The organism is uncultured Veillonella sp. (assembly GCF_963551295.1).
In the GTDB taxonomy this organism is placed as follows: Bacteria; Bacillota; Negativicutes; order Veillonellales; family Veillonellaceae; genus Veillonella.
This window is the reverse complement of sequence record NZ_CAUVFT010000013.1, coordinates 1-57671: the sequence shown is the minus strand read 5'-3', so window position 1 is coordinate 57671 and position 57671 is coordinate 1. Positions and strand designations below refer to the sequence as shown.

The following is a 57671-nucleotide window of genomic DNA, read 5'->3' as shown; positions in this document are numbered from 1 at the left end:
AAAATATCAACACTATGAGTCCAGAATATTTATATTGTTTTCCTTTAAACACTAATAGTATACTGAAATTACATATGTTATCAGTTCCCACTGATTATTTTGTGGAAAAGAGAGCCTAAGTTTTATTTTATCCATCAACTACTGGATTCAAGATACCAGTGCAAACGACAAACTTCCTGACTTAATATTGGGGATGAAGTCAAAAAGATATAGAATTACTATTTTTCTGGTACTATAAATTGTACTAAGACTAGTGAAGGAGAGATACTTTGGAAACGTGGAAACGTACGGTATATATCAGTTTAATATGTGTATTCTGTACATCCTTTGGGGTGAGCCAATTAGCACCTATTCTCCCTCTATATTTTCATGATTTAGGAGTTCAAACGCCATCGGCTATGTCTCTCTGGTCAGGTTTAGCTACAGGTGCAACGTATTTGATTGTTTGCTTAGTCGCACCATTTTGGGGTCGAATAGCAGACAAAAAAGGTCGGAAAATTACATTAATCCGTTCAAGTTTTGGTATGGCCTTATGTAATCTATTAATCGCCTTTCAGACAATACCAGAAGGAGTTGTTCTCATACGTCTCATTCAAGGCCTTGTTAGTGGCTTTTATAGTGCAACTATTACACTTATAGCCTCTGAAACGCCTATTGATCGCACTGGATGGGCTTTAGGTTTATTAGCATCTGCGAATCTAGCAGGCTCACTAATTGGACCTCTGATTGGTGGCTATTTAGCAGATAGTATTGGCATACGAAACGACTTTATCCTTGTAGGCATTCTAATGGGTATATCAGGTGTACTAGCTACCGTATTTATTCACGAAAATTACAAACCTAAAGCAACTGTAGAAAAATTAACGCTTTCAAAGTTAAAAGAAAAAATACCAGAATTCAACAGCATTGTAGCATTATGTATTGCATCCTTTATCTATGCTATATGCATCATGTCCTTACAACCTGTTATCTCCGTATATATTAAAGGTATTGTTCCGAGCAACACAGAAAATCTAGCATTCATTTCCGGCGCTGTGTTCTCAGCGATGGGCATTGCTCAATTGATAAGTAGTTCACCTCTCGGTAAATTAGTTGATAAAATTGGTCCTCGCAAGGTATTAGTCGTATCTCTTATCTATGTAGGCTTATTCAATATTCCTCAAGCTTATGTTACTGATGTTTACCAATTAGCACTCATTCGATTTTTACAAGGCTTCGGCCTAGGTGGTATGTTACCGGCATTAAATACCTACCTTTCTTCAAAAACACCTCGAGAATTTACGGGACAAGTATTCTCCTACAACCAATCATGTTTATTTCTTGGTTATTTCTTAGGCGCTGTTGGTGGTGCAAGCTTAATGGCTTGGCTAGGTTTTACTACCTTATTCTGGGCAAGTGGCTGCTTATTTATAATTTCTGCTCTTTGGATTGGCTTAAAACTCAAATAATAACGATACATAAAAGAAAACCCTTCTATAGCTGATTATTAAGATTATATTCTCACGAATATGACATATCTAATCAGTATACAGAAGGGTTTTTATTCTGTGTAATTATGATATTAATATAATTGTAATGTTGATATAATTATAATTTCAATATAACGATCATATTGAACTCACTATAATAACTATACTTTCAAATATATAACCGGTTTAAGACTATAATAACAATAGCATAATGACTACAGTCGCAATAATACAAGGCACGGCATTGCGTTTCGCCATTTCCATAGGGTTGATACCTGCAAGTCCTGCAATGATGATACCTGCTCCTGCTACTGGGCTCATACTACGGCCGATACCAGCACCGATTTGAGCCATGGATCCAAGTTGCATAATACCATAACCAAAGTCTGCTGCATGAGGTGTGACAGCACCATTAAAGGCAAGAGCTGCCGCATTACCAGAACCAGAAATAACCGCCAATAAGAACGGACCAAAGGCTGCCCCGATTTGGGCGATTTGTTGAGAGTTCTTCATTCCATCAATAAGGGCACTTGTAAGTCCAATGAGTTGCATCCCTGCTGTAAAGCATGCTGCTGCAGCCATAAGGCCCACTACATCACACATACCGTCACCAGTACCGCGGAAGAACTTCTTAACAGCGTCTGTCACATTAGGACGAACTGCAACGATACCAATGGCAGTACCGATGAGCATAGATACAGGAACGGAGATTTCTGGAATCACCGCTACTTGTTTACTACCTAATACAAGTAATACAAGAGGAATAATTGGAATGATTGCATAGAAATAATTTACTTTGAACTCTTTGCCTTCCTTTACAGTGTTGTTTTTCATTACATATCCTGTATGTTCCTTCTTAACAATGGCCACAATATTGAGCAAAATAGCAGCCACTACGATACCAATAATGGCTTGCATGGAGAAGCTCGCAATAACTGTCATTACGTCTACGCCCGCCAGTTGTGCCACTTGAGGGTTAAACATAAGGCCTGGGCTCAAGGAGCTCCCCCATGTGCCTAAGAAGATAGCAGAACCGGCCATCGCTGGGTGCACACCAGAACGAATTAGAGCCGGAATCAATAGCGCACCTACGGCAGCGGCACAACCTGCCGCTGTTGGCAATGCAATATTAATTAAGAATGTAATAATAACAGCACCTGGGATGATAATTTTAGTCATCTTTTTAAGCCCTGCGGAAATGAAATACACCATATGCTCCGTACATTTTGTATATTCCATAACGTAGCTAAAGCCAAGTACCGTACAGATAGTCGGTACAAGACCTGGATTTGTAAGTTCTTTTACAAAGGCTGTCGTACCAGCTCCAAGGTTGCCCCCAATAAAGCACATCAATAAGCCCGATAATAATAAAACGAGCCGCGTTTCAAACTGTTTAATAATAGCGATAAACGTTGCTACTACGATAACAATACCTGTAATAACCATAACTCTCCTATCCGTGTACATATGATGCAAGATAGCTATATCCCCTCTATAAACACTTTACATCCAATACACAACTAACAACACTAAATACAAAATACAATAGTCCTATCTATATCTTACACCTAATAGGCCTAACTATAGTAAAAGTAATCACTTAATTATATTCAGTATAATCATATAACTATATAACTACTTATCTACATAACTACATAACTACATAACTACATAAAGAAGTATATTAAACAAGCTTCGTTTCTTCCAAGCTAAGTTTCCTGAGCACCTTGTCAAGCACCGCTGCACCCGTTACGATATCATCCATTTCAGCAAATTCTGCAGGATTATGACTGATGCCATCACGACATGGAATAAAAATCATTCCCGTAGGAACTGCCTCCGCCCAATGCATCGCGTCATGACCGGCACCGCTCGGCATAGTCATATATTCTACACCTACAGACTTAACAGCCTCTTCGATTTCTCGAATCATCGCAGGGTGCATAGCTACTGGATGGTCTTGTGCAATAGGCTCAATCGTATAAGATAATCCCCGTTTGTCTGCAGTAATATCGATAAATTCCTTAACAAGAGTGACTACAGAATTGCGAGCTACCTTAGATATGCTGCGAATATCTACGCCTAGTTTCACAGCTCCAGGAATGACATTCATCGCCCCTGGCGTAACCTCCACAACACCGACAGTTCCCACCACGGGTGGTTCCTCTTGCATGGATGCAATCTCCTCGATGCCGAGGATGATTTTTGAGGCTCCACATAGGGCATCATGACGCAAGTTCATCGGCGTAGCACCACTATGATCGGCATTGCCCCGAATGGTCACATAGAATCGCTCTGGCGCTGCAATACCAGTCACAATGCCAATCGTTTTCTGTTCGTGCTCCAGTACCTTTCCTTGTTCTATATGAATTTCTGTGAAAGACTTTACAGGTCGTTTATATTCCATTGCTTCAATCCCATCGGGATTTAAGTTGCAACCTTTCAATGCTTCGTATAAGGAAATTCCTTGTTTATCTACCAATCGGTGTAAGTCTTGTAATCTTAATTCACCACGCATGGCCTTACTACCTAGTGTAGCATCCCCAAAGCGACTGGACTCTTCGCACATGAAGGATACCACAGCGATAGTATGGTCATGTTCATAACCATCGTCAGTCATGCTACGAATTACTTCAAGGGCAGATAACACGCCCACCACACCATCGTAATTGCCTCCATTGGGTACGCTATCTGTATGAGACCCTACCATGACAACTGGTAAATCTGGTTTTTTACCAATCTTATAGCCAATGACATTACCAAAATCGTCTATTTCAACGGATAAACCCGCATCAATCATGCGATCTATAATATATTGACGCCCCTTCCAGTCTGCATCGGTGAAAGCAAGACGATTAATGCCCTCACCAGGTACTGTCAATTGGGCCATAGCATCAAAATCTTTAACTAATCGCTCTCGTTGAATCATATAACACCTCACAATCGAATACGTCAATTACCGACAAACCATATGGTGGCTAGTCAGTAAATCTTATTTTAAATAGTGAGCCGCAATAGTACCTAGTGCGACGATACCATTTAGCATATCTTCTTCATCGATATCAAAGAGCGGATTGTGATGTGGCGCTTTAATAGCAGAACCTACTACCATGTAGGTCGCTCTACCGCCGCGATCAATGACACGGTTCAAGAAGTACGCACAATCTTCACTACCGCCACCGCTGTAATCAAATGGAACCTCTTTAAAAATACCAAGTGGCTCCACGATAGCTTGTACTTCATGAGCTAAATCATCGCTGATGCGACCTGCAGGAGTTTCACCTTGTTTTGTGATTTCAAAGGTACAATCATGCATTTCTGCAGCACCTTTAATAATAGTCTTCGACCGTTCAATCATGTAATCATTGATTTCTGTCGTAGCACCACGAGTTTCTAGTTTAAGCACCGCCACATCAGGCGTTACATTGCGGCCTGTACCGCTTTCAAAAACACCTACATTCATGCGAGAAGCCCCTTGACTATGACGAGCGATAGCTTGTAAGTTGAGAACCGCTGTACAGCCGGCGAGCATTGCATTTTGTGCCTTTTCAGGGGAGCCACCAGCATGAGCAGAATAACCGTGGAATACCGCATCAAGTTTTGTAGTGGCTAAGAAGCCATGATCGCTACACGCAAAACAATTGGATAGATTTTCATTAAACCCAATATGCATGCCGAACATCAAATCTACATCATCCACAACGCCCGCTTCCGCCATCGCTTTAGCACCGCGCACGCCTTCCTCTGCAGGTTGGAAAATGAGTTTAATAGTTCCTTTGAATTCATCCTTGTGCGCAGCCAAATATTCAGCTAGGCCTAGCCCCATCGTCATATGTGCATCATGACCGCAAGCGTGCATCGCCTTATCATGACAAGAACGGAAGCCTTCCTTTGTGGGTACATGGTTATCCTCTTTAGCTTCAATGACATCGTTGGAGTCCATGTCTACACGAAATGCTACTACGGGACCTTCGCCACCAAATTTCATAGTTGCAACGATAGCCGTTTTACCATAGCCCATCTTTTCTACAAGTTCAGGATTAGCACCTTCTTCGATGGCGCGATCCATAGCGGCTTTCATAACCTCATCGCTAGGCAAGCCCATGCGAGAATCTAAATCGAGTACATCTGCGCCTAACGCCACATCATAGCCCAAAGAAATAAGCGTATCCGCCACTTTCGCAGCAGATCGATACTCAAGCCAAGCAGGCTCAGGGTACATATGAAAGTCGCGACGCATAGCGATTAACGCATCACGTCGTTGTTGCACAAAATCTTTTACAGACATAAATACCTCCTTAACAAACTAATAATCACGTATACATTTACTATATGAATTGATATGTAAATAGTCAACTAAATAGCACATGTATACAGTATCTAAAATATACTGTATGTTATAACAAAAAACACATATACCACGAAATGATTTCTGTGATATATGTGTTCTTATCGATTTATTCTAATATTGTTTTATTCAGTTTTGCCAGTACTTCTCGTTTAATAGTTCGTTGTCTATCCCAAGCGATGATAACAACGGTAGCAATAATCATAGCCATACCAATTAGTCCTAATAGACTAAATTCATTTCCTAAAAAAGCCCATCCAAAGAAAGCCGCCGAAATAGGTTCAATAGATGACAAAATAGATCCTGGTACGGCCCCAATTCGTTTAACCCCTTCTAAATAGGCATTGAAAGATACTATCGTCCCGAGAAATATGACATTAAAACAACCAATAACAGTCCATACGTCCCACACTGCATATGAGTTCGGTTGATGAAATAATATAGCGGCTACAATACCGCTAATGAGCATCCCGAAGCCTACAATAGGTAAGGTACCATATTTGTAGAGTAAATCAACAGGAGAAATGCTATATATGGCTACACCGACAGCAGATAAAAGACCCCATACGAGAACCATTAGAGGGAAGCTTTCAATAGAAAGGCCATCATCATTGCCCATTAAACAAATGGTCCCCACTAAAGCAAGTATAACAGAAACAATCTCGCCCTTAGACGGTCGTTTACCATAGCGAGCTAGCAGGTAAATAATAATCATAGATGGCGCCAGATATTGTAATACCGTTGCAATGCCAGCTCCCGCTAAAGCAATGGATCTGAAGTATGTATATTGACATAAGGCCATGCCAAATACGCCAAAAGCAATGAGTCCTAGCGTATCCTTTACACTATGAAATACATTAAAGATAGAATTTCCAAATCTAAACCATGCATAAATAACAGTTAGTAAACCTGCTGTAATCAATCGCATAGTTACTAGCCATTCCAAATTCATATTTCTGAAATTGCTTAAGAACTGTACGGATGCACCTGATACACCCCATAAAACAGCCCCCAATAGGGTTATAATAACACCAATAACTTCATATTGTTTCATACTACTCACCGAGCAAGGACACGTGTACTTTCACAACCACCTTACGGATTTTGATAGGTTTATCGTTTACAGCAAGCAAGGGCCGATGAACATCAGACGGGAAGAATACAGTGTAGTACCCTTCTGGGCAATGGATTTGCCCTTCATCAACAGCTTCATTAGGATAGAAATAGCAATCTCGATCCGGATAGGACTCCACAGGTTTTACCATGCCTTTATCTACGAAAAAGCCCATGTTTTCCTCGCCGCTCACCATAAATTGAATATCTACATAATTACGATGCGATTCCGGTTTTGTAGCTTCAAATAGTTTTGTTTCTACATCGTCTACGTTGGCGTACATCATGTCGCCCTCAATGGCATGACGCCCCCCAGGCAAAGCTTTCAAATCTGTATGTTTCAAGAAATCTAAAGCGCGCACGATGGCTTTAGGATAGCCCATTTTTGTATAATCTGCGGTAATACTTGAGAAAAACATATGCAATCCTTTCACAATATCTATGGATATGGCACCACAATAAACCAGTTATATTACCTTTTATGTTAGCACATATATACATAAAGAACTAGCTATTCTCTTATGTAAAAGCCCTCCATACGCTACATATATGGAGGGCTTCAGTAAAATACTATTCAAATTTATGACTTTCGTCAATCATTACACTATGAAATTGTTACATTATGCAATTGTCTATTCAGTTGTGAAGATTCAAACTGTATTAAATACAGCATGTGGCCATTACTTTATTCTTGAGTTTTATGAGCAGCGATAATTTCTTCCGCTTGCTTATGTGGAACCTCTTCATAGGTATAGAACTGACGGTTAAATACGCCTTGTCCTTGTGTGATAGAGCGCAATGCAGTCACATAATCGGCCATTTCAGCCAATGGTACTTGTGCTTTAACAACAGAAATACCTGTTCTTTCACTTTGTTCCATGCCCAATACACGACCTCGACGACTATTCAAATCACCCATGATGTCGCCCATGAAAGCATCTGGTGCAAACACGTTAACTTCATAGATTGGTTCTAATAGGACTGGTTTCGCCTTAGGAATCACATCCTTGATAGCCTGTGACGTAGCTACTTTAAATGCTAACTCTGAGGAGTCTACGCTGTGGTAAGATCCATCCAAGAGTGTCACTTGCACGCCAATCATAGGATATCCTGCAATTAGGCCTTTATCTAGGGTTTCTTTGGCACCCTTTTCCACTGCTGGTATGTATTGTTTAGGTACAGCACCACCAAAAATTTTGTCTACGAATGCAAATTCGCTACCATCATATAATGGATCCACTTGAATCTTAACGTGACCATATTGACCATGACCGCCACTTTGTTTCTTATATTTAGACTCGGTTTCAGCAGAGCCTTTGATAGTTTCGCGGTATGGAATATATGGAGTCACAAGTTTAGCTTGTACGCCGTATTTACGGTCCATTTTGTTGAGGATATGCTCAAGATGTACCTCGCCCATACAATCAATTTGTAATTGGCGAGCTTCAGCATTTTTCACTACTACGCAAGTAGGATCTTCTTCTGCCACTTTAAGAACAGCACTCGCTAATTTTTCCTCCTCACCTTTTTTCACTGGCTCCATAGCCACAGTGTATAGAGGTTGAGGGAAACGGATAGCATCGTATGTCACTTTAAAGTCAGGAGCCGTTAATGTATCGCCGGTCTTAGCATTAGCCAATTTCGGTATCACTACGATATCGCCAGCTTTTGCAGCAGATACAGGGATTTGTTGCTTCCCAATAAGGGTAACCATCTTGCCCCATTTTTCTTCTACACCTTGGTTCACATCAAAGAGACGATCCCCTTCTTTCAGTTCACCAGAGAAGATACGTACAAAGCTTTGTTTGCCTGCGAATGGGTCTAACAATGTTTTAAATACGAATGCAGTTAATGGTTTATCTACATGTACAACACATTGTTCGCCGGTTTCCGCATCAGTTGCGGTCATCACTTTTTTAGTTGCATCCGGCATGTAACGGATCATACGATCCAATACTTGATCTAAGCCAATACGAGATGTGGCACTGCCACACATGATTGGGCACACACGGCCACTAATCATCCCTTCACGCAAGCCTTGGCGGATTTCCTCTAAGGATAATTCTTCGCCTTCTAAATATTTTTCCAACAACTCATCGCTACCTTCAGCCGCGGCTTCTACGGTCATTTCCCGAATTTCTTGAGCCTTTTCGATAAGGTGAGCTGGTACAGCGACCTCTGTTGGTTGGCCGTCCTTATAAGTAAACGCAGTCATTTTTGCTACGTCTACAACGCCTTCAAAATCGGCGCCTTCACCGATAGGAATCTGCAACGGCATGATACCTTTGCCAAATAATTCCCGCATTCTTTCAATAGTACCGAAGAAATCAGCACCATCGACATCCATTTTATTGATAAATGCCATGCGAGGCATTTGTAATTCAACTGCATAATCCCATGCGCGAACTGTGTCAGTTTCTACACCAGATGTGGAGGATAGCACCATCAACATGCCATCACAGGCACGCAAAGCGGCACGAACTTCGCCATGGAATTCATTATAGCCTGGAGTGTCTATGAAGTTAACCTTATGGTCATGCCACTCACATGGCGCCATGCCCAATTGAATAGTTACATTACGTTTAATTTCTTCCGGTTCAAAGTCCATAATATGTTTATTATCTTGACCTTTACCTACGAAATCAACCGCACCAGAAGTTAACAACAAGGATTCAACAAGAGCTGTTTTACCCGCACCATCGTGGGAAACAACAGCAACGTTTCTAATTTTATCACTACTGTACTCTTTCATTGGAATCGCCTCCTTACTGGCAAATTACGGCTTTTGCTAATACACTTCGACACTACAATAGAAAAATCCTCTTTTTCTGAGAAAAATTTCTCCAAAAAGAGGATTATATAATAATACTAAAATTCTCCCGTCCGTTTGCCGTAGTGTTTAGAGTCCCCATTTTGTTTCCAACCCACGGTATCACCGATGGACATTACGCGGCGTGTCAAGCAGTCTTTACATTGTTCTGCATTGTCGTCTACGCATGGCTTGTTATCATATAGCAAATATTTTGCACGGTGTTCAGGAATGGTGATGATAGGCATAAGGATATTCGCCCCTGCGGCTAAACCTTTTTCACGGCCTAGCTTATCGAGCGCTTGTAATGCAGTAGTAGCTGCGATATTTACGTCTTTCAAGAATAAACGAGTCAACGCAATCATCTTGAGCCCCAGTTGAACACGGCGTAATTTACCTGCTTCGTCATCGATACCCATCGCCAATGCTTCTTGACCTAGAGGCGTATCGTGATGCACCACATAAGGCCCCATGCCGATCATGTCGATATCCATGTCGCGATAGAACAAGATATCGTTCACAAGATCTTCCTCAGTTTGACCAGGTAGGCCAATCATAACGCCTGTGCCAACTTGAAAGCCTACGCGGCGCAAGCGGCGTAAGCATTCTACGCGCGTTTCAAAGGAATGGAGTTCATCACGAGGATGAATTTTATGGTATAAATCTGTATTAGTTGTTTCAATTCGCAGTAAATAACGACTCGCACCGGCTTCACGCATGCGGCGGTACGCCTCTTCGCTTTGTTCTCCTACACACATCGTTATGCCAAGAGAACCATCACCAATGGCTTTAATGTCGCGAATTAAATCCACAACATAGTCTACAAAGGCATCATCACAGCGTTCACCAGATTGGAGCGTAATGGAGCCATATTCATGATCGTACGCCCATTGTGCCATCTTGATGATGTCTTCACGATTCATATCAAAGCGTTCCGCCTTGTCATTTTCACGACGGATACCGCAGTAATTACAATTCTTAATGCATCGGTTCGAGAACTCGATGAGGCCACGATAATACGCTACAGGCTTTACGTATTTTGCCTTTACTTCGTAGGCCTTTTTATATATTAACTGCAACTGTTCTTCATCAGTTACAGACATGAGAAATCTTAGTTCCTCCTCGGTCAGCCATTCATCGCCGACAAGGTCTTTTGCAAGAATGTCTTGCACTTGCAAACAATCACTTCCTTTCATAACGAATCGTCATCGATTCGCTTGGTATGGTAACGGATTCAATGTCAGTAACACAGGTAAATCCATTGATTTCGCGCGGCAAGTCCCGCACATGTTTCACTTGTCGTGTTAAACATTCGTGAGCCATCACACCTCGACTCATTTTGGAGGACGTACTCATCTGCTTAAACGTGTCGCCCTGTAATTCCCAAAATTCAATGGTTACCACCTTTGGATGGTTCACCATTTTTGCATATTCTTTAGATGCTAGGTTTAGGATCCAATCTTCCTTGTGAAAGTATGCATCCACTGCTTCACGCCATATATCGTATAAATTAACGCCTACCTTATCAACCATATCGAGTCGATAGTCGCGCACACCCATATTAGGTTCAACGACACCGTACAACGCGGACATCACAACAAGATGGCTTTCACCAAAGAACTTGGCCTCATCAGACAAGTTTTGCCAGTCTAAATATTTGAAAGCAATGCCATCGTAGCTTTCACAGGCGCGACCTACGGGATGAGCCTCAAAGTCCTGGTAAAAATCAAAGACAGCCTGTGCCTTATCAGACTTTAGCTTTAGCGCCTTTCCAAGAGCTGCTACATCAAGAGATTGTACATGAGTTATAATCTTTTTCGTGATGTTCGGCTGAAATTGGCTGTCTCGGACTGCATGATGTACTGCCTCATCATTTCTAGCAACATCGGCAATCGTTTTTGTCTTACTAGGAGAGAGGACGATTTTCATGAGATAATTCCGCCTTAATAGATTCCTCTGTCAAATTATCGATCAATTCTGGGTTCCACAACATGAGAGGCACCGCCACTACGTGGCTTGCTTTCAATTCTTTACATAATTTAATGCATTCTTTGAGATAATTAGAATCTTCATCTACAAGGTCGCATACGATAACCACGTGACGCCCTTTAAGGTTTACACCTTCATAATCGATACTTTCAGCAGATACTGTAAGCATGCCTGTTTCCAAGCGGCCTTCGCTCATGTCGTTCAAACGAGACATCAATACATGCTCAAGCATAGTAGATACAGGTGTCACTACGCGGCCTATGCCGATAAGAGCCTCAGGTTGTGCATGAACGATAACCGTTTTCTTGCGTTTATCCGTTCTGAACTCAATAAGAGCTTTTTCTAAAGCGCCAAAAAATACGAATAACTGCCAAGGATCAAAAGAGCCTGTTTGGAACATATCGATAACAGAACCATCCTCATCCATATTGAGGCGCGTCAATAACTCTTCAGCAATGTCGTTAACCACAACACTAAAATCAGATTGTATTGTCTCTTGCACTTTGATTTCCTTTGCCATTAGGGCCTCCTAGTTTTCCATATATCACACTGCTAAGGAATATCCCCAACAGATATTATATTAATCTTAATTATACTATCTTTAATTGTACCATATTTTATACCCCTCTTGGGTATTCAAAGATACGCTTTTCACATAATAGATACGTTAGCAACATGACAAAAGGACCGCCATAGCGGTCCTTTGCATTTTAATTTTGTATTCTAATGTTGTACTCTAATATTATACTCTAATATTGTACTCTAATGCTGTATTGTAATTATGATTTTATAATAAACCTTTTGGTAACTAACAAAGAATGTTCTATTAGCCTACAATCAATAAGTAGATATTCATGATCGTAACGATAATACCTATGCTCCATAAGAGAATATTTGTAAATTTACGGTTTGCATATTCTCCCATGACCTTGCGGCTACTTGTCATGTAAAGTTGCAAGAAGATGGTGATTGGTAATTGCAAGCTCAAGAACATTTGAGAGAACAATAATGCTTGGAAGGAATCTGTAATAAACACGATCAACAATAATGCTGGAACATATGTTAGTGCCAAGCCTAATCGCGTATGGAAGTCTTTCATATCGTAAGACTCGCCGAACATTCCTGCAAAGATACTTGCCCCCGCCATACCTGCCGTAGCAGATGAGGCAAAACCTGCAAATAACAATGCTATTGCAAAAATAATACCCGCTGCGGGTCCAATGAGTGGTCGCAACAACTCCTCAGCCTGTTCAAGCTCTGTTACTTCAATACCATGAGCAAAGAAGACAGCCGCCGCCAATATAATCATGGCAGAGTTAATCATCCACCCAATCCCCATAGATAACAAAGTATCGAGGAATTCATAGCGCAACTGCCGTTTCATAATCGCTGGGTCTTGTGTATTAAACTGGCGACTTTGGATGATTTCAGAGTGTAAAAACAAGTTATGAGGCATAATTACGGCCCCTAATATACTCAAAATAACAAGCATCGATGTATTAGGAATATTAGGATCAACCCAACCGATACCAGCCGCTGCCCAATCTACGTTGACCATATTTACCTCAACGAGGTACGCCAATGCGATGAGGGATACAAAGCCAGCAATGATTCGCTCTAATTTACGATAGGAGTTCGTAATGAGCATGACCGTACAGATAAGAGCCGTCAAAATGCTGCCTATCAAGATAGGAATACCAAAGAGCATCTTCAAGGCGATAGCGGCGCCAATAAACTCAGCCAAGGCCGTCGCTGCCGCCGCAATTCCTGCCGTGCTAAGCACAAAGCGAGATGCATAACGCGGTAAGAATTCATAGGCACATTCCGACAAGCATTGACCGCGTACAATGCCTAAATGTGCCACATTATGCTGTAATAAAATGAGCATAATCGTAGATAGTGTGACTACCCACAGTAATTCATAACCGTAACTGGCGCCAGCTGCCAAGTTGGCGGCCCAGTTTCCCGGGTCGATAAATCCAACGGTTACGATTATACCAGGTCCTATATATTTAAAGACCTCACTTACCTGCTGCTTACCGTTTTGATGGGCAGTAAACAACTGTTTCTTAAAAAAATCAATCATTATAACCCCTTACTAAGAGTTATAGAGTGAACGTCATCTCCGTCTGCATACGAGCATCTGTTTTGGACTTTTTATCCTTGGAATCAGTGTAACGAATACGCACTTCATTATTTACCTTAATGCGAGAATCATCAATTTTGAATTTCTTCATTTTTTCTTTGATTTGTTCATCTGTTAAAGCGCGTTCTTCCGGTTTCGCTACTTCATCACCAGCCTTATCAAGAGCCTCTTGTTGATCCTTGGATACTTGATACGTCTTACCAGATTTTCTAGCCTTTTCAGCACGCTTTTCATCTAGTTTTTGGCGGCGCTCATCAGTAGCTTTTTTATCGCGAGCAATACGGTAATCCATTACATCACGCATATTTTCTTGGTAAATACGCAATGCATATTCCCGATCATTATCGTTCATTTGCTCACGTTTTGTGACTACCTCATCGATAAGTGGCATAAGCTCATTCTTTGTGTAGCTAGCACCATCAAAAGTAAATCCGTGGGTATCTGTAATAGCACCATGTTTAATGAGCCTTTGTAACGCTGTATACGTCCAATCATTAGGCGTAATAACATCTGAGTTTACATGCTGTTGCCCTTTACTAGAACTACTAACAGTCTCTACATCAGCACTTACGCCATCCACCATAGGACGTGCACTTGGAATGGCAATACTTTCAGCATGACTAAAGCCAACAGACGCAAAGAGGCATAATGTGCCAATGCCTAACGCTCGACGTATACGATTCATTTGACGTGTATGTTTTGTATTCATAAGAGTCTCCTTAAAATTACATTTTATACAATCTATTATATGAAACCCCTAGACATACGTCAACTCTATACCCTTACACACCTGTGTCATTCAATACTAATAAGGCCTTGGACTCACTCGAATCCTCATAAATTAGGCCTATATAAATAATATAATAAATTAATATATTATACAAAAAGACCTCACATCGGGTGATGTAAGGTCTTTACATGGCGGAGGATTAGGGATTCGAACCCTAGCGACGGTAACCCGCCCTAACGATTTAGCAAACCGTCCTCTTCAGCCTCTTGAGTAATCCTCCATGCTTTACTGAGTAATCATATCATACCTAATAAAGCATTGTCAATTGTCTTATTTCAACATGGATTCGATGAACCAGATTTGTTTTACATAGTATGCAACGTGATCTTCCATCATGTTCACGAGCAAGAAATCATCTTCTTCATCAGCTGCTGCACGAATCGCTACAGCTTGATCTTTCATGTATTTGAAATCTTTAAGAAGAATATCGATTACCTTTGCTTGAGGGATATCTTCTTGACCAAGTTCTTCGATTTTAGTCAATTTTGCGTATTCTGCAGAATTTACCAATGGGAATTGACCTTGCATTTTTACATGTTCTGCTACTGCATCAAAATATTCAAATGCTTCATCATAGATGGATTCCAAGTATTCATGGATGGATTTGAATTGCGGACCAGTTACATTGAAGTGTAAATTATGTAATTTTACATTCCACACGGAAAGATCTGCTAAATATTGATTTACTTGTTGTACGTTTTTCATAATAATACTCCTTTTATCATTTAATTCTCAATTACAGTTCATTCTAAAAGCAGAACAAACTCAGTTGGCTTATATGCCATCAATTCGTTTATTTAATTTATAATCAATATTGATTATGTTTATATTCTACCAATAATGATTTTCCATGTCAATATATGAACAAATATTTTCATATAAAATTTCAATGAAATTTATCTGTCTTGTACAAAACATAACGTCACAACAACAATAAACCCAAGATCTTACAACAATAGATCCTTTTATCAATCAAAAAACCTCTAACTACTAGTTAATCTAATAGTTAGAGGTTTATATAGTTCTATATTAAATATAGTATTCTATGTAATTATCAGGAATCTTCTTTTCCTCTGCTTGTGCAGCAGTTGCATTGCGACTAGGTTTACGAACATACATATTTTCTGGATCTGTTTCAAAAATTACCATATCCTTAGGAATATCATGTTTGATAACGAGATTACAGCCAATCTTCGTACGCGCCCCAATCGTAATGTCCCCTAAAATCTTTGTACCCGTACCGATGAGTACATCATCTTCAATGGTCGGATGACGCTTTACCTTTTTAGAAGACATCCCACCTAGTGTTACTTGATGGAACAAGGTTACATTATCGCCTACAATAGCCGTTTCACCAATAACAACGCCCATACCGTGGTCGATAAATAAACCACGACCGATTGTTGCACCCGGATGGATTTCGATACCCGTCACATGACGAGAATGTAGTGCTACACGGCGAGCCAAGATTGGCCACCCCGCCTTATATAAACGATGGGCAAAGAAATGCCAGAACAGCGCCGTAATATGCGGATATGTCCATATAACCATCCACACACTTGTGGCAGCTGGGTCAGAATCCATTACGCGCTTAATATTATATTGAATTTTGCCCCATAATTCACGCAAACCTTGCATCATAGTGACTCCATCTCAAATTACTCTACTCTCATTCTACTCATATAATAGATATATATAGTATACAACATGTTTGGTCTATATTCCTATATATAAGGCATTTTATCGATATAAAACTATTAGTTCATCTATTCGAAATCGATTACTTCACGTATTCATTATTGCCGAAGTCCAAGAGGGATAAATATTTCTCTACTCCATCTGGGGCAATCACGACGATATTTGCCTTAGGTAATTCACGAGCCATGCGTTTTGCCACTACAATAGCCGCCCCCGCGGAAAGACCAATAGAGATGCCACTTTCACGCATAAAGGTTTGTACCTCGCTAAAAGCTTCTTCATCACTTACAGTTTGCACGCCATCCATCAATGTTTGATCAAAGTTTTCAGGAATAAACCCAGCCCCAATGCCTTGAATTTTGTGAGGGCCGCCCTTACCTTCGGTAATAGCAGGAGATCCCGTTGGCTCTACAGCAATGGCTTTTAGATTAGAATTATGTTCTTTCAATCGTCTTGTGACGCCTGTGAAAGTACCACCCGTGCCGATACCCGCTACAAATACATCGACATTCGGCACTTGTTCTACAATTTCAGCACCCGTTGTACGGTAATGCATATCTGGGTTTGCAGGGTTTACGAATTGACCCAAGGTAAAAGCATTTGGATACTTCTCTAAAATTTCATTGGCCCGCTCAAGAGCCCCCTTCATACCTGTTTCTTTTGGTGTTAAGATGAGCTGCGCCCCATACGCCTTAATAAGCTCGCGGCGTTCTTTACTCATACTTTCAGGCATGATGATCACTGTTTTAATATGTAAAATAGCGCCTACCATAGCAAGAGCGATTCCCGTATTACCACTTGTGGCTTCTACAATGATGCTATCCTCATGGATGCGACCTTGCTCTTTTGCAGCCTGTAACATACCGAGTACGGCACGGTCTTTTACAGAACCGCCTACATTATATTTTTCAAGCTTTACATAAATATTGGTATTTGGCAATTGATACATCGGTGTTTTACCAATAAGTTCAGTTGTTTGGTTTGTGACTATACTCATCTAATTCTCCCTCTAGCGATAGATGATAAAAATCGCCCTTAGGAACATCCCAAGGACGATATTATATTGCACCTTGTTATTCATCATACACGGGGTATAACCGTTTATGTATTCCAATTAATACAACCATACTCTAACATTTGAATCATTTCATTGTCAAGAGAATGAGAACGACTTTTAAAACCCTAAAAATACAGGAAATAACTAGCTCTATCTATTTTTTTGTAAGTGCATCAAGTACCCCATCCCATGTGATGGGTACCATTATAATGATGAGGGCCAATCCAATAAAGAAAATTGCTCCTACCAAGACTGTTAGACGAGGGATAAGAGATATGGCCATGCTACTAGCTAAGCGCGATACTTTAGTTACATCATGATGTAATGCTACATGGCCCCATAAGAAACCAGCAACTGCATAGGTGATAATGTATGGGTCGAACATGATTAGGGTAGTCATTTCATTATTAACATGCATAATTCGGTTAATACTCGGAGACACTAGTACATTTACAAGTATGGCTAAGATTTTAAACCACACTAGGCACACGATATAAGGCCACATTGTTTTTATCGTCATTCTCAGCATATAAAGCAAGCCCACCAAGCTCGCTCCAAGAGAGCCTCTTTGTCTCCCCATGTACTGCTCCATCCAAGAAGGCTTATGTTTACCTGCATCTACCTGGTCATAATAAAAGGATACATCCCGTTCTCCATGAGCTAAATCAACGAGTCCTAATACTTGAAATAACACAAGCGAAAAGACTAGAATAACGCCTATTTGAAAGCTTTCACTAAAGAACATATCCATCAGATCGAAATCAAGATAACCAATGTTCAAAAGATTACCATATACATCGTGAAACGCAATATATATACCATTCGTTACGAGCACATCTAGCACAAATAGGAGCAACACAAACATGATATATCCGTTCCAGCGAGTCCATTTACTTTGTTCTCTTAAATGAGTGTGAGTCCCTACGATTATTGATGCAGATTGTAAAGACAAGGTCACACCCATCATAAAACAAGTAATAAAGGATGCGACCATTGTTAAATATTCGTATGCCATATTAACGGTATGCTACGCGCTCAGGCTGCATGTCGTGAAAATGAAGGCGCTCTTTTGCAGTCTTTTCCCACTCAGTACCAGGCTTGCCGTAATTTGCGTATGGGTCGATGGACAAACCACCACGCGGCGTGAACTTACCCCACACCTCGATATATTTAGGATCCATCAACTTCACAAGATCTTTCATGATGATATTGATACAGTCCTCGTGAAAGTCCCCATGATTGCGGAAACTAAACAGATACAACTTCAAAGACTTGGACTCTACCATCTTCTTATCTGGCACATAAGAAATATAAATTGTGGCAAAGTCTGGTTGACCTGTCATAGGACACAAACTTGTAAACTCAGGGCAATTAAACTTAACGAAGTAATCATTGTCAGGATGCTTATTATCAAACGCCTCTAACACCTGTGGCGCATAATCAGTAGGATAATCGGTCTTGTGACCTAACATCGTTACCCCTTGTAACTCTTTTTCAGATCTACCGGATGCCATAAGGAACCTCTTTCTATATCTTCTATAACTCTATAATTAAATATATCAAATAATTCATGTAACACTTAATTATAGCATATAAAGAATTACTTATATCAGTACATTCGCTTGTACCATCTACAATTATTATTTTATCAGAGTCATGACAAATTAATTTATGATTTCTAAAATACGTTACTATTCCTTTATATCTATTTCGACACTTATTAAATAAATACAATAAACCCTACTACGAAAAACTCATAGTAGGGTTTAATTAGTTATAAAGGATAATAAAAAATCGTGTTACTTTCCTGATCATACATTATAGAAGTTTTATTATACAGCAGGTACAGTACGTATATATTAACTAATGGTATAAATAAGCCAATAAGCCAAAAAATACTACTATTAGTATCCAGCAAGCGTCTACATATCATAGTAATTACAGTATATGTAAGATAAATATATAAAGCATATCTTAAAATGGGTGACTCAATAGTATAAGTTACAATAAAATTATACATAACAAAAGCTAAAAACACATTAAACATATGCCACTGACGAACAGTACTGCGTCCATAAAACCATAAACTATCTATTAAAATACTTTTATAAATATCAATCCAAAAAGGATATGTATCCTGTCGACTATAATGTAACTTTAAAGTCTTAATTTGCCCGTCGGTTAAATCATTTCTATTGCCCCACCACACATCAATAACTTTATTATCAAAAATAATCCCATTAGTTTCAATAGTATCATGAGCAGACCATAATTTGTCAATTCCAAATGCCCCAAATAGTATCACCCCAATTAGAAAAGGAAAGAACAGCTCAGGGGTATTCACGCTCCATAGCACTTTATTCCCAAATATATAATCAGTAGTTCCGCTAAACCTAAAATTAGAACTAGAAATAGTAATACTATTCCCTAAAAGCAAAACCATTATCAAAAAAATCATGATAACGACATTAAGCCAATTAAAGGAATATTTTTTATAATAATTCAACCGCATGTAATTTGTTATAAAAACAAAAAGGATATAAAGAATATGCCCTACATAAAATAACATATTATAGTATTCCTGATTATATATTTTATCAAAAGGCGCAGAAAACATAAAAATATTTGCTTCTATACCCAATAAAACTAAAATATTAATTGAAAGATAAGTTTGTATATTCATCGTAAGTGTTTTAAATTTACTTACATATTGAATTAACTCTTTAACTTCAATCTTAAACTTAATAAATTCTGATTGTATAAAAGTACTCATTTCTGCTCATCCACTTTATTATTCTTATAGACTTCATTAAACTCTCGTTCAGGAAGTACACTCCACCCCACATCTCCATGTAAAATTTCATACTTATGAGTAGGACTTTTTACAGACTTTATTAAACTCATAGTTTTACCATCTCTACCATAATATAAACTACCCTCCATTGGATGTTGATGATGATATGCTATAGCAACCAACTCTGCTGCAGAAGCATTATTAGTCTGCTTGTTAATTTCATCTAAAGCTGATTTATCTGCAACAGATTTTATCTCCATTCTTATTCCAACTGATTGATCTATATCGATTATAGTATCTCCATGAGTAAATATTCTAGGCTTAAATTCTTGAACAGCTATTCCTGAATGTAAGTTCTTATTATCTCTTCGTCCTATTACTGGAACTAAAGGAGAGCTAATTACAGAAGCCGCATTTGAGAATCCATCATTCTCTCCTTTAGTAAATAAATCTTTCGTTCGAGCAAGTCTGGCAAGATCACGCACAGTAACGCTACCTTTTATAGTTGCTTCACCACCAATAAAAATTCTATCATCAGAAGACATTCCTTCAACAACTTTTAAACTAGCCTCACCTACACCTTTTCTTAATCCTAATCCAAAATACCCTTCGGTATCCGCACCTACACGTCGCATTTTTTCAGATTCTTTTTGATATTCACTCCTACCTACAATCATAAGAACATCAGGTTGGCTTAATTCTACCTTATAAGCTGGATATTTAACAGATTTCACCAGAAACTTTCCATCATTAAATACAACTTTATAATCATCTGCAAGATTTTGAGGAATACGCTTTTCTGCTATTATTCGAGATATAACATAGCTTGGAGCAACATGTCTTACATCAAGATTATTTAAACTATACTTAACCTTTTCTCCTTGTACCTTTCTCCAAAAAGATGGACTAGCCTTTGTATAAAACTCTGTTTCAGAAATATTACCATTATATTCACCTAACTCATATCTAGATACTGCTCTAGATGATACTGCAGTAGCAGTCGAAGAATCTAACATATATTCATTTGTTATTTTAACAGGAATATCCTGTCCCTCATAAAAAGTAATACCTTTGGGAAGCGTAAGAAGATTATTTGTATCAGAGCTTTTTACAAAACCATCATTTATATAATAATCATGGTGTATAATATCATAACTTTCCCCTTTATTATTAATAGCTATATATCTAAACTCTTTTGTTATTGGGTCAATTCCATATAATACTAACCACTCATTCGCTCTTATTTTATCTAAAGTTATCTCTCTGCCATATACTATTACACTTTTACCTTGCTTTAATGCTTCTATTTGGTTCTTGATAGCTTGTAAAGTCTGATATTCATTCCATTTAGTCCCATATTGTGCCTCAGCTGCACCAGTTACAGGTGAATAGCCTAAGCTACCATTTACGGTAGCACCTAGTAGAGCACTTAATGTTTGGGCTACATCAGGTTTTTCTTTTGCAATTTTTTGAATTTCTCCAATTAATGCCTCATTGGTAGCACCAGCATAAAAACCACTACCCGGTTTATTCCCTGCCATACGAGCAGATACTTCAGCGACTACACCATGGGCTATCGCTTTTGCAGCTTTCCCTTCTTTAGAGGTTGGATTCCAATTATGTAATTGACCAAAAGCTTCTTTTGCAAATAATTTAGATAATTCTTGACGTTCTTCAATTTTCTTTTTATCAAAGATTTCATCAAGCTTATTCAAGCTATCTTTTGTATCTCGAGAAAGTGTTTGCATATTAAAGTCAGCGTCTCGTACTTCTATTGTACCATTTGAAATAGCAGATTTTGTAATGGAAGAACTAGATTTACTAGAATCTGGTAACAAATTAGGTAATGTGCCTAATGTGTTCCACACGGTATCTTTTCCAGATTTACTAAGATTCTTAAAATTACCGACATGATTATAACTCATACCTACATTACGAGACGTATATTCTGCCGTATTTTCAACATCTTTAACATCCAATGATTTAGTGGATAATTTATTTTTATTAGAGTCTGCTGCACTATCTATAACAGCCCCTGTTAATGATGTTTTTTCAGCCGTGTTAATTACAAATCCACCGTTACCTGCATATATACCCGCTTGATCAGTAACACTTGCATAATCACTTTCCATTTTACCATTGCTTGAGCTCATAGATACATTACTTAGAGAACCCGCATTTGTAGATACACTAAACCCTTTATTAGAGCTTTCACCTACATATGTCTTTATATCTTGTAAACTTTCAATAGAAAGGTTCCCACCTACGTCTGCTGTTACAGATTTACCAATTACCTTGGAACCACTGATATGGGTGTCCTTTCCAGATATAATAGCAACAGCATCCGAGCCTACAACAGTAGTGCCAGTATGTGTTGTTACCTTTGTATTACTCTTTTGTTTTGCCGCATTAGCACTTGCATCAAAACCTAATAAACCGCCACCAGCAACACTAATATTAGCCCCAACAGACCAGCCTTTACTTTTGGCGTTTTCAAGCTTTTCACTTGTATTTGTTGCCGCTTGTAAAGATACATCATTAGAAGCCACTAATTTAACTGTTTTACCAGAAATTGTTTCACCAACAGCTTTAATATTCCCCTTGATAGAATCTGCACTATTAGCCTCAATAGTAATATCACCATTACTTTCAATAGAGCCCCCATCAAATGTATTTGCTTCATAGGAAGACTCACTTCGACTACTGCTAGAGCCAATACTTACACGAATATTTACAAGATTATCTGCTTTAGCACGTTTTTTAGCCTTATATCCAGCTTGATTATTGTCTAAATCAGCTAACTCTGCATTACTCTTACTTATATTAGCTTCACCTACTTTAGTTTTATAATCAGCAGCATTTGCTGTCGCTGTATTCGAATAACGGTTCATAATAGAAGCATTTTTAAACTCTTGTGCAGATGCTAATTGGGCTTGTCCTAGCTCTTTTAATTCAGTTCCCTTCTTTAATACAGAACCCGCAGTATAGCTTGTGTAATCATGGATGTTCGCAGCTGCTGTTTTAAGTTCTTTACCTGCTTCCATATATTCTAGTGCAGCCAAACGTTTATCTTCGCGACCTTTAGCTTTTTGTTGCAATCCATAGGCTGTGTTAATAGCACTTGCTACAGAGCCACCAAGACTAACTGTAAGGCCAGAAGATTTATATTCGTGACTTTCTTTAGAAAGGTAATGATCTTCCTTGCCATCTAATACTATATCTTGTCCACTAAGTCTAATTCCTTTATCCGCTATAATATCTGTCGTAGTCAAATGAACTGTATCACCAGCTTGTACAGTAACCTCACCATCAGTAGATCCTAAAGTAGTGGCTTTATGAGTATTTTCATCAATAGAGTAGTTATCTTTAGATTGTTTTTTACCAATCATGATACCTATGCCGGCACCCATAATACCAGATTTTTTTACATCTTTAGAGGCCGTACTTAGTGTATGTTCTGATGCGGCATCAGTTACTACATTATGACCTGCTAATACAGATGTTCCAGCAGTACTCACCACATTAGAGGATGTAAGAGTTACATCATTATTAGCACCCACCACTACAGTATGACCACTAACTGTACTCATTAAGGCATGTTTAGATTCATCATTCGTTTTGATTTTAGTTTCTTTTTTATTAAGAAGGCCTTTTTCTTTGTATTTTAACGCAAATGCATCTTTAGACTCACTATAGCCATTTTCAATGGATACGTCATGTTCACCAATTACTTTTACCGCCCCAGAATCACTGCTAACAGTCAAATTACGAGCCTTAATATCATTTTTGGCGCCAATAGATACATTTCCACCAGCCTCTATTGTCGTACCTAGTTCGGTTTGACGATAGGTTCGTAAATAATTATCCCCATCTTGAGTCATATCTTTTTTGGCTGTAAGAGTGTCTGTAGTACTATTAATATCACGTCCAGCTGTAATAGTGATGGCACCTTCTTTACCCAATGCTTCGATAGTTGCACCACCTAGGTTTACATCATTGCCAGCAGATACAATCATAACGCCGCTATTACCGGTTACAGCAATACCTGCTGTTTTATGTAAAACATCTTGATTTTTTAAATGCTCAATAGAATTGTTAAAAGTGATATTCTCTTTTGCTTGTAATTCTACAGCATCACGACCAACAATTTGACCTTGTTGGTAAATAGTTGTATCTGATTGCAAACCAACTTTGTCTGCATTAATATGCCCGCTATTAATAATATCTTGATTAGATGCAAGAATCACTGTTTTACCTTGAATAACCCCTTCATTACGAATACTTTCCTTCGTATTCATAACAAGTGTATTCGCGCTAATTAATGTTCCATCATTATGTAGTTGTAATCCATTACTTTGTTTGAGATATACCTTAGGATAAATTACCTCAACAGGTTTACCATCTACCATAACAACATCTTTTACAAGCCAAACCATATCACTGGTCAGACTAGCGACTTGCTCTGCTGTCAATGCTACGCCTGGAGTAATGCCATACTGCTTGGCATACGCAACACCCGCATCCATAAGAGCTTTAAATTGACTTTCATCATCTGTATATCCATCAAGGAATCTATAACCTGTTCCAGATACAATCTGATTTCTAATCAAAGTCTGCTCGTAAAAACCGTCACCTAATCTTTTTTCAATATTTTCAGGACTTATTTTCATCTCTCGATACATATAATCGGATGATAAGAAGGCTTTTTTATTCGTAAATTGTGGGTCTGTTTCAACCACATAGTTAGCAGTACTTTCAGGATGTATTGTATATAAAGATTCTGTAGGCAATGCCAAAATGTTAGTTCCCGCAGTAGGTTTAGATGTATCATTACTACTATCTTGTGCAAATGGATTTAAGAAGTCTTGTACCTCTTTACGGTGATTAGCACCTACTTCACCTTTTGCCTTACCATTTTTGTCTTCTTTCTTAGCCACCCCGAGAGATGTAGGATTTTCTTTATCCACTTGTGGCGTCATGAATACTTGCCCCTTATATCCTCTTCGCTTAGATTTATGTGGTTTTTTTCTCCTATAAGTATACGCTTCTTGTGTAGTACCAAATGTATTGGTAACCTCTTGATTTTCTTTTGTAACTTGATTAATAGCACCCGTAATAGTTAATGTACCGCCTACAACCATTTGACTATTTTCATTAGTACCATTTCCCGTAAATGACAGATCCCCACCAAAGCGCACAACACCTGGTGTACTGTTTTTAACCTCTTCATGGGATGACATTTTTTTACTTCGAATAATAGCATAAGTATCTATTGGTTCTTTAGCTACACTAGAGACTTGTTGATTATATACTTCGGCCTTTTTATTATGAGCTTTAATTTTTTCATTTAATGAAGCTAAAATTGGCTTAAATTGTGCATCCCACGCTTCTTGTTCAGGACCTGACGTTAGTGGGCGCTCTGTTGTCATAGATGTAATGCCAAACTCTTTAAAAATAGGATCATCATAAGCGTACGAAGGTACTTGTGTACCAATATATTCTGCTGGAATTAACTCTTCACCTGCCGCTTGCTCTTCTGGCGTAATTTGTTCTACCGTAACATATTCTGCAGCCTCATATATTCGCATTGGGGATTTTCCATAACTATGGAGTGCGCCATAGCCACTATTTAAAGAAGTAAATTCAGACTTTCTAAAAACTTGACCATGCTCACTATGATTTTTATCTGTAATCAGGATTTGATCTTCTTGCTCTGTCAGCATAGCGTCATTACTTGCACCAGAAAGACCTTTTTCAATTTCAGGGCTAACACGTTTTGATGTAAAGGAAGAGTTCTTATTTTGATAGTCTTTACTTCGGATGACACCTTTTCCAATTCCCTCAATAGTACCACCGATATTGTGCAAAGTGTCTCGACCATCCAATGTCATAGTGCCACCACTATACACAAGAGACTTCTCTCTATTCAAAATAGAATCCGCCTCAATAGTTACATCATCTCGACCTGCAATAGTACTCCCTTTATGAGCAGATAATTCCTCTTGTACTAACTTAACAATTTTAAGCTTTTCATCATATACTTGGGATAGTTCTTTTATTCGGTTCAAATATTCATCTTGTTCAGTTTTTGATGTAAAAGCTGTAGTATCTATAGCATAGGCTGCTTCAAGCTTATCCTCTGCTACTTTCATATCTGCCATAGCAGCATCTAATTTAGATTCTAACGCCACATTCTTACGATTTTCCAGTACTTCAGTTTGTATCGCTACTTTTCCACCATAAATTCGACCATTCTCTATATTATGTACTTCTTTACTATTAATTCTAGTAGTACCACCAGATACAATCACTGCATCAGTATTACGAATATTACCTGCCTCAACAGACAAGGAGCCATTACTTGTCACAGCGCCTTGAGTATTGGCACCAGCTGCCATTGTATTTTTATTAGTTAAGGTTTCTTCTACCTTAATATGTCCATTTTTAACGGATGTAATATTCCCTGTATTAGTTAACTCTTTTGTTTCTAAATCCAAGTTTCCACCAGAAGCAATTGTCTTTATATTCTGTATAGAGTTTGCTTTAGCCACGAGACTTGTATCAGATTGAAGCATACCATTAACAGATAGATGACCATTAGCATCTACTGAAACAGACTGAGTCCCTGCAACTACACCATTAAGATTAACACCTACACCAGCCTCAGTGCCAACCATAGTAATATGATTAGCATACATCCCACCTACTGCAGCCACATCTAATCCAATCATTGGTTTTGTTTCAACAGTTGAAGACTCTAAAGCTGTAGCCTTTAAGTTGTTAGCATCAATGTAATTTTGTCCGGTACGAGTATTAAGTTTGTTTGCCCAAACCCCTGCATTTACATCAATAGTTCTTGCCAAGATAGATACAGAATCTGCACCTTTTCCATCAAGACCTTTGCCTTCAACAGCAACTTTCCCTTGTTCTACGCGGTAATTTTGTAAATTTCCAGCACCATTTAATTCTGCTCTACCTGTAGTTAACACAGCATGATCCGTATTAAGGAACCCACCACCATTAACTGTAATGCCGTTAGGATTTGCGACCACAACTGAAGCTCTTTGCCCCGCCACTTCTAAATAACCATTTATAGATGTCGGTGTACCTGATGTAACTTGGTTTACGATAACCTTTGCAGTACCGTTCACTATGTTACTATTACCTTGTACATAACCAGCAAGTTCTGTTTTACTCGTTACATATGAGTTATTTAAAATGGCCCCTTGTTTCTCTACATTAAATTGCTCATATTTATTCATAGAGACGCCCTTATTAGTGGGTGCCGTAATATTAACTAAAGGTATCTGATTAGCAGTTTCCTGAACTAATGGTCGTTCAGTAATAACTGCATTATTATCTGGCATAATTGGCGAAGCCAGTACCATCGATTGAGATGCTACAAACACTCCAAAACTTAGCCAGGATACAATCTTACGCCCTAGTGTACGTCGTTCTTGATTCGTTTTACACATATAACTCTCCAATTATATAAATAATAGTTCAACACTTATTAAGTCTTAATTATATTTAGATTAGAATCTATATCCTAAGGTAAAACCGCTATAAAACTTCTTCGTATGATATCCTTGTGGCTTATATAAAGGTGTGCTGATAAATGCATCAAATAATAAACCTGATGCATAATTACCTCTTATACCGATTGCAGTACCTGCAATGGCTTTACCTACCAATGTTTCTGCATTTTTACCATATACCACACCTACATCTAAACCAAGATATACTTCTGCATTAAGATGAGGAACAACAGAGGCTACCTCATTACGTAAATACCACCCACTATCGCCCATAAGTATATATTCACCATCAAAACCATAGACACTATACCGATTACCAATATTTATAGTGTCTACACTATATACCCTTTTGCCGCCTTGTACCCATTGTCCATGGAATGAAGATGTAAAGGATGCAGGACGATGGCCCATAACAAATGGCTTACGATAATCGACATCAGCAAGCCACATATGATATCTAGATGTAGACCCACCCATTGCAACAGATGCTGTATGTTCAGGTTGTGCACCAAATGCACCAATACCCCATTGAAATCCTAAACGATAATACAAGGTAGCATTACCAATATATTTACGATTAGACACACCAAACTCCATTGAGGTAGTACGTAATGCTTGCACCGAAATTTCCATATCATTAATAAAGCGATGATTATGACGTGTACTGATAGAAATATCAAATGCATGTTTCTCACGCTGTGTACGAGACCAAACATGATTCCATTTTGCCTTTATAGTAGTTGACTTACCACTATATGTGAAGTCATATGGATTGGATTGTATCATTTGATGATATCGTGATTTAGAAAAACTAAAACTAAAGGTGTCCTTTCCATGAGGTATAACATAATTAAGACTGGCTGCACGAGTTCCTTTTATACTACCTGATCCACTAAGATCACCTGATAATGACATAGAAAATGTATCATTGGCTCTAAAAACTTGATCAAAAGAGGTAGTAAAGCTACCTTGATATATCCCGGTTGATTCCAGACCACTATTATCAATACTAATCGATCCATATACTGGCTTTTCTTGTTTGATTGATAGCTCAATAACAGATGTACCTATAGCTTTACCTGGGAGTAATTTCATTGTCACGGATTGAGATGATAAACGTTTCATCTGCTCAAGACCTTGTTCAATATCACGGATATTAAGTATATCTCCAGGTCGTACAACTAAGGCAGTTCGCCAAGGTCCATGAGTCGAAGACTCACTATAACGGATATCTTCCACGCGACCAGGTATAACCATTAATTGTAATATTCCATCATTTAAATTTTGTTCTGGAATATAGACTTGAGATGTTACAAACCCCTTATCCAATAATTTACGTTGGAAAGCATTACGAATATTAGTAATATCTGATACAGTTACATTTTTTTGCTCATACTTGCGGGTAAGCTTATTTAGAAAAGATAATTCTTTAGGCATACCATCTAACTGTATTTGTTTAATATAAAAAGACGCACCATTCTGATCAGAAGGTACGTCTATAAGTGCCGGCTCACTAACAACAGTCTCTACACGCTCTTCATCTAAGCGTAAGCTACGTTCTCGTTGAGTATCCCGGTCTTGTTGTAATTGCTCTTGTTGAGCTATAGGTATAATTGGATCAGTAGCCTGAACCATTAAAGGCATAGATAGACTATATATACCTAAACTCAGAAGAACTAAGTGTTTTTTATTCACGAAACTCTCCTATAAACATACTCATATAACACCAATCATGATAAGTTCATGAAATACGTATCATCAGAATAGCATAATTAAAGTTTTGTTGTAAAGTATAAATATATTTCTTCTTTTTAGTTTTATAAAATTAAAGTTCATAATATAATATTCATATATCCATGTTATAGTACCCATTATGATTTATCGTTACGTTTTATACACAATGGAGGTTACCATGAAATTAAAACAACTGATTTTGTCCGGTATAGCCTTAGGGGCGCTTGCTTTCACAAGCGGAGTGGTACAGCCTGTACAGGCGGCAGTCGGTATGGATACACCTGCACCGACGCAGAGTTTAAAAAGACCTGCATCAGTAACGACACAGCATTACATCAATGTAGATGGCCTATTATTGGAGCCAATCGATAAAAAGCCAAATGTTATCTATGTTGACGGTCAACCACTCGTAGCATTACGTCAAGTATCAGAAGCATTAGGTTACAAAGTATCTTGGGATGCACCTACTAAAACAGCATTGATCGACATGAACATTGCTACATTAGCGGTACAACCGGACTCTAAACAAGTCGTGCGCAAGGGTAAATTACAAATCATCAACCTCGATACATCCGAATCTTTACTGCCTGCAGCACGTATGGTAGACGGAATTCTGTATGTAAGTCCGAACGCATTCAAACTCTTGTTAAATGATGTAACTATCAATAAAGACGAAATTTACATCGTTCCACAACAAAGTCAATTGGTCGCTGACGCTAACACGCAAAAAGGCAAACGAAACGGTATCGAAACATTCTTACCGGATCAAGGAGATAAAGTAATTCCATACGAAGAAGAGGAAACCAAAGAAAAGAAACCTCTTATTAAGGTAAAACGAATTAATGCAAAAACGGATACCAAAAACACAGAAGATACTGAATACCAACGTTCTAGCGGATTAAACAGATAATAAAATCTTGCGTATAGCTAAATTCAGTTTAATACCTTATAACTTAAAGATGGCAACTCATCACGCTGATGAATTGCCATCTTTTTATTATTTTTAATACTTTATTATTTTTGATACATTATTATTTCTTGTTGCTTTTTACTTCTCAATGTCTTTTATTGCTTGATGCCTTTAGACATATTATCTAAGCTATCTTTTGCCGAGTCTATACTCCGCTTCAGGTCTTTTATCGATTCTTTCATGTCCGGCGATGTGAACCCAGACGTATCGATGCCCTTTGCTGATTCAGAAGCACTTTTACTATTCTCTTTAGCTTGTTTCATACCATCTTTAATTCGAGCCATATGCGCATCAATTTCATCAAATGACTCATCATATAGAATAAAATTGCTGCCCCCATGGGACGTAATATTAAGCGGCCCCATCGTGAGCTGTCCATCATCGATACGCAGAGCATCCGTAGTGATAGTAGTGATTTTCGTATTTACTTTCACATCGCTAAAGGATAAATGTCGCCCTTTATTGTGAAAGTTTCCCGTAATGCTTTGAATCGGTATCAGCATATAATGACCTTCACCCGACCAGAAGTTTCCCCACACCTCCATGTCTCGAGGTTGGCCTTCGCTTTTAAAGTTCAAATTTGCCGATACAGGCACGAGAAATTCTGGTGCTTTAAGGGCCACACTACTATCTAGATCCTTGGCTACGCCAGTAATTGTATAGGCGCGAGTGTCCAAATTATATACACCTTTAGCCTCCAATTTACCGCTGTATACATTAGCACTAACGTTTTCAAAATTCAAAATACCATCTTGATACGTCACATCTCCTACTACATTCTCAAAGGTAAGTGCAGGGATGCGCAAAATCGGCATCGTTACCCGACCTTTAGCAAAGGGACGGTTAAAATCACCTGTTACCTTTGTAAACAAGGTCATGGCGTCATGAATATTCTCACCAAAGCCTAGAGATGACGGATCCATCCCTTTCACATCAAATTGTAGATCCAGTTGAGGCATGCGATGCTTTAAAACATCCTTTAAGTCTACACGACCTTTTAATACGAGACCATCCCCTATGGCGGTACCACCAAATTTGCCCGTCTCCATATCGATGCGAATGGCCCTCTTACTATCAAGGTCAATTCTAGCGTTTACATCCTTTATCACATAATGGCGATTTCTGTTAAAGACCTCTAACTGACTGTTTCTAAGTCTAATCTTAAGATCTAAATGTTGGCCCTCCCAATTAAAGTTACGTACTTTCTTACCTAGTTCCTCTTGCCGTTCTTGTGTAGTCTTTCTAGGTGCTTTCGAACGGGGTTCTATCTCGTTAATTGGTTTATTTACATCTGGAGATATGGGCGCGAAATCCAACCGATTATTATCGTCTAAATCAATGACTATAACCGCATCATCTAATTCAATGCCCTTGATAGCGGAGGACTTAAAGTTACGTGTCACCACATCCCACATATTGACGCGGACTTTCCCGCTTGGTGCATTGAGCAACTCATGCCCTTCTGGGTCCTTCCAAACTAGCCCGGTAAAAGTCAAAGTTCCCCACGGTGTAGCAGATAAACTTTCAACAGTAACCGTACCGCGCATCATCGTTTGTCGTGTCATAACCTCATTAAAAATAACACCCATTCCACGACTAGCAATGGTTGCTAGTACAAAGACTATAATCGCTCCAATGGCAAGAAAGGCAGCAATGCCTTTTAGGCCTTTCTTATACAATTGTTTATATTTTGTCCAATAAGAACGTATATAATGTTTCATAGCCCTATTATAACATGTTCAAATAACAATACCCATGCGGTGTTAACTGTATCAATCATATTGACCATAAGAAACTCTTTTCCATACAAAAAGCGCCTTGCTCACAGAAAACTCTGCATGCAAGACGCCATTACCTAACTATTTTATAAAAAAAGCAGAAAATTTATAGATTAAAAGTGCACTCACAAATGTAAGTGCACTTTATATATTGCAATAATCAATATTATGCTTTTACTTCTTTACCGTATTTTACAAGGCTTTCAGCTTCAACTTCTTCTTGTGTCCGATAATCTTGAGGAATATTGGACAAGCGAATCCAGCTGCGAACCGCTTCAACTAATACGATAAGAATCATGAGGAACATAGCCGCACTAAATACTACTAGGATCCATTTACCAGCTGGGATATAGCTGTTAAATACATTTTCAAAATCTGCTGCAATAGCAACGATAGCCATTAGGATACATGGAATACCTGTAACCCATGCATAGCGTTTGCGGCCAAGTCGCATGATAACAGTAGTACCTACAGCCAATGTCATAGTACCTAATAATTGGTTAGATACGCCGAATAGTGGCCAGATAATACCGATGTTACCTTGTAGAACTAAGTATCCCCATAAGATACAAATCAAAGCTGCACAACCATATACGCCAGGAGTCCAATGTTGGTCGTTGAATTTAGGATGGAAATGACCTAATAATTCTTGAAGTAAGTAACGACCTACACGAGTACCAGCATCGATCAAAGTCATGATGAACAAGGCTTCGAACATGATACAGAAGTGATACCAGTAACCCATCAAGTGATCCATATTAGGCAATCTGGAGAAGATATGAGCCATACCTACTGCTAAGGATACGGCGCCACCAGGACGGTGCATCAAGTCTTCCCCAACCATTGCAGACAATGCTGGCAATTCATGAACTTGAAGACCTAAGGCTTTAAAAGATTCAACTGTGGAGTTAATAGCGAAATAATCATCTGGATGCAATGCAGTAGCTGCAATCAACGCCATCATAGCGATGAAGCCTTCTGTTAACATCGCACCATAACCGATAGGTAAGATTTCTCGTTCATTAGTAAGCATTTTAGGTGTTGTACCTGTAGCAATAACAGTATGGAAGCCAGATAACGCACCACATGCGATAGTAATGAAGATGTAAGGGAATACGGAACCTTTCAATACAGGGCCGCCGCCATAGATATAAGGAGTAATAGCCGGCATCTGAATTTCAGGCATTACAATGATAATACCAAGTGCCAACGCGCCAATTGTACCGATTTTAAGGTATGTAGACAAGTAATCACGAGGAGCAAGCAATAACCATACTGGCAATGCTGCTGCAAAGAAACCATATACAGCAAGCATAATTTCGATGGTTTGCAAGTCGTATGTGAACCAAGATGCATATTCGCTAGCTGCTATATTTGGCCCATAGACGATAGCTGCGAAGATTAAGGCTACACCAATGATAGTCGCCTCTTGGATTTTACCAGGACGCAACCATTTCAAATAAATACCAATAAAAATAGCGATTGGAATGGTAGCAAATACGGAGAAGAATCCCCAAGGAGAGTTATGCAATGCATTAGCTACTACTACGGCCATACCAGCAAGGGTAATGATCAATAGGAATAAGGTAGCAAGCATAGCACCGAAACCAGCTAGTTTACTGATTTCTTCGCGAGCAATATCCGCAATAGACTTACCATCATAGCGAACGGAAGCGAACAAGATAACCATGTCATGTACAGCACCGGCTAATACGGAGCCAATGAGAATCCATAAGGCACCAGGTAAATAACCGAACTGGGCTGCAATAACAGGACCTACCAGTGGGCCTGCACCAGCAATCGCTGCAAAGTGATGACCAAAGGTTACCCATTTGTTGGTTGGCACGTAATCGTGACCATCATTGTGAACCATAGCTGGCGTTGGGCGATATTGATCCAAGGTCAATACCTTAGCCGCTATAAAAGCCCCATAAAAGCGGTACGCTAAAATTAGAATACACGCGGAGGCAATAACTAAGTAAATACCATTCATAACCATATAAACACCTCCAGTAATCACGCGACATGGAGTATATGAATATTACTGATAAAACCTATGTATCCATGCCACAATGGCTTCCTAAAATGTTAGTACTTACAACATTATTGTATAACTAATCAACAAGGTGTCAATTATTAATTTCTCATTTTGAAAGTTAAGTATAACTATAAAGCATAATAACGGCATTTTCTACCTATGAGATGTCGTTATTATCCTAGATATATTGGTTACTGAATGACTTATTCCTATCTATAATGAAAGATAGCTATATCCCTATTCTCCTGCTGCTCTATAAGTTTTTGTAATAGTCCCAAATGTACGCAACAAATTTAGACCTACGACACCACTTTTTTCAGGATGGAATTGCATTCCATATACTCTACCACGTTCTACAATACCAGGTACATCGATACCATAATTTGCAGTAGATGTAATATATTCAGGATCTGTATCCACATAATAGGAATGAACAAAATACGTATATTGATTGTCTACATTGCTAAAAACACTATCAGGATGATGCACTATATTTTTATTCCAACCCATATGAGGCACGCTAAGACCAAGGTTGCTAGGAATTTCTTTCACCATACCGGGAATAAGGCCTAAACCGGGAGTTGGGCCGTATTCTTCAGACTCTTCAAATAAAAGTTGCATTCCTAGACAAATACCTAATAAAGGAATTTCACGCTTTACTACCTCATGAATGACATCAACTAAACCATGCTCTTTTAGAACTGCCATCGCCGGCGCATATGCGCCTACACCTGGCAAGAGAACGCCATCAGCATCTAGTATGGTCTCAGGATCTGCCGTTAACACTGCATCAAGACCGATATAGGCTAAGGCTTTCTGGACATTGAAGGTATTCCCTGCATCATAATCTATAATGGCAATCATAATACACTCCATTCTATAAAATGAAATCCGATATCATAAAACAAATCTTAATACTATTTATGATATATCTTATGTGGATTAATGCATAAATTCTTTTAATATCTGACGCATAATATCCCCATCTTGAGGCATTGGAATCGTAAGGCGTAACCATCCTTCTCGTTGACCTCGGCGCACTTGATAACCTGATTTGAGCCAAGCATCTGCAAGGCCTTCCGCATCAGGCGATGCAAAGAAGATAAAATTTGCTTCGCTCTTATAGTAGTGAATGCCTAACTCATCAAAGAGGCTTTCCCATTTTGTTCGCTCTTCTGCATTTTGAGAGACCGTTCTCGCCACAAATTCTTGATCACCGAAAGCAGCTTCTGCAGCCACTTGAGATAAGGTATTCAGATTGTACGGCAAGCGAATGGTTTGCATATAATTGGCCAACGCTAAAGGAGTCATCATGTAGCCTACACGGTAGTTGGCAAGGCCATAGGCCTTCGAGAAGGTACGCATGATAGCCACATTAGGAAACTCATCCAAGAGCGCACGTGCCGTAGGAACTGCTACGGAGGTAACAAAATCGATATATGCCTCGTCTATGATAACCAAGGTTTCCTTTGGTACAGCTGCTACAAATTTGCGAATATCTTCAACAGACTCATAGGTGCCCGTTGGGTTATTAGGATTACAGATCCATACGAGGCGTGTCGTTTCATCTACAGCTTTCACGAGAGCAGAAAAATCATACTGCCCCGTTTCAAAATCAGCTGGCACCTCACGGATCTCAGCGCCTTCCACGAGGCCATTCAAGGCATATTCCGAGAAGGCTGGCACGCTTACTACGATGGAGTCACCAGCGGTAATCAATGTTTTATTGACCATGGCGATCACCTCATCGAGACCTGCGCCGATGACGAGTTGCTCAGGTTGCACCTGCCAGTAATTCGCTAACTTCATGCGCAAATCGGTAGCATTACCATCCGGATAGTAGTTGGCATCATTATGTGTTACATAACTAAGGATAGCCTCCCGTACCAATGGCGATGTGCCGTATGGATTTTCATTCGCCGACAAGCGCACCAATCTGTCGATACCAAGTCGCTCTTTCACCGCTGCGGCCGGCTCCTCAGGTATATAGGGTTTCAATGTGCGAATTATCTCTTTCATAGGCTATCCTTTCTATCTATTTTCTTAATGTATATAAACGCGTTTTACCTCATTTTGTGTTTATAAATTCGTCTTAACTCACATAAACGTATGGGTAATCGTAGGAACTCATAACGCGATGTACATTATAAATTTGTAATTTCTGGGCGATCTGTAGTCTTGCTAACAACCCCTTCGCGGCTCGCCAGCTCAGCTTCAATGGCTTCGTAAGGAATATTTTTCTCCGCTAATAACACGAGCAAGTGATATAACACATCTGCTGTTTCGTAAATCAGCTCCTGTGGATCATCATTTTTTGCGGCGATAACGACTTCCGTTGCCTCTTCCCCAACTTTTTTCAAGATTTTATCGAGTCCTTTGTCAAATAAATAATTCGTATAAGAACCTTCCTTTGGCTGTGCCTTACGGTTTTTAATAATTTCGTATAATTCGTTCAGTGTTTGCTGTGCCATGCTTAACTCCGTTCTACTTCATTAAAGAAACAGCTTGTACGCCCGGTATGACAGGCAGGACCTTCAGGCTTAACTTGAATGAGCAAGGTGTCGCCATCACAATCTAGGGCCATGCTCACCACATGCTGCACATTGCCGCTGGTCCCACCCTTATGCCATAGTTCTTGACGAGATCGAGACCAAAACCACGTTTCCTTTGTTTCTAATGTTTTGTGAAAGCTTTCTTCGTTCATCCACGCCACCATGAGAACGTCCTTAGTCTCCGCATCTTGCACAACTGTCGGCAACAAGCCATTTCCTTTTTCAAAATCTGGTTTCATATTCTATCCTTTATTAAAAGTAATCACTAATCCCTTATCCTATGTCAGTTTGTGTATCTATCTCTACATCTGTATTTATGTATGCATTTTATTCTATATCTATATATGTATCTACATCTTTATACGTTTCTATCTCTATCTCTATCTATTACTATTGCTATTACTATTACTATTACTATTTTTATTTCTATTTCTATTTTCTGTTTATCTATAAACAAACTATTTAACTAACTCTGAACATATAGACTAGCAAAGAATTTACGAGAGATAGTAATTGTTTAGATCTATTTTAGCGCACTGTAATTCCGTGAGCTCGTAGTTCTTGTTTGAGTTCAGGAATTTTAACTTCCCCAAAGTGAAATATAGATGCTGCCAGTGCACCAGTAACGCCTGTTTTTTCAAAAAGCTCTACAAAATCTTGCACGGTACCGGCACCACCAGATGCGATGATAGGTACATTTACGACAGACTCTATGGCCTTATATAGTTCAATATCAAAACCGGATTTTGTACCATCTTTGTCCATGCTCGTCACTAGTAATTCCCCTGCTCCACGAGCTACGGCCTCTTTTGCCCAATCTAGCGTTTTCCATTCTGTACGCTTGCGACCGCCGTGAGTATAGGCATACCATTCGCCCGTTTCTTCATCTGTTTTCACATCAATGGCTACCACCATACATTGATTGCCAAACTTTTGAGCCCCTTCTGTGATGAGCTCAGGATTAGCAAGAGCCGCAGAGTTCAAAGATACCTTGTCCGCACCAGCTTTCAGCAAAGCCGTCATATCATCAACACTCTTGATACCACCACCCACGGTGAGTGGCATAAATACTTGTGTGGAGATTTCTTGTACCACATCGCGCATAGTGGTCCGTGCATCAACGGTGGCCGTAATATCTAAGAATACCAGTTCATCTGCCTGTTGCTGCTCATAGGAAGCCGCAATATCTACGGGACTGCCTACGTCTACGAGATTAACAAAGTTAACCCCTTTTTTTACGCGTCCATCATCTACATCTAGGCAGGGAATAATCCGTTTCGCTAACATAAAGCTCCTTTCCATCGAGTGTCACTCAATATAATTCAGCTGTTACGCCCAATACATTTCAACAGTTATACTCAACATATTTCATTGACTATGCACAATATATGTATTGATTATGCACAATATTTCATTGGTCACAGCCAATAATTAATGTAAGAGCATCATAGTCATTTCTATTATTTCTGCTGATTGTACTCGGCGATTTCCTCTAACGTAATCGTGCCCTCGTACAGCGCCTTACCAACAATACTATCCATAACGCCTTTTTGTTCAAGTGATTTAATATCCCCTAGATTACGAACGCCACCAGAGGCAACGATGCGTGCTGTAGGGAATTCTTTTTGTAAATTTCCAAGTAACTCTTCATTGGCGCCCTGCATTGTACCATCCCTGTCTACATCGGTAACGATAAAATACTTTGCGCCCCCTTCAACCATGGCACCGATTAAATCGGTCATGGGCACGTCGGATTGGTCGAGCCAACCTTCAGCGGCAACCTTGCCATGTTTTCCATCTACACCAATAACGATGCGCTCCGCGCCGTATTCAGCGATAACCTGCTTTGTAAGTTCCGGATTTTTAAGTGCTACAGATCCTAAGATAACACGATCTACGCCCAACCCTAGATAGAGGTCAACGGCCTCTTTATCTCGGATGCCGCCTCCGATTTCAAGAATGCCTGTGAAAGCTGCACGCACTGCTTTTACAATGTCTACATTTACAGGCTTGCCCGCCTTGGCACCATCTAAATCGACGAGGTGCAAGGCTCCCACTTTAGCCGCCTCATATTGTTTCGCTTGATCTACTGGATCAGGATTGATGACCGTTTTCTGTGCGAAGTCACCTTTATACAGGCGAACACTGCGCCCATCTTGTAAATCTATAGCTGGAAAAATCATACATTCTCCTTTATTAAATAACGCCCTTTGTAGAGTTAACCCCTTGGATATCCGGATTAATAGTAACTGCTTTGCGCAATGCACGGCCCGTTGCCTTAAACATACTTTCAATAATGTGATGTGTATTGCGACCATATAAATTGCGCACATGAAGGTTCATAGCGGCGCTCATAGCAAGAGCTTGGAAGAAATCCTCCACCAGCTCTGTTTCAAAGTTGCCACCTAAAACCGGCGTACTCCATTCCCCTTGGAAAACGAGGTACGGACGACCGCTCAAATCGATGACAACTTGCGTCAATGCTTCATCCATAGGCACCCACGCATCGCCGTAACGCTCGATACCTGCCTTATCGCCAAGGGCTTTCACCAACGCCTGTCCTAATACAAGACCTATGTCCTCCACAGTGTGGTGAGCATCTACGTATGTGTCGCCCTTTGCTTCTACCACAAGGCCAAATCGTCCGTGTTTAGCGAGTAGCGTCAACATGTGGTCAAAAAAGCCAATCCCGGTCGAGATGGAGCTTGTTTGCGCCCCATCAAGGGTAATTTCTACTGTAATATCTGTTTCTCGAGTGGTGCGTTGCACCGTGCCTGTGCGTATCATAACGACCTCTATACTCCAAATCTATATTTCTAATCTATATTTCCGCTCTATATTTTAAATTTACATATAAATATAGAGGCCAAATATATACCGAATCTATTTTCTACTATTTTGTCCAATATTTTCTCTAATATTTTTATAACTATTTTTCAAAACGTACTTCGATGGCGCGAGCATGCGCTTCGAGCCCTTCCGTACGAGCCAACGTAGTAATGTGTTTTGCCACTTCTTCTAACCGTTCTTTTGTAAATTGTGTGAAAGACGTACGTTTCACGAAATCGTATACGCCTAGCGGAGACGAGAATCGCGCTGTACCGCTAGTAGGCAATACGTGATTTGTACCGCCCAAGTAATCACCCAGCGGTTCAGATGCATAAGCACCAAGGAATACAGAGCCCGCATTTTGAACGAGGCTCATGTAGTTCATTGGGTCTGGCAATTGAATTTCCAAATGCTCTGGCGCCACTTCGTTCATCACCGTGAACATGTCTTCAATGCTGTCCATAACGGCAATATAACTGTTGTTTTCAATGGCTGGACGAGCGATACTTTCACGAGGCAACAATGTTAATTGTCGTTCTACCTCATCAGATACGGCATTTGCTAAACTTTCACTGGTAGTCACCATAATAGCGCGAGCTCGAGGATCATGCTCCGCTTGAGATAACAGGTCAGCCGCCAAGTGAACTGGATTAGCGCTGTCATCAGCGATAACACCGATTTCACTTGGGCCCGCAATCATATCGATATCGACTTGGCCGAATACTTGGCGCTTCGCTGTGGCTACGTAAATGTTGCCAGGGCCTACGATTTTATCTACCTTTGGAATAGTTTCCGTACCGTAAGCCAACGCGGCTACCCCTTGGGCACCGCCCACTTGGTACACCGCATCAACACCAGCCAGTTTTGCCGCACCAAGTACAGCAGGGTTAATGCCATCCTTTTGAGGAGGTGTCACCATAACGATTTCTTTTACCCCTGCGATTTTGGCTGGCAATGCAGTCATGATAATAGTAGATGGATACGCCGCTGTACCGCCAGGAACGTAGAGACCAACACGAGCCAAGGGAATCACCTTTTGACCGCGGATAATACCCGGTGTATCCATGTCCACAAAACCTTGCTCGATTTCACGACTGTGGAATTCTGTAATGTTAGCCTTTGCCTTTAATAATGCGGCTTTCAACTCATCAGATAAAGATTCATAAGCAGCGTCGATTTCCTCTTGAGGCACCTTGAAATCTTCTATGGATACGCCATCAAATTTTTCAGAATATACTTTAAGTGCCGCATCCCCATTTGTCCGAACATCAGCAATGATATCGTACACGCGACGTTCAATTTCCATATCTGTAGTTTGTTGTATATACTCACGTACGATACCGAGCATCGCCTCTAGTGATTCCTTATATATTTTCATCTGTCGTCCTTCTTCCTACTTGAGCTATCAGTATCGCTAGTTAGTTCTATTATTCATTTTCTATTATTTATTCCATATATTAATAGTTTTATCTGCATATTAATAGTTTTATCTACTATTAATCCTAAATCTTACTAGCCGGATATATGATTCACTCTACGTCTTATGTATTAATTGCTTCTGAAAGCTGATCAATGAGTTTAAAAATAGTATTTCTCTTTTGTTTTAAAGCTAATGGATTGGCTACGAGACGTGTAGAAATTGGTTGCAACCAGTCGAAAATTTCTAAATTATTCTCACGCAAAGTTGTACCCGTTTCCGTAATATCTACGATAGCATCAGCTAACCCTACGAGTGGAGCCAGCTCAACGGAGCCTTCAATTTTGATGATTTCTACATCTTGAGCTCCAAAGTATTGTTTTGTAACAGTTGGATATTTCGTACCAATTCGTTGTCGACGACCTTCTTTAGGGTCATAGCCTGCTAAGGACGCTAAAATAAATTGGCATTTACCCGTTTGTAAATCAAGCATTTCATAGCTCGTATCGTCTTGTTCATCTAGAACATCACTACCGACGATACCGAGGTCCACAACGCCGTTTTTCAAATACGTCGTTACATCCGGCCCCTTTGCGAGGATGACCTCCATAAAATCACCCAAAGAAATAATAAGTTTACGTGCCTTATTATGTAATGGTTCACAATCTACGCCACAAGCTTCAAGGAGAGGAATAAAATCCTTTTCTACACGACCCTTCGTAAGAGCGATGCGTAATGTATCGTTATCTTGAACTTTGCTTTCACCTTGCAAGGTAATATCAGTCAACACGTCAATGTTGAAAGCCATCCCAACGGCCGGCATCGGTGTACCATCAAAGCTGGATAACAGTCCGTCATATCGACCACCACTGACGATATATTGAGACACGCCGTCCACATAACCTCTAAAGGTAATGCCTGTGTAATAAGATTGAGGCGGTTCTGTAGACACATCGATGCGAACCTGTTGTCCTGTTTGCTCCACTTGGTTTGCCATGTCTATGAGATTATCTAAAATGCGCTGCGCCGCTGCAGGCAAGATAATTTGGTTCAGCTCATCCTTGATATCTTGAACCGTACCAAATAAACGAGGCCACACATTGAGGAATGGGAACAACGCACTATTTTTAAAGTCAGCAATCAACTCGTTGTAACGAGGTAAATATTTGGTGAACAAAGTCTCGAGGAGTTCTGTTCTTTCATCATCACTGAGCCCTAGTGCATCGGTGATAGCACGAGAGAATCGAGCATCACCAATTTCGAGCAACAAGCTACCACCTAGCTGAGTTTCATTTACCTCTTTAATGATCTTGAAGCACTCTTGCTCTGCCTCAAGCCCATCATAGCCCACCATCTCGATACCACCTTGCGTCACTTGGTTCACATCGCCGCGGTGCTTTTTATTTTTCATGAATACATCGCCCAAGTAATAGAACGTGCGAGGCAATTCAATATTAGTAGTCGCCAAGAAACGACCAATAGGCATAGTCAGATCAGGACGAATTACGACGGATGCTTCAGAACTATCCATGAATTCGTACATATGTTGACCGCGCCCCATTGCATAGCCATTGAATACATCTTTGTACTCTACGAGAGGCGTAGAAATCTTTGTGTATTGACGATTTCGACAAAGACCAAGTACATATTGACTCACATCATCCTTACGCTCTGCTATGATCCCTATATCATCACGGAAACCAGTAGGTAATTGCTGCTGTACCATCGTAAACATCCTTTCTATCAATTCATTTATATCATTTCTCATATTTTTGAAAGCTATATATCATCTGTATTAACCATTTAAGTTATATGACGGTTTAAGTCATCTAGCTATTCAGTTTATTATGAGAAAAAATTTACCTATATCGATGCTTTTCTATTTTATCGCTTTACTTTATTAAAGTATGAAATTATAATATAACGGTTCTATAGAATTGTCAATAGAACCGTTATAATTTCATGTATTTACTATAATAATGATTTGATGCTATCCCCAAACGTTTTCTATATCTGCCACGCTATGTGCATCAGATCCCAATACAAATGGTACCCCAATGATAGCAGCCATGCCTTGAATGAAGCGGCTTGGATACATTTCACGGCAGTCTGGTTTAAAGAAGCCGCTCATGTTGTAGTCTAGTTCGCGACCTTGAACGCGCATAATATGCAAAATATCGCTCACCACCTGCGCATTGCGACGATCTAAATGACGTTCAAATCCAAAGTGATGTTGGTATTTCTTAATCAAATCAAAGTGACCAATACGTTTAGGTGTATATTCACCGAGATCAGCACGCACGGCTTGGCGCACTGTGGAATAATACTTGTAATATAACTCATATTGCTTTTCAATCCACGGCCCGAAGCCTTTCTCAAATTCTTCAGGACTGTAGTCTAAGCAGTAAAAGGCATTATTAACGCCTTCCATAAAGTGAACGGATAAAATATTATCATCCGTCAACGGACCGTAGCGATCTAAGAACTCTTGAATATCTGATTCAAAGCCCGGAATATAATCGACTTCAAAGCCGAGAGAGATATCGATATGTGTGCCATACGCACGTTGTAATTGACGACCCAGCTCTAAATAGGCATCAACTTGATTCAATTTCAAAGACGCTGTATCATAGGCCTTTTTATCACCACCGTATTCTGCAGCAAAAGCTGTTGGCAATGGTGCATGTTCTGTGAGGCATACCTTTTCTATACGTAACTCGATGGCCTTTTCAATCATCATCGCAGTTCGGTCCCCACTACCATGTGGACACAATTCCGTATGTACATGACCGTCTACGAGACGGCTGCGATACTTACTGTATCCAACAAACTGCCTTTCGTCTTTCATACTCATTCAATCACCCCTATTCGCCCTACCCCTTGGCGAATCCTTATCTATAATCTATACATCATTAGTATAACGTATTAATATCTATGTTTTCCTATACTAATTATTATACCAATAATGCGTATGTTTCGGTATCCTGATATTTACCATGTTTGAATCCCACTTGCGGCGTTAACCCACAATAGATAAACCCAAATCGTTCATGTAGCGCTGTGCTTGCTGCATTTCCTGCAGTAATGACAGATACCACGGTGTGTAATGTTTCCGTTTCTTTCGCATGGTCTAATATATGAGCCATTAATTTAGACGCCACACCTTTACCACGATACTCTTGATGGATATAAATAGATAATTCTACGGTACTTTTAAAAGCATCCTTTGTTCTATATGGTGAGAGCGATGCATAGCCTACCACAACATCGTCCATAAGCCCTACAAAAATGCAGTGCTCAGACGTTTTATGCGCATCAAACCACTCCTGCCACTCTGGCAATGTACGAGGTTCAAGATCAAGTGTGGCTACACCATTTGCAACCTCGTAATTATAAATATCTAAACAAGATACTACATCATCCTGTGTAATTGGGCGTATTACTAATTCACTCATAAGAATTCCTCAAAAAGTTGGTTGTTCTATATATAAATTAACCACTTATATCTATTATAAAATGATACAATAAAATCACCTCCAGAAGAAAGGAGGTGTTATATTGGAGGCGTTATTTTGTACGCTTTGGGGTACCTTGCTTGCCCCTCTTATTGTGTCCTTAGTTGTTACTACCTATAGCTATTGGTTACAAAATAAGAGTAAAAAATAAGCAAGAAAAAGGACGAGCGGCAACTCGTCCTTTTTGTTATATTGTAGGTAATTTTGTACGCTTTACTACCTATCTGTAGTATAACATAAATAGATTTTTTTACAAGATATATCCTTGATTAATCAAAGATTAAGCTACAATAGCAAACAGAGCAATTGTTACTACTACCAGTACTGAAATGACACCGTAATCAATTGTTTTCAATCCTACAGAGGCTGCAAAGCTATGTGTCGGTCCACCGAAGCCACGTAGTTCCAATGATAACGCCATTGTTTCAGAGCGTCCCAAGGATTTTAGCAATAATGGTTGGATAACGGATACATAAGATTTGATGCGTTTAATAAAGTTGCCTTCTAGAGATAATCCACGGCAAGCTTGTGCCTCTTGTACAGCATGACTTTCAGCAATAAAGTCAGGTACGAAACGAAGCGCAGCAGTAAACATAAATGCATATTCGTAAGGAATTTTGCATTGTTTTACGAGTGCTGCTGTAAGATCTTGCAATTTTGTAGTTGCCAACAGACAAATGAATACAAGTGTCATAGCAAGCATACGTAAGCCAGATACTATGGCAGAAGTTACATCGCCACTACCGATGAATTGGACGAGGCCAAGGAATACCGCAAAGCTAGTTAATGCCAACACCGCTTTGTGTTGTTTGAATAACAAACCCGCTACAAACAATACACCCAGTTCTACTACGACTAATACCAATAGAGATACCCAGTCGCGCAACAGGATGGCCCACACGGATACGGCGAGGGTCATCAAGATTTTTGTTAATGGTACTAAACGTTCCATATGTCCCTCCTATTTTCCGCTCAACTGAGCCACTAACTTAGATTTCAATTCATCCATAGATTTGCAATAGCCCAAGGATGGTACCGCTAGTGAAAGTTCCACACTTGGCGGTTTCGTAAGGCCTAAATCTTGCAATTCATCCGTAGACTTTTTGAATAATTCTTCTGGACTGCCATCAAAGGCTACGGTTTGGTTGCCCATGATGATAGCACGGCTACATTCGCTAGCCATGATTTCCATATCATGAGTAATGAGAAGGATCGTGATACCTTCCGCATTGAGCTGACGCAATAATGCTAATAGCTCTTTTGTTTCCTTACCATCTTGACCACTTGTTGGCTCATCAAGAATGAGGATTTTAGACTTCATAGCCAACGCGGAAGCAATGGCTACGCGTTGCTTTTCACCACGGCGCAATGTCGGAGGGTATGCTTCACGCAAGTGAGCAATACCGGTACGTTTCAATACTTCATCAACGATGCGTTTCACTTCGGATTTAGTGCGACCCAAAGACTCAGGACCAAAGGCCACCTCAGTGGCTACAGTCGGTCTAAACATTTGACGATCTGGCTGTTGGAATACATAGCCGATAAATTGCCCCCGTTTAGACGGCGGCATGGACGTAATGTCCCTACCGTTATAATACATGCGGCCTTCGCTAGCCTTTTCGAGACCTACGAGTAAACGAGTTATGGTCGTTTTACCGCAACCATTACGACCACCGATGGCGATATATTCGCCTCCTTCGATGGTGAAAGTCACGTCTCGGAAAATATCTACGGATGGCACATAGCCAAAGCGGATGTTTTCAACCTTAAGCATGAGCGCCACCGTCCTTTCCTGGTACATCATCAACACGTTGAATAGGTTGTTTTTCTACGGTCGTAGTATTTGTTTGATTTCCTGTGGAGTTGCTTTTACCATGCACCTCAGTTTGGATGGCATGCGCCATTTCAATTTGGTGCAAGCCCTTAATAGCAGACTCGATGCTGAGCCAAGGTTCATCACTGTGGAAACCGGCTTGTTCTAGTTCCATATAGGTTGTAAATACAGATGGCAATGCATCAACATGAATATTGTGTTCGTACATGTAACGAAGCGTAGTAGGTACATCATCGTCACAAGCGATAGAGCCATTCACCATGAGGGCCATGCGGTTTGCATACGGCAATACAGCATGCAAGTCATGGTCGATAACGACAACGGTGATACCGTGTTTTTGGTTCAAGTCACCTACGAGGCGATATAATTCGGCGGTCCCATCTGGATCGAGGGAGCTAGTCGGTTCATCAAGAACAAGTACAGTTGGGTTCGTAGCCAATACGGAAGCGATAGCCAAACGTTGGCGTTGACCACCAGATAAACTTGTAATCTTGCGGTCTTCTAATCCCACAAGACCAACTTGTTCAAACACCTCTTGAGAGCGAAATGTAATCGTTTCACGATCATAACCACGGTTTTCCATGGCAAAGGCCACTTCTTCACGAACCGTCATCGTTACGAGCTGTGTATCGTAATCGGCGAGAACTACACCGATATGGTTCGCTAGTTCTGGGATTTCCATTTGTGTAGTCGCATGACCATCTACAAAAACCATGCCTTCTAAGCGTCCACCATAGAATTTAGGAACCGCACCTACCATCGCCATACAAAGGGTACTTTTACCACAACCTGCAGGACCAGTTACCACTAAGAAGTCACCATCATGTACATCGAGATTGATGTTTTCAAGGGATGGTGTAGTTGCCTTTGGATGATAGTAATTTACGTGCTCAATAGAAATCTTAGCTTGGCGCTCAGGCAAGATTGTCAAGTGACTATGATCGGAGCCCAATTCCTCTGCACTTGGCAACATGCCCCGTTTAGAAAATAAACGTTGCGCTGGAATGTATAAAATCGGCGTAATGGCACCGTTCAAAGCACCTACGATAAGAACCATTGGCCACATACCGTACATATACACATTGTCTGGTAAACCCAGAACTTGCCACAAAATGGTAACGAAGATACCGCCAGATACAACGGTCGCCAAGAATCCAGATAAGATTGGTGTCAAATCAAAGCCCCCAATTTTACGGAACTTCATGGACAGCATAGCGCGCGTCACGAGAGCAGCCGTCAAAGCACCACCTGGTTCGGACAACAAGTTGCCATATGGGAATGCGGACTTCGACGTCAATACGTTGATGAGGGCTGCTACTAGGCCAATCCCCAAAGTTTGACTCAAACTAGGACGAGTCAATAAAATAGCTACGCAGTACGTAGCAATCGTCCAGTTCGGCGTTACCCCAGCCACACTAGGGCTCACCAAATGCAAAATCGTGCCCAATGCGAGCATCAATGTGCTGACAGTAACCCATCTAAACTGGCCACCCTGCACATGCGTGTACACAAGATCTTGAATCCGTTCCATAATAGCCTCATTTCTATAAAAATATATATGGATTTATTTTATCATTCTTCGAGAATTTGTGAAAGCCTAGACCGCATCAGCACAGTATATCAAACTCATATCACACTTTTTTGTCACATACTTATGATATAATGCATGCAAATACTTATATCAAAAAAGATTAACACTAATTTTGATAGCTAAGATGGTAAATCTTAAAATTTACCTAATCAATATATTTCATATAGTCTACAAAGAAGGTTCATCATGGCACAAGCATTAATCGTAATCGATATACAAGAAGGCTTAGTTAACGAAAATCCTTACGATGCAAAAAGGCTTATCGCAAATACAAAAGCAATCATTCAACATTTCAGAGATCAAAATATAGAAGTAATTTTTATCAGACACTCTGAAGATGAAGGTTTATTGGCAACAGGCAATGATAATTGGCAAGTCTATCACGAATTAAAACCTCAAAAAAACGAAAAGATCTTCAATAAATATTACAACAGTATATTCAAAGATACTGAGTTAAAGGAATATTTAGATAGCAAAAGTATTACCGATTTAACATTCGTAGGAATGCAGGTGGAATATTGCATTGATACCTCTGTGAAAGTAGGCTTTGAATATGGTTATAAAATCACCATTGTCGAAGATGCTATCTCAACCTTTGACAATGAGCATCTACCAGCAGATAAAATCCTATCCTTTTACAAAGAAAAAATTTGGCAAAATCGATTTGCGCAGCTGAAAACAACAAAAGAAATTTTAAGCATCAATTAAATTATGAAAATCTTATAAAGATTTCTATAATTTTTCTCACCTATTTGTCATATATGTATGTTAAAATTTCATTAAATATTTATGCCCGAACATAGGAGGTCTTTTTTATGTATAAGTATATTACGATTTTAGGAGCTGCGGGCCAAATAGCTCAAAAGTTGACTGCTACACTATTAACATATACAGATATGCACATTACATTATATGGTCGTCAGTTGAAAACACGTATACCTCCAGAGATTATCGACCACGAACGTGTTACAGTGATTGAAGGTTCATTCCAAAATCCTGGTAAATTAGAGCAAGCTGTAACAAATGCGGAGGTTGTATTTGTAGGTGCTATGGAGTCTGGCAGTGATATGGCTTCCATCGTGAAAGCATTGAGTCGCAAAAATATACGTCGTGTTATCGGTGTTTCCATGGCTGGCCTTTCTGGTGAATTCCCTGTAGCACTTGAAAAATGGACCTTCGATAACTTGCCTATTAGCTATGTTCAAGGTGAGCGTCAAGCTCGTAACGTATTGCGCGAATCCAATTTAAATTACACTATTTTGCGCCTCACATGGCTTTATAATGATCCGGAAAAAACCGATTACGAACTCATCCCTGAAGGGGCTCAATTCAACGATGCCCAAGTTTCACGCGAAGCTGTGGTAAAAGCCATCTTTGATATCTTACATGCAGCGGATGAAACTCCTTTCCACCGCACAAGCATCGGCGTAGGTGAGCCAGGTACACACTTCGATAAACCAAGCTTTCACTAATATATAACTATAATTAACAATAAAGGCCGGATAGACTATGAAAATAGATAAAAGCTACAGTAATACAATAAATATTAACGATACTACAACTAATATTTTACAAACTAAGATAGATATATTATCTGCTCTTGTAGAAGGCCAAAATGATATCATTCAAGGACGTATTCTATCTTTAGAGAAATCCTTTGATAGTATAGACCAAATGTTAGATAAAATATAAATAGTATAATATATTAATTCTATAATAATAAGGTATATCCAAAATTTAAGAGTACATTTTTACTCATGTAACATAGATTTTGGATATACCTTTTTTATTCCTACATTTTATAGATATTTATATAGATAAACTCGTGTATTTACGCTATACTAATAAATAATTAGTATATACTATAGGTATGTGAAAGCAAATGCCTCTTTGATTATCAATTATATTTATATATGCAACTTACTGTATAAAACACTCTAAGTTTTATGTATAAAAATAAATGATAGTCATTTTTAGTCCCAGTTAGGGCAGAGGCGAATTAAGGAGTTATTATGAATCGCATTGTTGTTATTGGCAGTTGCAACATGGATATTGTAGTCCTCGCGGACAAACGCCCTACTGCAGGCGAAACAATCATGGGCAACGAATTGCACATCGCCCACGGTGGCAAAGGTGCTAACCAAGCGGTAGCAGCTGCCCGTCTAGGTGCAGAGGTTACCATGGTTGGTTGCATCGGCCAAGATGCTTACGGCCAAATGATTGTAGATAATCTAAAAGAAAATCATATCAATACGGACTACATCGTCACTGTTCCAGATACAACAACTGGTACGGCTCACATTACATTGGCGGAAGGTGATAACAGTATCATCGTTATCAGTGGCGCAAATGTTAAGGTAGATCAATCGGTAGTGGATAATGCTTGGTCAGCTATCGAGCAGGCGGATCTCGTAATGGTTCAAAACGAGATTCCTATTCCAACGATCGAATACATCGTTCGTCGTTGTCACGAGGCTAATGTGAAAGTCCTCTTAAATCCGGCTCCAGCGGCAGACCTCAATCCTGAGTGGTTAGCATTGGCAACCTATATTACGCCAAACGAACATGAGCTTTCAGCGCTTTACCCTAATCAATCTACAGAGGAAACATTGTTAGCTAACGAAAATAAAATCATCGTCACCCTCGGTAGCAAAGGCGTAGGCTACGCTGACAACGGTGAAATCCACACCGTATCCGGTTTCAAGGTGAAACCCGTAGATACAACAGGTGCAGGCGATACCTTCAACGGCGCCTTTGCAACAGCCATCGTTAATGGTAAAAGCTTAGCCGATGCGTTGAACTACGGCAATGCAGCTGCGGCCCTCTCCATCCAACGTTTAGGTGCCCAAGGTGGCATGCCTACGAAGGACGAGGTCGCTGCATTCTTGGCAGAGAATTAACCTATTGAATAGAAAAAGGAGTTATCTATGCAACGACACGGCATTTTAAATAGCCATATCGCTAAGGTTCTTGCAGATCTCGGCCATACAGATACGATTTGTATTGCTGACTGTGGTTTGCCAGTACCTGAAGGTGTTCAAAAGATTGACTTAGCCTTAGATTTTGGAGTACCAAGCTTTGAACAAGTGGTCTCCATCATCGCTAAGCATATGAAATCCGAAGCGATTCATGTAGCAAAAGAAATTAAAGAAAATAATCCTGAAGCTTATGACTTTTTGGAGTCTACCTTCCCATCCAATCAATACGAATGGATTAAGACGAGCCACGATGCTTTCAAAGAAGCAACCAAACAATGCAAATGCATTATTAGAACTGGTGAAGCATCTCCGTATGCGAATATTATCTTGCGCGCCGATTGTATCTTTAGTGATCGTCCCTAGAGCAATAGATTAACCAACTAGTTTTATAAATGAAGCATCCGAACTTGTAATTTTACCAGCTTGGCTTGCAAAAATTAACTAATTATCAAATCTATTACATACATCAAGATTACATACATTAGAAATACTTTCACCAGTCATATAGGAGTAGTTATGGAAATTGTTATGTCAGGCATTGCAAAGGCCTTTGGTACGAACCAAGTGCTGCGCGATGTAAGTATTACCCTCAAGGAGGGCGAGGTTCACGCCTTGATGGGCGAAAACGGGGCCGGCAAGTCCACCCTCATGAATATCCTTACGGGCATTCACAAGGCAGACGCTGGCACAATCACCATCGATGGCGTAGAGCGCACCTTCCCGAACCCGAGAGAGGCTGAGCTAAACGGTGTGGCTTTTATCCACCAAGAGCTCAACATTTGGCCAAATCTAACATTGTTAGAAAATCTATATTTAATGAGACCAAAGCGCAATAAATTTGGTATGCTCGATAAAAAGGCGATGCTCGCCGAGGCAGAAAATACATGCCGCGAGTTGGGTATCGAATTGCCACTCACAACGGAGGCAGGTCTTTGCTCCGTTGGTCACCAACAAATGACGGAAATTCTTCGCATCTTGATGTTAGATGCCAAGGTTGTCATCATGGACGAACCGACAGCAGCCCTCACAGAGCGTGAAACGGCGACTTTGTTCAAAATGATGCGCAAAATGAAAGCCCGCGGCGTGGCTATCGTATATATCTCTCACCGTATGGAAGAGGTATTTAGCGAATGTGATACAATAACAGTTATGCGTGATGGTCACACCATCATTACAAAACCAACTGCTGAAATTTCTGTAGACGAAGTTGTACGTCACATGGTAGGCCGTTCTATTGACGAGTTCTACCCTGCTCGCACCACAACACCAGGCGAAGTGGTAATGAGCGTAGACAACCTTAAACCTGAAGGGTTCGACAACGACATTTCCTTCTCCTTACGCAAAGGTGAAATTCTCGGCGTCGCGGGCCTTATGGGCGCTGGCCGTACAGAAATCATGCGCGCCATCTTCGGTGTAGACAAACACAATGGCGGTACCGTAACAGTTAACGGCTCCGTTCTGAACTGTAAAAAACCAGAAGATGCCATCAAAGCTGGCATTGCTTTCATTACAGAAAATAGAAAGAGCGAAGGCTTGATCCTCGATTTCTCCATCGGTTCCAATATTACATTGCCAAACCTTGGCGAGATTTGTCCATCTCACGTATTGGATAGCGGCAAGCTCAATTCCTTTGCTGACGAATTGTCTAAAAAACTAGGCGTTAAAACACAATCTATTCACGAATCGGCATCGTCCCTATCCGGTGGTAACCAACAAAAGGTGGTTATCGCGAAATGGGTTGGTAAAAAGCCATCCATTATCATCATGGATGAGCCGACACGCGGTATTGATATCGGTGCGAAACGTGATATTTATGATTTAATGAACGAATTAACGAACGATGGTGTGTCCATTATCATGGTGTCCTCTGAGTTACCTGAAGTGCTGGGCATGAGCGACCGTGTTATGGTCATTCATGAAGGTCGCGTAGCAGGTATCTTGGACCGCAGCGAAGCAACACCAGAATCGATTATGACATTAGCTACAGGAGGACAATAATGGACAGCAAAGCTCTACAATATGTAAAAAAATTAGGCCCTCTCATCGGTCTCATCCTATTATTTATCATTATCTCTGTCATGAATGACAGTTTCCTTGAATTCTCTAACTTGCGTAACTTGTTGCGCCAAGTATCCATCAATGCGATCATCGCCTTTGGTATGACCTTCGTCATCTTAACGGGCGGTATCGACTTATCCGTTGGTTCCATCCTCGCCCTCTCCAGTGCAGTAATGGCCAACCTCATCGTAACTGGTACTGACCCTGTATTGGCTATCGTATTAGCTGCCGGTGCAGGCCTTGTATTGGGCGGTATTAACGGTCTCGTTATTACCTATGGCCGCGTAGCTCCATTTATCGCTACCTTGGCAACCATGACAATCTACCGTGGTGCGACGCTAGTATTTACTGACGGTAACCCAATCTCCGGCCTTACACAAGATCCTCTATTCCACGGCTTTGGCCAAGGGGATATTGCAGGCCTTCCAGTTCCAGCGATCACAATGTTCCTAGCTTTCATCATCCTCTGGTTCGTATTGAGCCGCACATCTTTAGGCCGTAAAACATACGCCGTAGGTGGCAGTGAAAAAGTTAGTTACATTGCTGGTATCAAGATTGACCGCGTTAAAATCTTCGTGTATGCCTTGACTGGTATGCTCTGCGGTATCGCAGGTGCAATCATCACTTCTCGTCTTAACTCTGCACAACCTACAGCAGGTGCAGGCTACGAACTTGACGCTATCGCGGCGGTAGTTCTTGGCGGCACAAGCCTAGCTGGTGGTCGTGGTCATATCGTTGGCACACTCATTGGTGCCCTAATTATCGGTACCCTCAACAACGGGTTAAATATTCTCGACGTTTCCAGTTTCTATCAACAAGTCGTAAAAGGTATTGTTATTTTACTGGCTGTTCTTGCAGACCGCAAGAAAGCTTAGGAGGTTCCTATGAAAAAACTATTGTTACTGTTGGCGATGGCTATCATGGTTATCGGTCTTGTAGCAGGCTGTGGTAAAAGCGCTGATAACGGCGGCGACAAAAAATCCGGCACGATCGGCTTCTCTGTTTCCACATTGAACAACCCATTCTTCGTAACTATGAAAGAAGGCGTTGAGGCTCAAGCTAAAGCGCTTGGTCTAAAAGTTAAAATCGTTGATGCTCAAAACGACCCTGCAAAACAAGCAAACGACATTTCTGACTTGCTTGAAAGCGGCGTTTCTGTATTAATCATCAACCCTGTAGACTCTGCAGCTATCTCTACTTCCGTAGAAGCAGCAAATGCTAAAAACATTCCTGTAATCACTGTTGACCGTTCTGCTGACAAAGGCAAAGTAGTGGCTCACATCGCTTCCGATAACGTAAAAGGCGGCGAAATGGCAGCTCAACTTATCGTCGATAAAGTTGGCAAAGCTGCGAAAGTAGCTGAAATCGAAGGTATCCCTGGTGCTTCCGCAACGCGTGAACGCGGCCAAGGTTTCCATAACGTAGCTGACAAAGACTTAACAGTAGTAGCAAAACAAAGCGCTGACTTCGACCGTACAAAAGGTTTGAACGTAGCAACTAACATCTTGCAAGCTAACCCAGACGTACAAGCTATTTTCGCTCATAATGACGAAATGGCATTGGGCGCTATCCAAGCAGCTAAATCCGCAGGCAAAACAATCTTCATCGTAGGCTTCGACGGTACTGCTGACGCAGACAAAGCTGTTAAAGACGGCACATTGGCTGCAACAATTGCGCAACAACCAGACCAAATGGGTAAAATTGCTATCGATACAGCTCAAAAAGTTATCAAAGGCGAAGCTGTAGAAGCTAAAATCCCTGTAGATCTTAAAGTTGTTACAAAATAAGTGTATATAGAAACTGGGTACAAAAAAGAGTCGCATCTTAAAGACGCGACTCTTTTTATTTATTCATGTGGCGTCGTATACGTAATGTTTTGCGCTTCGTAGCTTTCACCATGGGCCAATACGTGAACGATGGTTTCTAGTGTAGCGCGTACTGTTTCAACAGCCATGCTCGGTTGATCTGGCTTGTTTACCACTTGAGATGGCAAGTACGGAATGTGCATGAACCCTACCTTAATACCACCCTTTTGAGCCGCATAGTGAGATACGCCGTACATGATATGATTACATACAAAAGTGCCTGCCGTATTGGATACTTTTGCAGGGATACCCGCTTGATGCAACGCATTAACGATGTTTTTAATAGGTAGTGTGGCAAAGTAAGCACTAGGGCCATCAGCTACAACGGGTTCGTCCGTCGGTTGATTGCCTCCATTATCTGGGATGCGGAAATCATCGCAGTTGATGGCTACGCGTTCAATTGTAATGTCTGGTCGGCCACCAGCTTGACCTACACAGAGAATAAAATCAGGATTACATTTTTCTGCAGCCTCTATTGCTGTTTTTACAGAATTATAGCGCACAGTAGGTACCATCTGAGTAACTACTGTATAGTCCCCATCTGTATACCCTTCCATCGTTTTTACAGCTTCCCACGCAGGATTGATACTTTCACCACCGAAAGGATCAAAACCTGTAATCAAAATCGTTTTCATCATATTACCTCGTAACAATATCAATTAATACCGAAGATTTAAATAGATCAAATAAAAAAGTATTGTATGTATCAATACCATCAATGTAAAAGTTTCTAAAAACTGCAATTATCTCAATATTATAAATGCATTATTCTTAAAATATGTAAACACCTACTATGTATTATAAGAAATAGTACATCAATAGAATGTTCAATGTCAGCATCACAATAGCAACAGGAATTTGCGCTTTAATAACGCCGTACGTATCCTTCATTTCAAGAAGCGCCACAGGCACGATATTGAAGTTTGCCGCCATCGGGGTCATCAACGTACCGCAATAACCAGCGAGCATAGCGATAGGTCCGATAATAGCAGGGTTAGCACCATGGCCTACAACGAGCATAGGAACTCCAATAGCACTCGTAATCATTGCAAAGGCTGCAAAGGCATTACCCATAATCATGGTGAAGAAAGCCATACCGATGCAGTACGCCACAACAACGAGGAACACATTATCTGCGGGCACTATGCTAGCTACCATACTAGAAATCAACTTACCTACCCCTGCGAGGTTAAATAAGTAACCAAGAGCCGCTAACAATTGGGACAAGATAGCCGTCCAGCCGATCGCATCGAGAAGGCGACGACCTTCATGGAAGCTTTGTGTTACCTTTGCTTTTGTAATATATAAAGCCACGCACAAGGCGATAATGGAGGCAATAGCAAGACCTACAAGGGCGCCGAGTTTCGTAAAAAACCCAATGATAAACGTAATAATTCCAACGAGCAATGCAGGAATAAAGATAACATTGCCTATGCGTAATGCTTCAAGTTTTTTGAAGTCCACAGCAGATTCAAAGTAATTTCCCTTGCCAAGCTGTTTGAACAACACGATGGCAGCCATCGCAATTACGAGCCATCCGTTAATCTCTTTAGACAAATAAGACCCAAAAATAAAGGAAATCCCATATAAAAGCCAGAATAAACCAGTACCTATCCGATGTTTATGCTCTTTATCAAGGAAGGATTGTATAGAGAAGATAACTAAAATGATACCAATGAGAAGGTATACATAGTCTAAGGGCTGCATTTTATATAATAATTCCAACATATTATTTGCCCTCCTTCGCTAGTTCTTCCGGTGTTACAAGAATATTTAACTCATTAGGCACCAATTTACCAGCTTTCATATCGGCCTCGTCTTGAGCTACGCTAGATTGAATCGTTTTATCGAAAACAAAGAAGCGAATAACGCTAACTACATAGGCACATACGGCCGTTGGCACTCCATAAATTACCATATCTGTAAGTTCAACGGTATATCCAAGTTGCTCCATCACGCCTTTGATCAATAAAAGCCCACCTGCTGCTAAGAACAGATTTTGACCGAAGAAGTTACCAAGATTATCAGTAGATGCTGCTACACCACGGATTTTATCAAGTGTACGTTGAGATATAGGTCGCCCTTGTGCTACAGCGGCTTCACTCATTGGAGAAATCAAAGGACGAACCATGGCTACTAGACCAGACATACTGATGCCAAGTGCTACCGTCACTTGACGAACGAATAGGTAAATCATAAAAATACGCCCCGCCGTTGCAGCGTGAATCTTGCCAATCAAAATTTCTGCCCGTTCACGCAAACCGTGCCGTTCCATAATACCAATGACGGGAAGGACTAAGGCAAATAAGGACATATAACGATTCTTAACAAAAGCCTCCCCAATGGCACCAACGATATCGTTTATGCTAAGACCTGCCGCAAGGCCCGTTACAAAGCCTGCTGCAATAACCACCAATAGAGCATTAAAGCGTAGCATCAATCCGATGACCATCACTAAAATGCCTGATAAAATCAACATATGGACACATCCTTTCTTTAAATTATCCATAACCGCATATAACTGCAAAGATGCATTATATGTATATATTATATAACAAATAGTAATAATCTTGCATAAGAAAAAGCCTTGTATCTAATTTTTAGTGAATGACAACGATCAACAACCGTACCCGCAAATCACTAAGATAGATTACAAGGCTTTTATTCAGTTAATTTAACTCTTTTTTGAATAATATAGTAGTATGTTGTTTTCCTCTAAAATGAACCTTATCATACGCAGTAAATCCAAAGGATTCATACA

The 57671-nt window shown here is 40.1% G+C and carries 48 protein-coding genes, 1 tRNA gene and 1 pseudogene; 10 read left to right on the top strand and 40 right to left on the bottom strand.

What is annotated here, in order from left to right:
• Window positions 1-269: 269 nt before the first annotated feature.
• Window positions 270-1448 (top strand): MFS transporter, encoded by a 1179-nt coding sequence (locus tag RYO55_RS05215; RefSeq protein WP_314984475.1) that lies wholly within the window; start codon window positions 270-272, stop codon window positions 1446-1448.
• A gap of 213 nt (window positions 1449-1661) precedes the next feature.
• On the opposite strand, the gene dcuC is transcribed toward RYO55_RS05215, so the two are convergent.
• The 20 genes from dcuC to RYO55_RS05115 all read right to left on the bottom strand — a co-directional run bounded on the left by dcuC (window position 1662) and on the right by RYO55_RS05115 (window position 29446).
• The gene (dcuC, locus tag RYO55_RS05210; RefSeq protein ID WP_308521808.1) at window positions 1662-2915 is read right to left on the bottom strand and encodes a C4-dicarboxylate transporter DcuC; all 1254 of its coding nucleotides are present in this window, start codon (window positions 2913-2915) and stop codon (window positions 1662-1664) included.
• 238 nt (window positions 2916-3153) lie between these two features.
• A complete protein-coding gene (locus RYO55_RS05205; RefSeq protein WP_314984474.1) occupies window positions 3154-4398 on the bottom strand; it encodes a M20 family metallo-hydrolase in 1245 nt (414 codons plus the stop codon).
• A 63-nt stretch (window positions 4399-4461) separates the two neighbouring features.
• Entirely contained in the window at window positions 4462-5757 is a 1296-nt protein-coding gene (locus RYO55_RS05200; protein ID WP_314984473.1) for an amidohydrolase, read from the bottom strand.
• Window positions 5758-5926: 169 nt separating this feature from the next.
• Entirely contained in the window at window positions 5927-6871 is a 945-nt protein-coding gene (locus tag RYO55_RS05195) for an EamA family transporter (RefSeq protein WP_314984472.1), read from the bottom strand.
• Window position 6872: 1 nt separating this feature from the next.
• Window positions 6873-7349 carry a YhcH/YjgK/YiaL family protein gene (locus RYO55_RS05190; protein ID WP_314984470.1) on the bottom strand — a complete coding sequence of 159 codons (477 nt, stop codon included), beginning with the start codon at window positions 7347-7349 and terminating at the stop codon, window positions 6873-6875.
• A 266-nt stretch (window positions 7350-7615) separates the two neighbouring features.
• A complete protein-coding gene (fusA, locus tag RYO55_RS05185) occupies window positions 7616-9682 on the bottom strand; it encodes an elongation factor G (protein WP_295816819.1) in 2067 nt (688 codons plus the stop codon).
• Between the two features lie 116 nt (window positions 9683-9798).
• Window positions 9799-10935, bottom strand: a complete 1137-nt coding sequence (hydE, locus tag RYO55_RS05180; protein ID WP_302498215.1) for a [FeFe] hydrogenase H-cluster radical SAM maturase HydE — start codon at window positions 10933-10935, stop codon at window positions 9799-9801.
• On the bottom strand, window positions 10922-11668 hold the full coding sequence (locus RYO55_RS05175) for a YaaA family protein (RefSeq protein WP_314984466.1): 747 nt from the start codon (window positions 11666-11668) through the stop codon (window positions 10922-10924). Before RYO55_RS05175 ends, hydE begins: the two co-directional genes overlap by 14 nt.
• Window positions 11646-12248 (bottom strand): hypothetical protein, encoded by a 603-nt coding sequence (locus tag RYO55_RS05170; RefSeq protein ID WP_008603200.1) that lies wholly within the window; start codon window positions 12246-12248, stop codon window positions 11646-11648. The genes RYO55_RS05175 and RYO55_RS05170 overlap by 23 nt, the downstream gene beginning before the upstream one ends.
• A 306-nt stretch (window positions 12249-12554) precedes the next feature.
• Window positions 12555-13814, bottom strand: coding sequence for an Nramp family divalent metal transporter (locus RYO55_RS05165; protein ID WP_278606721.1), 1260 nt, complete (start codon window positions 13812-13814; stop codon window positions 12555-12557).
• 19 nt (window positions 13815-13833) lie between these two features.
• A complete protein-coding gene (locus tag RYO55_RS05160) occupies window positions 13834-14583 on the bottom strand; it encodes a hypothetical protein (protein ID WP_314984464.1) in 750 nt (249 codons plus the stop codon).
• 210 nt (window positions 14584-14793) lie between these two features.
• Window positions 14794-14884 (bottom strand) — tRNA-Ser (locus tag RYO55_RS05155).
• Window positions 14885-14934: 50 nt separating this feature from the next.
• A complete protein-coding gene (locus tag RYO55_RS05150) occupies window positions 14935-15369 on the bottom strand; it encodes a DNA starvation/stationary phase protection protein (protein ID WP_021147614.1) in 435 nt (144 codons plus the stop codon).
• Window positions 15370-15693: 324 nt separating this feature from the next.
• Window positions 15694-16305 (bottom strand): serine O-acetyltransferase EpsC, encoded by a 612-nt coding sequence (gene epsC / locus RYO55_RS05145; RefSeq protein ID WP_101928662.1) that lies wholly within the window; start codon window positions 16303-16305, stop codon window positions 15694-15696.
• 139 nt (window positions 16306-16444) lie between these two features.
• Entirely contained in the window at window positions 16445-17359 is a 915-nt protein-coding gene (cysK, locus tag RYO55_RS05140) for a cysteine synthase A (RefSeq protein WP_314984462.1), read from the bottom strand.
• Window positions 17360-17573: 214 nt separating this feature from the next.
• Window positions 17574-18434, bottom strand: coding sequence for a hypothetical protein (locus tag RYO55_RS05135; protein WP_314984461.1), 861 nt, complete (start codon window positions 18432-18434; stop codon window positions 17574-17576).
• A 1-nt stretch (window position 18435) separates the two neighbouring features.
• Window positions 18436-18933, bottom strand: coding sequence for a preQ(1) synthase (gene queF, locus RYO55_RS05130; protein ID WP_004697960.1), 498 nt, complete (start codon window positions 18931-18933; stop codon window positions 18436-18438).
• Between the two features lie 260 nt (window positions 18934-19193).
• Entirely contained in the window at window positions 19194-20192 is a 999-nt protein-coding gene (locus RYO55_RS05125) for a DUF805 domain-containing protein (protein WP_314984460.1), read from the bottom strand.
• On the bottom strand, window positions 20189-27688 hold the full coding sequence (locus RYO55_RS05120; protein WP_314984459.1) for a hemagglutinin repeat-containing protein: 7500 nt from the start codon (window positions 27686-27688) through the stop codon (window positions 20189-20191). The genes RYO55_RS05125 and RYO55_RS05120 overlap by 4 nt, the downstream gene beginning before the upstream one ends.
• Window positions 27689-27748: 60 nt before the next feature.
• Window positions 27749-29446 carry a ShlB/FhaC/HecB family hemolysin secretion/activation protein gene (locus tag RYO55_RS05115; RefSeq protein WP_314984458.1) on the bottom strand — a complete coding sequence of 566 codons (1698 nt, stop codon included), beginning with the start codon at window positions 29444-29446 and terminating at the stop codon, window positions 27749-27751.
• 217 nt (window positions 29447-29663) lie between these two features.
• On the opposite strand from RYO55_RS05115, the gene RYO55_RS05110 reads away from it, so the two are divergent.
• Window positions 29664-30395 (top strand): copper amine oxidase N-terminal domain-containing protein, encoded by a 732-nt coding sequence (locus RYO55_RS05110; protein ID WP_314984457.1) that lies wholly within the window; start codon window positions 29664-29666, stop codon window positions 30393-30395.
• A gap of 155 nt (window positions 30396-30550) precedes the next feature.
• Here the strand turns inward: RYO55_RS05110 and RYO55_RS05105 are convergent, their stop codons facing one another.
• The 16 genes from RYO55_RS05105 to RYO55_RS05030 form a co-directional block, all read right to left on the bottom strand.
• Window positions 30551-32176: a membrane biogenesis protein AsmA gene (locus tag RYO55_RS05105; protein WP_314984455.1), complete on the bottom strand. Its 1626-nt coding sequence runs from the start codon at window positions 32174-32176 to the stop codon at window positions 30551-30553.
• A gap of 223 nt (window positions 32177-32399) precedes the next feature.
• Window positions 32400-34232 (bottom strand): carbon starvation protein A, encoded by a 1833-nt coding sequence (locus RYO55_RS05100; RefSeq protein ID WP_278606729.1) that lies wholly within the window; start codon window positions 34230-34232, stop codon window positions 32400-32402.
• A gap of 276 nt (window positions 34233-34508) precedes the next feature.
• Window positions 34509-35135 (bottom strand): imidazole glycerol phosphate synthase subunit HisH, encoded by a 627-nt coding sequence (gene hisH / locus RYO55_RS05095; protein ID WP_314984453.1) that lies wholly within the window; start codon window positions 35133-35135, stop codon window positions 34509-34511.
• A gap of 78 nt (window positions 35136-35213) precedes the next feature.
• Window positions 35214-36290 (bottom strand): histidinol-phosphate transaminase, encoded by a 1077-nt coding sequence (gene hisC / locus RYO55_RS05090; protein ID WP_314984451.1) that lies wholly within the window; start codon window positions 36288-36290, stop codon window positions 35214-35216.
• Window positions 36291-36415: 125 nt separating this feature from the next.
• The gene (hisE, locus tag RYO55_RS05085; RefSeq protein WP_287550004.1) at window positions 36416-36742 is read right to left on the bottom strand and encodes a phosphoribosyl-ATP diphosphatase; all 327 of its coding nucleotides are present in this window, start codon (window positions 36740-36742) and stop codon (window positions 36416-36418) included.
• Between the two features lie 2 nt (window positions 36743-36744).
• Window positions 36745-37062 (bottom strand): phosphoribosyl-AMP cyclohydrolase, encoded by a 318-nt coding sequence (hisI, locus tag RYO55_RS05080; RefSeq protein WP_270279303.1) that lies wholly within the window; start codon window positions 37060-37062, stop codon window positions 36745-36747.
• A gap of 289 nt (window positions 37063-37351) precedes the next feature.
• On the bottom strand, window positions 37352-38110 hold the full coding sequence (hisF, locus tag RYO55_RS05075) for an imidazole glycerol phosphate synthase subunit HisF (RefSeq protein WP_314984449.1): 759 nt from the start codon (window positions 38108-38110) through the stop codon (window positions 37352-37354).
• Between the two features lie 173 nt (window positions 38111-38283).
• Window positions 38284-39006 (bottom strand): 1-(5-phosphoribosyl)-5-[(5-phosphoribosylamino)methylideneamino]imidazole-4-carboxamide isomerase, encoded by a 723-nt coding sequence (gene hisA / locus RYO55_RS05070; RefSeq protein ID WP_314984447.1) that lies wholly within the window; start codon window positions 39004-39006, stop codon window positions 38284-38286.
• Window positions 39007-39019: 13 nt separating this feature from the next.
• The gene (gene hisB, locus RYO55_RS05065; protein WP_314984445.1) at window positions 39020-39610 is read right to left on the bottom strand and encodes an imidazoleglycerol-phosphate dehydratase HisB; all 591 of its coding nucleotides are present in this window, start codon (window positions 39608-39610) and stop codon (window positions 39020-39022) included.
• A 142-nt stretch (window positions 39611-39752) separates the two neighbouring features.
• The gene (gene hisD / locus RYO55_RS05060; RefSeq protein ID WP_314984444.1) at window positions 39753-41030 is read right to left on the bottom strand and encodes a histidinol dehydrogenase; all 1278 of its coding nucleotides are present in this window, start codon (window positions 41028-41030) and stop codon (window positions 39753-39755) included.
• A gap of 163 nt (window positions 41031-41193) precedes the next feature.
• Complete coding sequence (hisG, locus tag RYO55_RS05055; protein WP_314984442.1) at window positions 41194-42795, bottom strand: ATP phosphoribosyltransferase; 1602 nt, start codon at window positions 42793-42795, stop codon at window positions 41194-41196.
• A 264-nt stretch (window positions 42796-43059) separates the two neighbouring features.
• Entirely contained in the window at window positions 43060-43923 is an 864-nt protein-coding gene (gene hisJ, locus RYO55_RS05050) for a histidinol-phosphatase HisJ (RefSeq protein ID WP_314984440.1), read from the bottom strand.
• Window positions 43924-44023: 100 nt separating this feature from the next.
• Window positions 44024-44524 (bottom strand): GNAT family N-acetyltransferase, encoded by a 501-nt coding sequence (locus tag RYO55_RS05045; protein WP_314984438.1) that lies wholly within the window; start codon window positions 44522-44524, stop codon window positions 44024-44026.
• 340 nt (window positions 44525-44864) lie between these two features.
• Entirely contained in the window at window positions 44865-45536 is a 672-nt protein-coding gene (locus RYO55_RS05040; protein WP_314984436.1) for an energy-coupling factor transporter transmembrane component T, read from the bottom strand.
• 9 nt (window positions 45537-45545) lie between these two features.
• Window positions 45546-46358 carry an energy-coupling factor ABC transporter ATP-binding protein gene (locus tag RYO55_RS05035; protein WP_118091118.1) on the bottom strand — a complete coding sequence of 271 codons (813 nt, stop codon included), beginning with the start codon at window positions 46356-46358 and terminating at the stop codon, window positions 45546-45548.
• On the bottom strand, window positions 46351-47949 hold the full coding sequence (locus RYO55_RS05030) for a tryptophan transporter (protein WP_314984434.1): 1599 nt from the start codon (window positions 47947-47949) through the stop codon (window positions 46351-46353). Before RYO55_RS05030 ends, RYO55_RS05035 begins: the two co-directional genes overlap by 8 nt.
• Before the next feature lie 246 nt (window positions 47950-48195).
• Between RYO55_RS05030 and RYO55_RS05025 the strand changes: the two genes are divergently transcribed.
• The 8 genes from RYO55_RS05025 to rbsB all read left to right on the top strand — a co-directional run bounded on the left by RYO55_RS05025 (window position 48196) and on the right by rbsB (window position 54832).
• Entirely contained in the window at window positions 48196-48717 is a 522-nt protein-coding gene (locus RYO55_RS05025) for a cysteine hydrolase family protein (RefSeq protein WP_314984433.1), read from the top strand.
• Between the two features lie 107 nt (window positions 48718-48824).
• Window positions 48825-49481, top strand: coding sequence for an NAD(P)H-binding protein (locus RYO55_RS05020; RefSeq protein ID WP_314984432.1), 657 nt, complete (start codon window positions 48825-48827; stop codon window positions 49479-49481).
• Between the two features lie 37 nt (window positions 49482-49518).
• Complete coding sequence (locus RYO55_RS05015) at window positions 49519-49701, top strand: antitoxin PHD (protein WP_314984430.1); 183 nt, start codon at window positions 49519-49521, stop codon at window positions 49699-49701.
• Between the two features lie 320 nt (window positions 49702-50021).
• Window positions 50022-50909 carry a ribokinase gene (gene rbsK / locus RYO55_RS05010; protein ID WP_314984429.1) on the top strand — a complete coding sequence of 296 codons (888 nt, stop codon included), beginning with the start codon at window positions 50022-50024 and terminating at the stop codon, window positions 50907-50909.
• 27 nt (window positions 50910-50936) lie between these two features.
• Window positions 50937-51350, top strand: a complete 414-nt coding sequence (rbsD, locus tag RYO55_RS05005; RefSeq protein ID WP_314984428.1) for a D-ribose pyranase — start codon at window positions 50937-50939, stop codon at window positions 51348-51350.
• A 153-nt stretch (window positions 51351-51503) separates the two neighbouring features.
• Complete coding sequence (locus RYO55_RS05000; protein ID WP_314984426.1) at window positions 51504-52985, top strand: sugar ABC transporter ATP-binding protein; 1482 nt, start codon at window positions 51504-51506, stop codon at window positions 52983-52985.
• Window positions 52985-53920 (top strand): ABC transporter permease, encoded by a 936-nt coding sequence (locus RYO55_RS04995; RefSeq protein ID WP_004697939.1) that lies wholly within the window; start codon window positions 52985-52987, stop codon window positions 53918-53920. The genes RYO55_RS05000 and RYO55_RS04995 overlap by 1 nt, the downstream gene beginning before the upstream one ends.
• A 9-nt stretch (window positions 53921-53929) precedes the next feature.
• The gene (gene rbsB / locus RYO55_RS04990; protein ID WP_060919259.1) at window positions 53930-54832 is read left to right on the top strand and encodes a ribose ABC transporter substrate-binding protein RbsB; all 903 of its coding nucleotides are present in this window, start codon (window positions 53930-53932) and stop codon (window positions 54830-54832) included.
• Between the two features lie 59 nt (window positions 54833-54891).
• On the opposite strand, the gene pcp is transcribed toward rbsB, so the two are convergent.
• The 4 genes and pseudogenes from pcp to RYO55_RS04970 all read right to left on the bottom strand — a co-directional run.
• Window positions 54892-55545, bottom strand: a complete 654-nt coding sequence (gene pcp / locus RYO55_RS04985; RefSeq protein WP_314984478.1) for a pyroglutamyl-peptidase I — start codon at window positions 55543-55545, stop codon at window positions 54892-54894.
• Between the two features lie 163 nt (window positions 55546-55708).
• Window positions 55709-56638 (bottom strand): DUF979 domain-containing protein, encoded by a 930-nt coding sequence (locus tag RYO55_RS04980; protein WP_287509914.1) that lies wholly within the window; start codon window positions 56636-56638, stop codon window positions 55709-55711.
• Window position 56639: 1 nt separating this feature from the next.
• Window positions 56640-57389, bottom strand: coding sequence for a DUF969 domain-containing protein (locus RYO55_RS04975; RefSeq protein ID WP_308521542.1), 750 nt, complete (start codon window positions 57387-57389; stop codon window positions 56640-56642).
• 190 nt (window positions 57390-57579) lie between these two features.
• A pseudogene (locus tag RYO55_RS04970) lies at window positions 57580-57671 on the bottom strand (N-acetyltransferase); the annotation flags it as partial.

Coding starts and splice junctions, on each gene's coding strand:
- RYO55_RS05100 (WP_278606729.1), bottom strand. CDS start 34,232: ATGGTTATGAATGGTATTTACTTAGTTATTGCCTCCGCGTGTATTCTA.
- hisH (WP_314984453.1), bottom strand. CDS start 35,135: ATGATTGCCATTATAGATTATGATGCAGGGAATACCTTCAATGTCCAG.
- RYO55_RS05175 (WP_314984466.1), bottom strand. CDS start 11,668: ATGAAAATCGTCCTCTCTCCTAGTAAGACAAAAACGATTGCCGATGTT.
- hisF (WP_314984449.1), bottom strand. CDS start 38,110: ATGTTAGCGAAACGGATTATTCCCTGCCTAGATGTAGATGATGGACGC.
- pcp (WP_314984478.1), bottom strand. CDS start 55,545: ATGAAAACGATTTTGATTACAGGTTTTGATCCTTTCGGTGGTGAAAGT.
- RYO55_RS05045 (WP_314984438.1), bottom strand. CDS start 44,524: ATGAGTGAATTAGTAATACGCCCAATTACACAGGATGATGTAGTATCT.
- hisC (WP_314984451.1), bottom strand. CDS start 36,290: ATGAAAGAGATAATTCGCACATTGAAACCCTATATACCTGAGGAGCCG.
- hisG (WP_314984442.1), bottom strand. CDS start 42,795: ATGGTACAGCAGCAATTACCTACTGGTTTCCGTGATGATATAGGGATC.
- dcuC (WP_308521808.1), bottom strand. CDS start 2,915: ATGGTTATTACAGGTATTGTTATCGTAGTAGCAACGTTTATCGCTATT.
- rbsB (WP_060919259.1), top strand. CDS start 53,930: ATGAAAAAACTATTGTTACTGTTGGCGATGGCTATCATGGTTATCGGT.
- RYO55_RS05135 (WP_314984461.1), bottom strand. CDS start 18,434: ATGGCATACGAATATTTAACAATGGTCGCATCCTTTATTACTTGTTTT.
- RYO55_RS05110 (WP_314984457.1), top strand. CDS start 29,664: ATGAAATTAAAACAACTGATTTTGTCCGGTATAGCCTTAGGGGCGCTT.
- hisB (WP_314984445.1), bottom strand. CDS start 39,610: ATGATACGCACAGGCACGGTGCAACGCACCACTCGAGAAACAGATATT.
- RYO55_RS05015 (WP_314984430.1), top strand. CDS start 49,519: ATGAAAATAGATAAAAGCTACAGTAATACAATAAATATTAACGATACT.
- RYO55_RS05035 (WP_118091118.1), bottom strand. CDS start 46,358: ATGCTTAAGGTTGAAAACATCCGCTTTGGCTATGTGCCATCCGTAGAT.
- RYO55_RS05150 (WP_021147614.1), bottom strand. CDS start 15,369: ATGAAAAACGTACAACAAGTAAATCAATATTTAGCAGATCTTTCCGTG.
- epsC (WP_101928662.1), bottom strand. CDS start 16,305: ATGATGCAAGGTTTGCGTGAATTATGGGGCAAAATTCAATATAATATT.
- RYO55_RS05040 (WP_314984436.1), bottom strand. CDS start 45,536: ATGGAACGTTTAGTACCATTAACAAAAATCTTGATGACCCTCGCCGTA.
- hydE (WP_302498215.1), bottom strand. CDS start 10,935: ATGAAAGGAAGTGATTGTTTGCAAGTGCAAGACATTCTTGCAAAAGAC.
- RYO55_RS05125 (WP_314984460.1), bottom strand. CDS start 20,192: ATGAGTACTTTTATACAATCAGAATTTATTAAGTTTAAGATTGAAGTT.
- RYO55_RS04975 (WP_308521542.1), bottom strand. CDS start 57,389: ATGTTGATTTTATCAGGCATTTTAGTGATGGTCATCGGATTGATGCTA.
- RYO55_RS05190 (WP_314984470.1), bottom strand. CDS start 7,349: ATGTTTTTCTCAAGTATTACCGCAGATTATACAAAAATGGGCTATCCT.
- RYO55_RS05030 (WP_314984434.1), bottom strand. CDS start 47,949: ATGGAACGGATTCAAGATCTTGTGTACACGCATGTGCAGGGTGGCCAG.
- RYO55_RS05120 (WP_314984459.1), bottom strand. CDS start 27,688: ATGTGTAAAACGAATCAAGAACGACGTACACTAGGGCGTAAGATTGTA.
- RYO55_RS05165 (WP_278606721.1), bottom strand. CDS start 13,814: ATGATTGATTTTTTTAAGAAACAGTTGTTTACTGCCCATCAAAACGGT.
- RYO55_RS05170 (WP_008603200.1), bottom strand. CDS start 12,248: ATGGCAAAGGAAATCAAAGTGCAAGAGACAATACAATCTGATTTTAGT.
- hisI (WP_270279303.1), bottom strand. CDS start 37,062: ATGAAACCAGATTTTGAAAAAGGAAATGGCTTGTTGCCGACAGTTGTG.
- fusA (WP_295816819.1), bottom strand. CDS start 9,682: ATGAAAGAGTACAGTAGTGATAAAATTAGAAACGTTGCTGTTGTTTCC.
- RYO55_RS04980 (WP_287509914.1), bottom strand. CDS start 56,638: ATGTTGGAATTATTATATAAAATGCAGCCCTTAGACTATGTATACCTT.
- RYO55_RS05105 (WP_314984455.1), bottom strand. CDS start 32,176: ATGAAACATTATATACGTTCTTATTGGACAAAATATAAACAATTGTAT.
- cysK (WP_314984462.1), bottom strand. CDS start 17,359: ATGAGTATAGTCACAAACCAAACAACTGAACTTATTGGTAAAACACCG.
- rbsD (WP_314984428.1), top strand. CDS start 50,937: ATGCAACGACACGGCATTTTAAATAGCCATATCGCTAAGGTTCTTGCA.
- queF (WP_004697960.1), bottom strand. CDS start 18,933: ATGGCATCCGGTAGATCTGAAAAAGAGTTACAAGGGGTAACGATGTTA.
- hisJ (WP_314984440.1), bottom strand. CDS start 43,923: ATGAGTATGAAAGACGAAAGGCAGTTTGTTGGATACAGTAAGTATCGC.
- RYO55_RS05205 (WP_314984474.1), bottom strand. CDS start 4,398: ATGATTCAACGAGAGCGATTAGTTAAAGATTTTGATGCTATGGCCCAA.
- RYO55_RS05000 (WP_314984426.1), top strand. CDS start 51,504: ATGGAAATTGTTATGTCAGGCATTGCAAAGGCCTTTGGTACGAACCAA.
- RYO55_RS05200 (WP_314984473.1), bottom strand. CDS start 5,757: ATGTCTGTAAAAGATTTTGTGCAACAACGACGTGATGCGTTAATCGCT.
- hisD (WP_314984444.1), bottom strand. CDS start 41,030: ATGAAAATATATAAGGAATCACTAGAGGCGATGCTCGGTATCGTACGT.
- RYO55_RS05025 (WP_314984433.1), top strand. CDS start 48,196: ATGGCACAAGCATTAATCGTAATCGATATACAAGAAGGCTTAGTTAAC.
- rbsK (WP_314984429.1), top strand. CDS start 50,022: ATGAATCGCATTGTTGTTATTGGCAGTTGCAACATGGATATTGTAGTC.
- RYO55_RS05195 (WP_314984472.1), bottom strand. CDS start 6,871: ATGAAACAATATGAAGTTATTGGTGTTATTATAACCCTATTGGGGGCT.
- RYO55_RS05160 (WP_314984464.1), bottom strand. CDS start 14,583: ATGAATACAAAACATACACGTCAAATGAATCGTATACGTCGAGCGTTA.
- RYO55_RS04995 (WP_004697939.1), top strand. CDS start 52,985: ATGGACAGCAAAGCTCTACAATATGTAAAAAAATTAGGCCCTCTCATC.
- RYO55_RS05020 (WP_314984432.1), top strand. CDS start 48,825: ATGTATAAGTATATTACGATTTTAGGAGCTGCGGGCCAAATAGCTCAA.
- hisA (WP_314984447.1), bottom strand. CDS start 39,006: ATGATTTTTCCAGCTATAGATTTACAAGATGGGCGCAGTGTTCGCCTG.
- hisE (WP_287550004.1), bottom strand. CDS start 36,742: ATGGCACAGCAAACACTGAACGAATTATACGAAATTATTAAAAACCGT.